This window comes from Streptomyces sp. MI02-7b (genome assembly GCF_033793585.1).
Taxonomy (GTDB): Bacteria; Actinomycetota; Actinomycetes; order Streptomycetales; family Streptomycetaceae; genus Actinacidiphila.
On record NZ_JARAWX010000026.1, the window covers coordinates 56,712 to 111,254 of the forward strand.

The window sequence follows — 54,543 nt, forward strand, 5'->3', positions numbered from 1 at the left end:
CACCGAACAATATTTTTGTCCAGACTCATGGTCTTGTCGGCGAGGTGCCGACGCCGCCGTGACACCGGCCGGTAACCCCGGGGACGGGGACGAAACGCCGATTTCACCGGGCGAGCGAACACCCCTGACATCGCCCTGATCGGCATCCGCGCAGGTGACGCGACGGAACGCGCGGGCCCCCATCGCGTTACAGCGTGGTACTGCACCCCGCGCTTCCCGGCTCCTAAGGTCAGCCGACAAGCGACCCGGAGTCGAGCTCCGGGGCCCGCTCATCGCCGCGATTTCGGAGGGAAGACCGATGAGTCGAGTTGTGCGCGCAGCGCTCGTGCAGACCAGGTGGACCGGCGACAAGGAATCGATGATCGACCTGCACGAGCGGTACGCCCGTGAGGCAGCCGCGCAAGGGGCGCAGGTGATCGGCTTCCAGGAGGTCTTCAACGCCCCGTACTTCTGCCAGGTGCAGGAGCCGGAGCACTACCGCTGGGCCGAGCCCGTGCCGGACGGCCCGACCGTGCGCCGGATGCAGGCGCTGGCGAAGGAACTGAACCTGGTGATGGTCGTGCCGGTGTACGAGGTCGAGCAGGCGGGCTTCTACTACAACACTGCGGCGGTGATCGACGCCGACGGCTCCTATCTCGGCAAGTACCGCAAGCACCACATCCCGCAGGTCAAGGGCTTCTGGGAGAAGTTCTACTTCAAGCCCGGCAACCTGGGCTGGCCGGTCTTCGACACCGCGGTCGGCAAGGTCGGCGTCTACATCTGCTACGACCGGCACTTCCCCGAGGGCTGGCGCGCCCTCGGCCTCGCCGGAGCCGAACTCGTCTACAACCCCTCCGCGACCTCGCGCGGACTGTCGGCCTACCTCTGGCAGTTGGAGCAGCCGGCCGCCGCCGTCGCCAACGAGTACTTCGTGGCCGCGATCAACCGGGTCGGCCAGGAGGAGTACGGCGACAACGACTTCTACGGCACCTCGTACTTCGTGGACCCGCGCGGCCAGTTCGTCGGTGACGTGGCCTCGGACAAGGAGGAGGAACTGGTCGTGCGCGACCTGGACTTCGGGCAGATCGAGGAGGTCCGCCAGCAGTGGGCCTTCTACCGGGACCGACGCCCCGACGCCTACGGCCCGCTGACCGAGGCCTGAGGGGAGGGAGGGACGGCATGAGCCGGATACTGATCCGCGGCGGACTGGTCGTCACCGCCGCCGAGGAGACCCACGCCGACGTGCTCGTCGAGGACGAGCGGATCGTCGCCCTGGCGGCCACCGGCAGCTCTGTGGCCGAGGGCTGGACGGCGGACAGCGTGATCGACGCGACCGGGAAGTACGTCATCCCCGGCGGTGTCGACGCGCACACGCACATGGAACTGCCGTTCGGCGGGACGTTCGCCTCGGACACCTTCGAGACCGGGACGCGGGCCGCCGCCTGGGGCGGGACCACGACCGTCGTGGACTTCGCCGTGCAGTCCGTCGGCGAGTCGCTGCGCGCCGGACTGGACGCCTGGCACGCGAAGGCCGAGGGCAACTGCGCCGTCGACTACGCGTTCCACATGATCATGTCCGATGTCACCGAGGACAGCCTCAAGGAGATGGACCTCCTCGTGGACGAGGGTGTGACCTCCTTCAAGCTGTTCATGGCCTACCCGGGCGTGTTCTACAGCGACGACGGCCGCATCCTGCGGGCCATGCAGCGCGGCGCCGGCAACGGCGGCCTGGTGATGATGCACGCGGAGAACGGCATCGCCATCGACGTGCTGGTCGAGCAGGCGCTGGCCGCGGGCAGGACCGACCCCCGCTACCACGGCGAGGTCCGGCGGGAGTTGCTGGAGGCCGAGGCCACCCACCGCGCCATCAAGCTGGCGGAGGTGGCCGGTTCGCCGCTGTACGTGGTGCACGTGTCGGCCGAGTCGGCGGTCGCCGAGCTGGCGGCGGCCCGCGATCGCGGCCTGAACGTCTTCGGTGAGACGTGCCCGCAGTACCTGTTCCTGTCGACGGAGAATCTGGCGGAGCCGGACTTCGAGGGGGCGAAGTACGTGTGCTCCACGCCGCTGCGGCCCAGGGAGCACCAGGCGGCGCTGTGGATGGGGCTGCGGACCAACGATCTCCAGGTGGTGTCCACGGACCACTGCCCGTTCTGTTTCGTGGGGCAGAAGGAGCTGGGCCGCGGGGACTTCTCGAAGATCCCGAACGGGTTGCCGGGGTGGAGAACCGGATGGATCTGCTGCATCAGGCGGTGGTGGACGGGCACATCAGCCGGCGGCGGTGGATCGAGATCGCGTGTGCCGCTCCGGCGCGGATGTTCGGGCTGTATCCGCGCAAGGGGACGATCGCGCCGGGCGCGGACGCGGACATCGTGATCTACGACCCCGCGGCGGAGCAGGTGATCTCCGCCGAGACCCATCACATGAACGTCGACTACTCGGCCTACGAGGGCAAGCGCGTGCGCGGCAGGGCGAGCACCGTCCTGTCCCGCGGCACCGTGATCATCGACCAGGACCGCTACCTGGGCCGGGCCGGCCACGGCCGCTACCAGACCCGTGCGACCTGTCAGTACCTCGTCTGACCACGCCGAGCCACCAGGGGAGCAGAGCAATGGAATTCGGTCTCGTCCTGCAGACGGACCCGCCCGCCTCGGGCGTCGTGGAGCTGATGAAGCGCGCCGAGCGCAACGGCTTCGGCTACGGCTGGACCTTCGACTCGGCCGTGCTGTGGCAGGAGCCGTTCGTCATCTACAGCCAGATCCTGGCGCAGACCGAGCGGCTGATCGTGGGCCCGATGGTCACCAATCCGGGGACGCGGACCTGGGAGGTGACGGCCTCCACGTTCGCCACCCTCGCGGACATGTTCGGCAACCGCGTGATCTGCGGTATCGGCCGCGGTGACTCGGCGATGCGGGTGGCCGGGCGCAAGCCCAACACCCTCGCCCGCATCGAGGAGGCCATGCACGTCATCCGCGAGCTCGCCGAGGGCCGCGAGGCCGACCTCGGCGGGGCGCGCGTGCGCATCCCGTGGGTGAAGGAGGGTGCGAGCCTGCCCGTGTGGATGGCCGCCTACGGGCCCAAGGCCCTCGCCATGACCGGTGAGAAGGCCGACGGCTTCATCCTCCAACTCGCCGACGTCTACCTGACCGAGTGGATGGTCAAGACCGTCAAGGACGCCGCGGAGCGGGCCGGCCGCAATCCGGACGAGGTGAGGATCTGCGTCGCGGCGCCGGCGTACGTCACCGAGGACGACTCCCCGCGGGCACTGGCGCACGCCCGCGAGCAGTGCCGCTGGTTCGGCGGCATGGTCGGCAACCACGTCGCCGACCTCGTCACCAAGTACGGCCACCAGTCGACCGCGGTTCCACAGGAGCTGACGGATTACATCACGGCCCGTCAGGGGTACGACTACGCCCACCACGGCCGCACCGGAAACCCCGACACGGCCTTCGTCCCCGACGAGATCGTCGACCGCTTCTGCGTGATCGGCACCGCGGAGCAGCACATCGAGAAGCTGACCGCCCTCAAGGCCCTGGGCGTCGACCAGTTCGCGCTCTACAACATGCAGGACACCAAGGAGTCGGTCATCGACGTGTACGGCTCGACGGTGATCCCCGCCGTCAGCGGCTGACCCGGACAAGCCGCGACCCGACCCCCGCATCCCCCCCCGCATCCCCCCACCGCCACCCGCACGGCATGCGTTCGATCCCCGTCCGCGTCTCGAACGAAGGGGCTGCTGCCATGACAGCCACCGCTCCACCGCCCGCAGGAAGAACCGGCGCCGAAGGCCGCGTCGAGCTCGCGCCCGACGCGATCCCGACCGGCCCGTACGCCAACGAGGACCTGCTCCCGGTCCCGCTGGCCCAACGCAAGTGGACCACGTACAACTTCACCGCGCTGTGGGTCGGCATGGCCCACAACGTCGCCTCCTGGACGCTCGCGTCCGGCCTGGTCGCGCTCGGCATGGACTGGAAGCAGGCGGTGTTCACCATCGCCCTGGCCAACCTCGTCGTCCTCGTGCCGATGCTGCTCACCGGCCACGCGGGACCCAAGTACGGCATTCCCTTCCCGGTCTTCGCGCGGGCGTCCTTCGGCGTCCGGGGCGCGAACCTGCCGGCGCTGGTGCGGGCGGCGGTGGCCTGCGTCTGGTTCGGCATCCAGACGTGGATCGGCGGCTCGGGCATCTTCCTGCTCGCCGGGAAGCTCTTCGGCGACGACTGGGCGACCGCGGGCCACATCGGCGGTTACCCGTGGACGCAGTGGCTGTCGTTCGTGATCTTCTGGATCCTGCAGGTCGCGATCATCGTGCGCGGCATGGAGACGGTCCGGCGCTTCGAGAACTGGGCGGCGCCCTTCGTCATCGTCGGCGCCATCGCGCTGCTGATCTGGATGAGCGTCAAGGCCGGGGGCTTCGGCCCGCTGCTCGACCAGCCCTCCTCGCTCGGCTGGGGATCCGGCTTCTGGAAGGTCTTCTTCCCCGCGCTCATGGGCATGATCGGCTTCTGGTCGACGCTGTCCCTCAACATCCCCGACTTCACCCGCTACGCCGCGGGCCAGCGCGCCCAGCTGTGGGGCCAGTCCCTGGGCCTGCCCACCACGATGACGCTGTTCGCGCTGCTCTCGGTGCTGGTCACCTCGGGCTCGCAGGCCGTGTACGGGGAACCGATCTGGGACCCGGTGGCGCTGGCCGCCAAGCTGGACAACTGGGCCGGGGTGCTCTTCGCGCTCATCACGGTGCTGGTGGCGACCCTGTCGGTGAACATCGCGGCCAACGTGGTCTCGCCGGCCTTCGACCTGTCCAACATCGCGCCGCGCAGGATCAGCTTCCGCACCGGCGCGCTGATCACCGCGGTGGTGGGCGTCGTCATCTTCCCCTGGAAGCTGCTGGCGAGCCCGCAGGCGTACATCTTCACCTGGCTCGGCACGGTCGGCGGTCTGCTCGGCACCGTGGCCGGCATCCTCATCGCCGACTACTGGATCATCCGCCGCACCCGGCTCGAACTCGCCGACCTGTACCGGGCGGAGGGCCGGTACTGGTACGACGGCGGCTGGAACTGGCGGGCGCTGGCGGCGTTCGCGGTCGGCGGCGTCCTCGCCATCGGCGGCTCGCACTCAGGGCTCGACGCGAAGGGCGTCAAGCAGGGGCCGTTCCCCGTCGACGGGATGATCCCCTTCCTCAAGCCGCTCGCCGACTACGGCTGGGCCGTCGGCCTGGCCGCGTCCTTGATCGCCTACCTCCTGCTGACCCGGCTCGCCCCCGACCGCAGGACCTGACCCCGGCGCTCGCACGCGGGGCCCGGGGCCGGCCGCCTCAGCGGTCGGCCCCGGGCCCCGCGGCGCGCTGCGCCTCGTGCGCGAGGAGCGCGACGTACAGCGACGTCAGCTGCTCCCAGTCGTCCAGGTCGATGCCGAGCAGTGACTCGATGCTCTGCAGCCGCCGGTAGAACGCCGGGCGGCTGACGTGGTGCACCTGGGCCGCCGCCGACTTGTTGCGGCCGGTGTCCAGATAGGTGCGCAGCACGTCCAGCAGGGCCGGGTTCCGCAGCAGCGGCCCCAACTCCCGCCCGATGAAGGCCTGGAGCTCCGGCTCGTCCCGCATCAGCCGGACCAGGCCGCGCAGCCGCACGTCCCGCAGCCGCGCCACCGGTGCCGCCGGGGGCCCGGCCACCGCCGCGTCCGCGACGTGCACCGCCTCGACGAAGGAGCGCCGTACCTCGTCCAGTTCGCGGCAGCCGAAGCCCGCCCCGGCGACCGCCGTCCGGCCCCGGGCCGCCAGTTCCTCGTGCACCTGGACGGCGACCCGCCGCACGGCGGCGTCGGTGTCCTGCCCGTACGGGACGCTGAGCAGGACCGCCGTCCCGGCCGGGCCGATCCGGGCCACCAGGCCCGCGACGTCGGGATGCTCCGCCAGCGCGCGTTCGATCAGCTCCGGCACGTCGTCCCGGCCGTCGCGCGCCGGGCCGAGGGGGCGTACGACCACGGGCACGAAGACGCGCCGGTTGACCGGCAGACCGGCGGCGCGGACCCGGGTCAGCAACTGCTCCGGGCGGGCGGTTCCCGACGCGAGGTCGAGCAGCAGCGATTCCGCGGCCTGGTCCTCCCAGCCCCGGTCGCGGTCGCCCAGCAGGCGGTGCATGGCCAGCGCCTCGGCGGCGCGGGTGCCCAGCAGGTGCCCCGACTCCTCCGTGCCCTGGTGGCCGACGAGCACCAGCCGGCCCCACTGCTGCCCCCTGGCCTCCAGCGGTGCCACGATCCAGCCGTCCGGGCCGACCGTCACCGCGCCGCTCCCCGCGAGCTCCGCCACCTGGCGGGAGACCCGTTCCCAGTCCCGCAGCAGGCCGTTGAGCGACCCCTGGTCGCCGGCCGAGGCCAGTACGCGTTGCGCGAGATTGACCACGAGCGCGGGGCAGCCGCTCAGCGCGGCGATCTCGTCCAGCACCCGCTGCAGCGTCGCCCCGGAGAGATTGAGCACGGTCAGCGAGGACCGTACCCGCTCCGACAGGTCGAGGGCGGCGAAGCGGCCGTGCACCAGGCGCGCGTGCACCTCCTCGGTCAGCCGGGCGAACGGCGCCGGCCGGTGCAGCACGATCAGCGGCACCCCGCAGCGCTCGGCGGCCCGCCGCATCGGCTCGGGCGTGGTGCGGAAGGCGCGTCCGAGGCCCAGGACCACGGCGGCGACGTCGGCGCGCTGCATCGACTCGATGTACTCGCGCTGCGCCCGTTCGTCGCCCGCCAGCAGCAGGCCGGTGGTGAGCACCATCTCGCCGCCGCTGAGCATGACCCCGACGTCCAGCGCCTCGGCCACGTGCAGCCAGCGCACCGCGCGGTGCAGGTGCGCGGAGCCCGCGACGACCTCCGGGCCCCAGGGCGTGACCAGGTCCAGGTCCAGGACGTCGCGCACGGTCAGCCGACCCGCCGTGTGCGGCGGGGGTGCGTCCGGTCTGTCGTCGCCCACGCGATCACGCCCGTCCCTCGTCCTGCCAGGGGTGGGAGTCTAGTCACCGCCCTGCGGCGTGCGGCTTGCCGGACCCGAACTCGTGCCCGGGGAGCGGGCCGGCCGGCGTGTGCCCCTTGGGGGCCGGAAGGGCTGGAAGAGGCCGCCGCGGCGCAGCTGCCCTGCGGGGCCGCCGGCCGCCGTGAGTCCCCCCGGGACGGGTCCGGTGCCGGTGCCGTCGTGGCGCGGCGGGTCGGGCGCCTCCGGTTTCGCCGGTGCCACGCCGTGGGCGGTCCGGGCCGGACCGCCCACGGGGTCGGCGTCCCTCAAAGGCCGTAGACGCGGCGGGCGGTCCCGGAGAAGACCGCGTCGCGTTCGGCGGGGCTGAGGTGATCGGTCAGGGTGCGGGCGGCGTCGACGACCTCGGCGTAGGAGGCGGCGAGCCGCGAGACCGGCCAGTCGGAGCCGAACATCAGGCGGTCCGGGCCGAAGGCGTCGAGCACGGTGCCGGCGTAGGGCGCGAGGTCGGCGGTGGTCCAGGTGTCCCAGTCGGCCTCGGTGACCATGCCCGACAGCTTGCAGACGGCGTTGGGCAGCGCGGCCAGCGCCCGCACGTCGTCCGCCCACGGGCGCAACGTGCCCGCGGCGATCGGGGGTTTGCCCAGGTGGTCCAGGACGAACACCAGGTCGGGCAGGAGCGCCGCGGCCTTGGCGGCCGCCGGCAACTGCTCGGCCAGGACCACCAGGTCGTAGACCAGCCCGGCGTCGGCCACGGCGCGCAGCCCGCGCTGCACGTCCGGGCGGAGCAGCCACTCGGGGTCGGCCTCGCCCTGCACCTGGTGGCGGATGCCCACCAGGCGGTCACCGCCGGGCAGTTCACGCAAGGCGGCCAGCCGGCCGGCGACCGCCGGGTCCGTCAGGTCGGTCCAGCCCACGACCCCCGCGACGAGACCGCCCCGCGCGGCGAGGGCCAGGAACTCCGGCGTCTCCTCCGCGACGGTGACGGTCTGCACGAGGACGGTGGCGATGACGCCCGCCGCCCGCGCGTCCGGTTCGAGGTGGGTGACGGAGAACGAGCGGCGCAGCGGCGCCAGCCGTTCGCCGGTGATCCAGTCCTGGTCGCGGACGGACAGGTCCCAGACGTGGTGGTGGGCGTCCACGACGCCGTGCGGCACGCTCACAGTTCCCACACCATCGGAAGGGCCGCCCCGGCGCCGTCCGCCGAGTAGTCGTGCGCGACCTCCAGCAGCCCGGCCATCCGCGCCTGCCAGGCGATGTTGACGGGCAGCCGCTCCAGTGCCGCGATCATCGCGGGGTAGTCGTCCACGTCCAGGAGGTGGAACAGGTCGGTGCCGCTGCGCCAGATCGTCCACTCGCGCACACCCGCGGCGCGGATCGCGGTGGTGAGCTCCCCGGGCACCTCGCGGTGCGCCGCCTCGTACTCCTCGATCCGGTCGGTGTGGACCCTGGTGTGCAGTGCGACTCTCACCACGCCTCCCCGGCAGGGACGGGCACGTCGGCGTCGAGCAGCCCCTCCGCGCGCAGGTCGTCCCAGAGGGCGGCCGGCAGCGGGTGCTTGTGCATCGCCTCGGCGTCCCGCACCTCCGCGGGCGAGCGCAGCCCCAGCAGCACGCTGGACACGGCCGGGTGGCCCGCCGGGAAGCGCTGGGCAGCCGCGCGCAGCGGGACGCCGTGGCGGCCGGTGACGGTCTGGAGCCGGCGGGCGCGGGCCAGGACGGGGGCGGGCGCCGGCGCGTACTCGTACCGGGCGTCCGGGTGCGGGTCGATCAGCAGGCCGGAGTTGAAGACGCCGCCGACCACCACGCTCTTGCCGCGCGCCGCCGCCTCCGGCAGTACTTGGGCCAGGCCCTCCTGCTCCAGCAGCGTGTAGCGGCCGGCCATCAGCACCACGTCCACGTCGGTGTCGCGCAGGAAGCGCGCGAGCATGCCCGTCTGGTTCATGCCGGCGCCGATGGCGTCCACGACGCCCTCGGAGCGCAGCTTCTCCAGGGCCGGGTAGCCCTGGCCGAAGGCCTCTTCGGCGTGCTCGTCCGGATCGTGCAGGAAGGCGACGTCGATGCGGTCGAGGCCGAGGCGTTCCAGGCTGTCCTCGATGCTGCGGCGCACGCCGTCGGCGCTGAAGTCCCAGACCCGGCGGTGGGTGGCGGGGACGGCGAAGCCGTTCGCGAGGTCGTCGCCGGCCGCGCCGCCGTCCTCGGCGGGCACCAGGAGGCGGCCCACCTTGGTGGAGACGGTGTACTGCTCTCGCGGCCGGTCGCGCAGGGCGGCGCCGATGCGCCGTTCGGACAGCCCCAGGCCGTAGTGCGGGGCGGTGTCGAAGTAGCGGATGCCCGCGTCCCAGGCGGCGTCGACGGCCTGCGCCGCCGCCTCGTCGGTGACGGGCGTGAAGAGGTTGCCGATCGCGGCGGCGCCGAAGCCCACCGCGGTCACGGGGACGCCGCTGCGGCCCAGTGTGTTGCGTCGCATCCCGGCCGTTCCCCTCACTGCCCGGCCGGGCGCAGGCGCAGCCCGGCCATGCCGCCGTCGACCGCGAGCGCGGTGCCGGTGACCGAGGCGGCCGCGGGGCTCGCCAGGTAGACGATGGCAGCCGCCACCTCTTCCGCGGTCACCAGGCGGCCCATGGGCTGCCGGGCCCGCAGGGCGGCGCGTTCGGCCTCGGGGTCGTCGGCCGCGTCCAGCAGCCGCGCCACCCACGGGGTGTCGGCGGTACCGGGGTTGACGCAGTTGACGCGGACGCCCTCGCGGACGTGGTCGGCCGCCATCGCCAGGGTCAGCGACAGCACCGCGCCCTTGCTCGCGCTGTACAGCGCGCGCTGCGGCAGGCCCGCGGTCGCGGCGATCGAGCAGGTGTTGACGACCGCGGCGTGGGCGGAGCGCCGCAGGTGGGGGAGGGCCGCGCGAGTGGTGCGGACCATGCCGAGGACGTTGACGTCGAGGACGCGGTGCCACTGCTCGTCGGGGTTGTCCTCGACGGTGCCCGCGGCGCCGATCCCGGCGTTGTTGACGAGGATGTCGAGACCGCCCAGCTCCTGCGCCGCCGCGTCGACCGCGGCCCGCGTGGAGGCGTCGTCCGAGACGTCCGCCTTGAACGCCAGCAGCGGCTCCGGCAGCGCGCCGGGCGCGAGATCGAGCACGGCGACCCGGGCGCCGCGCTCGGCGAGCAGCCGCGCGGTGGCCAGTCCGATCCCCGAGGCCCCGCCCGTCACCAGGGCTGTCAGCCCGTCGAGCCCGTCCAGTCCGCTCATGCCTGCTGTCCCTCCTGCCGTGCCCGGTCGGCCACCCAGAACGTACCGTCCGGGTAGCGGAACTCGTCGATCGATTCCGGTCTCATCTGCGCCGAGAATCCGGGTGCGGCGGGTGCGGTGTAGTGGCCGTGCCGGATGACGACCGGGGTCACGAAGTGTTCGTGGAGATGGTCCACGTACTCGATGGTGCGGTCCTCGGTGGTACCGGACAGCGCCACGAAGTCGAACATCGACAGGTGCTGCACCAGTTCGCACAGCCCGACGCCGCCCGCGTGCGGGCAGACCGGCACACCGAAGGCGGCGGCCAGCAGCAGGATGGCCAGATTCTCGTTGACGCCGCCGACACGCGCCGCGTCGATCTGGAGCACGTCGATCGCCCCGGCCTGCAGCAACTGCTTGAAGACGATGCGGTTCTGCACGTGCTCGCCGGTGGCGACCCGCACCGGGGCCACGGCCTCGCGGATGGCGGCGTGGCCGAGGACGTCGTCCGGCGAGGTCGGCTCCTCGATCCAGTACGGCTCGAACTCGCCGAGCGCGTTCACCCAGGCCACGGCCTCGCCGACGTTCCAGCGCTGGTTGGCGTCGATCGCGATGCGCACGTCGGGGCCGACGGCGGCGCGGGCGGCGCGCAGCCGGCGGATGTCGTCCTCCAGGTCGGCGCCGACCTTCAGCTTGATCTGGGCGAAGCCGTCGGCGACCGCCTGCTTGGCGAGCCGGGTCAGCTTCTCGTCGGAGTAGCCGAGCCAGCCGGGCGAGGTGGTGTAGCCGGGGTAGCCCTGCTCCTGGAGCGTCGCGGCGCGGCCGGCCGCGCCCTCCTTGCCGCGCCGCAGCAGTTCCAGGGCGCGTTCAGGGGTGAGGGCGTCGGCAATGTAGCGGAAGTCGATCTGGGAGAGCAGCCATTCGGGCTCCGCGTCGGCCAGCAGACGCCACAGCGGCTTGTGGGCGCGCTTGGCGGCCAGGTCCCACACGGCATTGACGACGGCGCCGATCGCCATGTGCATCACGCCCTTCTCGGGGCCCAGCCAGCGCAGCTGGCTGTCGCCGGTCAGGTCGCGGGCGACCGAGCCGGGGTCGGCGCACACCTCGTCCACCGGGCGGCCGACCAGGTGCGGGCGCAGTGCCTCGATCGCCGCGACCTGGACGTCGTTGCCGCGCCCGATGGTGAAGACGAAGCCGTGCCCCTCCAGGCCGTCGTCGGCGTCGGTGCGCAGCACCACGTACGCGGCGGAGTAGTCGGGGTCCGGGTTCATCGCGTCCGACCCGTCCAGTTCCCGTGAGGTGGGGAAGCGGATGTCATGGGTGTCGATCGCGGTGATACAGGCGGAGGTCGCGGACAAGTGGCTGCCTTTCACGCTCGGCCATGGGCAAGACATCGGAGGTCTCGCGCCACGGTGACTGTAAGCGCCATCGGCCGCGGCTGGCAATCCATTCCTCGGATGTCTGTGCCAGGAGAGCGTCTCGGGCACTGTGGGCGACGGATTCCTCCGATCGTGTCCGTACAGGGGGTTGTCACGGCCGCACGGCGGACTTACTTTCCTTCTCGTCCGCGATACCTCGGATGAATCGCCCCCGCACTGGGCAAGGAGAGAACACGGCCATGAAGCTCGCCCGTACGCGCTCCACCGCCGCGGCCGCCGCGGCCGCACTCGCGATGGCCGCCCTCGCCACCGCCTGCAACCGCGGCAGCGACAGCACCGCCGGGGCAGGTGGGGACAAGAAGCCGGCCATCGGCATCGACCTGCCGCGCTCCGACTCCGACTTCTGGAACTCCTACGCGCAGTACATCGAGCAGGGCATCAAGGACGACGGCCTGAACGCCCTGCCGCGCAGCAACTCCCAGAACGACGTCACCAAGCTCGTCGCCAACGTGCAGGTGTTCGAGAACACCGGCGCGAAGTCCGTCGTGATGGCCCCGCAGGACACCGGCGCCATCGCCTCCACGCTGGACACCCTGGCCGGCAAGAAGATCCCGGTCGTCAGCGTGGACACCCGCCCCGACAAGGGCGACGTCTACATGGTCGTCCGCGCCGACAACAAGGCGTACGGCACCAAGGCGTGCGAGTTCCTCGGCGAGCAGATGGGCGGCAAGGGCAAGGTCGCCGAGTTCCAGGGCGCCCTGGACTCCATCAACGGACGGGACCGCTCCGAGGCGTTCGCGGCCTGCATGAAGGACAAGTTCCCCGGGATCACGGTCTTCGAGCTGCCGACCGACTGGAAGGGTGACGTGGCGTCGGCCAAGCTGCAGAGCCTGCTCGCCCAGCACCCCGACCTCGGCGGTGTCTACATGCAGGCCGGCGGTGTCTTCCTGCAGCCCACCCTCGCCCTGCTGAAGCAGAAGGGCCTGCTCAAGCCGGCCGGCCAGAAGGGCCACATCTTCATCGTCTCCAACGACGGCATCCCGCAGGAGCTCGACGCGATCCGCAAGGGCGAGATCGACGCGACCGTCTCCCAGCCCGCCGACCTGTACGCCAAGTACGCGCTCTTCTACGCCGAGGCAGCCGCCGACGGAAAGACCTTCAAGGCCGGGCCCACCGACCACGACTCCACCATCATCGCCATCCCCAACGGCCTGGAGGACCAGCTCCCGGCGCCCCTGGTGACCAAGGACAACGTCGACGACAAGGCCCTGTGGGGCAACAACATCGGCTGACCCGCGACCTCGGGGCCGGCCGGCGGCCGGCCCCACCCGATCGCACCGCACCCCCATCGCACCGCCCGCCCGCACCGCATCCGCAGAACGGAATCCACCATGGCGGACCCCGCCACCGCTCCGCCCCCCGTGGCCGAGGCGACCGGGATCGGCAAACGCTTCGGCGCCACCGTGGCGCTGCGCGACGCCCGCATCTCGGTCGCCGCCGGCGAGTCGCACGCACTCGTCGGCCGCAACGGCGCGGGTAAGTCCACCCTCGTCAACATCCTCACCGGCCTGCACCAGCCCGACGCGGGGAGCCTGCGCTTCTCGGGCGCACCGGCTCCCTCGTTCGGGGACACCGACGCCTGGCGCGCCCGCGTCGCGTGCGTCTACCAGCGCTCCACGGTCATCGGCGAGCTGTCGGTGGCCGAGAACCTCTTCCTCAACCGGCAGAGTGCCACGGCCCTGCGGCCCATCCGCTGGAAGACCCTGCGGCAGCGGGCGACGGACCTGCTCGCCGAGTACGGGGTCGACATCGACCCCGCCGCACGGGCCCGCGACCTCACCGTCGAGCAGCGGCAGTTCGTCGAGATCGCCCGGGCGCTGTCCTTCGGCGCGCGCTTCATCATCCTCGACGAGCCCACCGCACGTCTGGACGCCCGCGGCATCTCGCGCCTGTTCGACAAGCTCCGCGACCTGCAACGCCAGGGTGTGGCCTTCCTGTTCATCTCGCACCACCTGCAGGAGGTCTACGACCTCTGCACCACCGTCACCGTCTACCGCGACGCCCGCCACATCGTGACCGCGCCCGTGGCCGAGATCGACCACGACGCCCTGGTGGAGGCGATGACGGGGGAGTCCGCCGGGGCGGGGCGGCCCGGGGAGACCACGGCAGCCGCCTCGGTGGCGGGCGAGGGCGAAGGACCCGAACTGCTCTCCGTCGCCGGACTGACGCTCGACGGGGCGTACCGGGACGTCAGCCTCTCGGTGCGCGCCGGTGAGGTGGTGGGCCTCGCGGGAGCCACCGCCAGCGGCAACGTCCGGCTCGGCGAGACCATCGCGGGGCTGCACCGCGCCGACACCGGGCGGATCGCCGTCGCCGGGCGCCAGGTGCGGGCCGGCGGGGTGCCCGACGCGATCGCGGCGGGCGTGGGCCTGGTGCCCGAGGACCGCCACCACCAGGGACTGGTCGGCAACCGCAGCGTGGCCGAGAACGCCACCCTGACCGTCACCGACCAGCTCGGGCCGTTCGGCACCGTGCTCCCCTCGCGCACCCGGGACTTCGCCGAGCGGATGATCGCGGACCTGGACATTAGGACCCCGGGTTTCGCCACGCCCGTCTCCGCGCTGTCCGGCGGCAACCAGCAGAAGGTCGTGGTCGCCCGCGCGCTCGCCACCGACCCGCACGTCCTGGTGGCGGTCCGGCCGACCAACGGCGTGGACGTGCGGTCCAAGGAGTTCCTGCTCGGCAGGATCCGCCAGGTCGCCGGCGCGGGCCGGGCGGCACTGATCATCTCCGACGAACTGGACGACCTGAGGGCCTGCGACCGGATCGTGGCGATGTTCCACGGCCGGGTCGTCGCGGAGTTCGGCCGGGGCTGGCGGGACGAGGAACTCGTCGCCGCCATGGAGGGCGTGTCCCGCGCCCCGTCCGCCGGAGCGAACGACACCGCCGGTGTCCCCGGCCCCCGAGAGCAGGAAAGGTAGTCATGTCCGCCACCACCGACGTCACCGAACCCCCGGTGCCCACCGCGAAGGACTCCGCGGCGGACGCGCCGCGCCGCGGGCCCGGCGGCCTTGCGCGCTTCCGCGAACTCTCCCTCGTCCCGGCCATCTTCGTGCTCGGGGTCATCGGTTTCATCGTCTCGCCCGCCTTCCTGACCTCCGACAACCTCATCGGCGTCGCCCAGCAGTCCACCGAGCTGAGCCTGCTGGTGCTCGCCGAGGCGCTGATCCTGATTGCCGGGCGCATGGACCTGTCCCTGGAGTCCACCATCGGCGTCGCCCCGGTGATCGCCGTGTGGCTCGTGCTGCCCTCCTCCGGCGGCCGTTTCACCGGCCTGGAACTCCTTCCCGTATGGACGGCGATCCCGCTGTGCCTGCTGGTGGGCGCGGTGATCGGCGCGGTCAACGGCTTCCTGATCCTCAAGCTGCGCCTGAACGGTTTCATCGTCACCCTGGGCGCCCTCACCATGCTGCGCGGTCTGCAGATCGCCATCTCCGAGGGGCGTTCCATCGTCGAACTGCCCGGCTCGTTCACCTATCTGGGTCACGCCTCCTGGTTCGGGGTGCCCGCCGCGATCTGGGTCTGCGCCCTCCTGTTCGCCGTCGGCGGCTGCGCCCTCGCCTGGCTGCGCCACGGCAGGGCGCTGTACGCGATCGGCGGCAACGCCGAGGCCGCCCGCACCGCGGGCATCCGCGTGGACCGGATCACCTGGGTCGTCCTGATCGTCGGCGGGGTGCTCGCGGCCTTCGCGGGCGTCCTGTACAGCGGGCACTACGGGTCGATCTCGGCCGACCAGGGCAGCGGCTGGATCTTCCAGGTCTTCGCCGCGACCGTCATCGGCGGCGTCAGCCTCAACGGCGGGCGCGGCACGCTCTTCGGGGCGCTGACCGGTGTGCTCACCCTGCAACTCGTCGTCAACGTCATGACCCTGGCGGGCGTGCCGCCGCTGTGGAACCAGTTCCTCAACGGCGCGATCATCATCGTCGCCCTGATCATCTCCCGCTTCGCCTCCGGGGAGAAGCAGGAGTGACACCGGCCGGCGGCCGGTCAGTAGTAGCCCTCGACCGGGACGCGGGCCTCGTCGTACAGGGCCGGGCCCTCCTGCGGAACGTGCGGGAACCCGGCCCTCGCGGCGGGCGACTTCAGGCCCGTGAGCTGTTCGCCGGACAGGGCGTACACCACCCGGCCGAGGCCGGAGCGCTCCAGGGCGCCCGCGCACATGCCGCACGGCTGGCAACTGGTGTACATCGTCGTGGCGGCCGCGGTCGCCGGGTCCAGCTCGCGCGCCGCCCAGCGGGCCAGCTTCAGTTCGGGATGGGCGGTGATGTCGCCGTCGGTGATGCTGCTGTTGCGCTCCTCTGCCAGAACCGTGCCGTCGGGGCCGGCCAGCAGCGACCCGAAGGGCGGGTTGCCCGAGGCACGGGCCTCGGCGGCCAGTGCGACGGCCCTGCGCAGCAGGCGTGTCGTCTCGTCGTCCATCGTCACTCCGTCTCCGTGCGCCGGGCGGCCACCGCCGCGAGCGCGTGCCATGCCCGCTGCGGGCGCAGCGTCTCGTGGGGGTCACCGCTGAAAGGGTCGAGGACGACCGACTTCGCGCCCATCAGGCGCAGTTGGCGCAGATCGTCCATGATCTGGTCGAGCGTGCCCTCACCGGCACGCCGGTCGGGCGTGGTGACCGGGGCGTCGGTGAGGCGGAGCAGGATCCGCGGAGCGAACGCCGGGACGAGCCGGTCCGCCTCCAGCGCGGCCGACGCGAGGCGGCCGAGCGCCTCGCGCATCCACGGCATCGTGGCACGCAGCGGATGCCAGGCGTCGCCCAACCGGACCGCCCGGCGGATGCCCGCGTCGCTGTTGCCGCCGACCCACAGCGGGATCGGCCCGCCGGCGTAGTCGGTCCCGTTCCGCCACGCCGCCCGCATGGCGCCCAGGTGTTCGTCCGTCAGCCGCCCGCGCCGCTCGAAGGGAACACCGAGTGCCTCGAACTCCTGGCGCGCCCAGCCGATGCCCACCCCCAGCACCAGCCGGCCGCCGCTGAGCGCGTTGAGGTTGGCGGCCATCCGGGCCACGGCCAGCGGGTGCCGGTACGGCACGATCAGCACCGTGGTCCCGAGGCTCACCCGTTCGGTGACCCCCGCCAGCCAGGAGAGCGTGGTGAACGGCTCGTAGAACGGGGCCGGGTACTGCTCGGCCACGTCGGGTGTCACCACCAGGTGGTCGGAGACCATCAGCAGGTCGAAGCCGAGCCCCTCCACCGTCCGCGCCCAGTCGCGCAACACCCCGGGGTCGGTACCCGGTCCAAAATTCGGGACGTTCACACCAAGTTGCATGCCGATGAGGCTATCCACCGCGGGTGGCCGCGGGTAAGCCATTCCTCACGGTGTGCGGGGCTGACTGCCGTGGATCCACCGGTATTCTCGGCGTATGGCCGAGAGTCTTGACGCGACCGACTGGGCGATCCTGGACGAGTTGCAGCGCGACGGGCGAGTCCCCTTCACCGAACTGGCCCGCCGGGTGAGTCTGAGTCCGTCGGCGACGACCGAGCGGGTCCGCCGGCTGGAGGCGCTGGGCGTCGTCACGGGTTACCGGGCCGAGGTCGACCTGGGCAGGGCGGGGTTCCCCGTGCTCGCGGTCGTCCGGCTGAAGTATCCGGGCAGCCGGCACGAGCCGCTGCACCGCCTGCTCGGCGAACGGCGGGAGATCCTGGAGTGCCTGCGGACCACGGGCGACGACTGCTACGTGCTGAAGGTCGCCGCGACGTCCATGGCCCACCTGGAGGAGGTCATGGACGAACTGGCCGGCTTCGGGTCCACGACCACCAGCGTGGTCTACCGGCAGACCCTGCCGTTCCGGGGACCGGGCGGCCCCGCGCCCGCCGCGCCGTGACGGCGCGGCGGTCCGGCGGACGCGGGTGCCGGACGGTGCCGTGCGGTCAGCGGGCGGCGATGGCCGGGTCGCTGGTGCTGGTGAAGCCGCTCTCCACGTGGGCGGCCAGGCGGCGCACGAAGGACGCGTCGTGGTCCGCGGTCACGGTCAGGTCGTACCAGCCCTTGCTGCGCTTGGTCTCCGCGGAGTGCACGACGCGGGTGCCGGGACGCAGCCTGTAGGTGGCCGCCTTCTCCTTGCCGTACCCGTCCGCCACCGTGAACTGCACCGTGCCGGCGCCGTCGTTGGTCAGGACGAGCCGTGCGATGCCGAGGTCCCCGTCGTGGCGGGCGCTGACCTCCGGGCCCGCGCCGGTGACCCGCCCGGCGAAGCGGCGCAGGAAGCCGTTGGGGCCGTGGACGGTGAAGTCGTAGCCGCCCTGGGCGTCCTCGGCGACGCTCCACGTGTCGGACAGCGAACGCCCTGCCTCGACGGTGTACGTCCACGGGCCGGCGGCGTGCGACGCCGACGTCACCAGGAAGCCGGCGCCCGCGGCGCCGTGCGAGGCGAAGTCGATCCGCAGCGAGCCGGTGGCGGTGCTCACCCGGCCGTCTGCCGACAGGTCGTACGGCAGGGCCCGCGCCGCGCGCATGCCGGGCTCCTGCCGGGGCAGCGCGCCCTTGACCGGCGGGGTGGGCACGTAGTCGGGGTGGCGGTCGTTGTCCGGCGGGAGGTAGCCGCTGGTGTCCGGCAGCTCCGCCGCGTCGGTGTCCGTGTGGCGGAAGTCGAACGCCGAGGTCAGGTCGCCGCACACCGCGCGGCGCCAGGGCGAGATGTTGGGCTCGGTGACCCCGAAGCGGCGCTCGATCAGCTGGAGGATCGAGGTGTGGTCGAAGGTCTGCGAGCAGACGTAGCCGCCCTTGCTCCACGGCGACACCACGAACATCGGCACGCGCTGGCCGAGCCCGTAGGGGCCCGCCGGGCGCGAGCCCGAGCCCGCGTACAGGTCGCCGGTGATGTCGACGGTGGACTTGCCCTGCGCGGCGGAGGCGGCCGGGAACGGCGGGACGACGTGGTCGAAGAAGCCGTCGTTCTCGTCGTAGGTGATCAGCAGCGCCGTCCTGCTCCACACCTCCGGGTCGGAGGTCAGCGCGTCCAGCACCTGTGCGATGTACCAGGCGCCGTAGTTGACCGGCCAGTTGGGGTGCTCGGTGAACGCCTCGGGCGCCACGATCCAGGAGACCTGGGGGAGCGTGCCGGCGGTGACGTCGGCGCGCAGGATGTCGAAGAAGCCCTCGCCGTTCTTGGCGTCGGTGCCGGTGCGGGCCCTGTCGTACAGCGGGTCGCCGGGCACGGCGTTGCGGTACTGGTCGAAGTACAGCAGCGAGTTGTCGCCGTAGTTGCCGCGGTAGGCGTCCTCGATCCAGCCCCAGCCGCCGGCCGCGTCGAGGCCGTCGCCGACGTCCTGGTAGATCTTCCACGACACGCCGGCCTGCTCCAGGCGCTCCGGGTACGTCGTCCAGGCGTAGCCCGCCTCCTCGTTGCCGAGGACCGGGCCGCCGCCCTTGCCGTCGTTGCCCGTGTACCCCGTCCACATGTAGTAGCGGTTCGGGTCGGTCGAGCCGATGAACGAGCAGTGGTACGCGTCGCAGATCGTGAAGGCCTCGGCGAGCGCGAAGTGGAAGGGGATGTCGTCGCGGGTCAGGTGCGCCATGGTGGTGGCGGACTTGGCGGGCACCCACCTGTCGTACTTGCCCTGGTTGACGGCGGCGTGGCCGTCGTTCCAGCCGTGCGGCAGGTCCTGCAGGAACGCCAGCCCGAGGTCGTCGTGGTCCGGGCGGAAGGGCAGGACGTCCTTCGTGCCGTCCGACTGGTGCCACACCGACTTGCCGTTCGGCTGCGTCACCGGGTGGGGGTCACCGAAACCGCGGACGCCGCGCAGCGTGCCGAAGTAGTGGTCGAAGGAGCGGTTCTCCTGCATCAGGACGACGATGTGCTCGACATCCTGGAGCGAACGCGTCCTGCGGTTCGCCGGGATCTCCGCCGCTCGGGCGATGCTGGTGGAGAGCACGGACAAGGCGGCGGTGCCGCCCGCCAGTTGCATGAAGCGTCTGCGGTCGATGGCGTTCATGTAAGGCCTGTCTCCCGGGAGGTCCGCGGCCGTAGCAGGGGTGGCCAGTGTCACCAGGCCCGCGCGAACTCCCGTCGGCGCCGAGGAGAAGCACCCGCGAAGCCTGCGCCAACCCGCCGCCCGCCCGAGAGCGCCCGCAGTCCCGACACGACTGCTCCCGGGGGCAGTTGAGCGACGCACTGTCCCCGGCGTCAGCACAGGTCAGCGGCCGGACACCGCGCCGGCGGCCGGGACGCCCACCGCTCCGGGCGGGCACGGGATACTGCCCCCATGAACCGTCTCGAACGCTGGGAGCAGCGGACCAGGGCGCCGCTGATCGCCCTGGCCTCGGTGTTCGGCGCGGCCTACGCGTTGCCGATCCTGCTGCCGGACGCCGACCCGGCGCTCATCACCACCGCCCACTGGACGGAGCGCAGCGTCTGGGCGCTCTTCGCGGGCGACTACGCGGTCCGGCTGGTGCTGAGCGAGCACCGGTGGGAGTTCGTCAAGCGCCAGCCGCTGAGCCTGGCGGTGGTCGTGCTGCCGCTGCTGCAGCCGCTGCGCCTGCTGCGCCTGGTGTCCACGCTCTTCCTGGTGGGCCAGCGGGTCCGGCTGGCGGCGCAGGTCCGGCTGACGACCTATGTGGTGGGCGCGGTGCTGGGGCTGCTCGCGTTCGGCTCGGTCGCGGTCCTGGAGGCCGAGCGGCACTCGCCGCACGGGAACATCCGCACGATCGGCGACGCGCTGTGGTGGTCGTTCACCACGATGACGACCGTGGGCTACGGCGACCACGCCCCCACCACCGGCGTCGGCCGGCTCATCGCCGTCGGCCTGATGCTGTCCGGGATCGCCCTGCTCGGTGTGGTCACCGCCAACATCGCGGCCTGGTTCCTGGCCCGCTTCCAGGAGGACGAGGAGGAGGGCCGCCGCCTCCAGGAGGTCACCGAGGAACTGCTGCGGGAGGTCAGGGAGCTGCGGCGCGAGGTGGCCCGGCTCGGCGCCGCCGGCACGGGCGGCGCGCGGGACGGCACGGCCGTCGCCCCGCCGGAGAGGACCCCAGGGGGGACTTCCGGGCAGACCCCCGGATAGGGCATCGGAGTGGAACCGATCAAGACGGCCCGGAATGGGCTAGGTCACAGGCGTTGCCCCTGCTGCTCACCTGCTAACGCCCACTAACCTTTGAGCATGACGGTCCTGCCTGACGACGGGCTTTCTCTGGCCGCCGAATTCCCGGATGCGAGCCGTGCGCACTGGCAGTCCCTCGTGGAGGGCGTGCTGCGCAAGGCGGGCAAGGACGTCTCGGGAGAGGCGGTGGAGGACGCGCTGTCCACCACCCTCGAAGACGGGCTCACCACGCGCCCGCTGTACACCGCGCCCGACGCGCCGGGAGCCTTCGGCGACGCGGTCGGACTTCCCGGCTTCGCGCCCTTCACCCGGGGCGCCGCACCCGCGGGCCCCGTGGCCGCCGGCTGGGACGTACGGCAGCGCCACACGCGGCCCGATGCGGCCCGCACCAATGAGGCGGTGCTCGCCGACCTGGAGAACGGCGTCACTTCCCTCTGGCTCGCCGTCGGCGGCTCCGGCATGCCCGCCGCCGCGCTCGGCACCGCGCTCCAGGGGGTCTTCCTCGACCTGGCGCCCGTGGTCCTCGACGCAGGCCCGGACACCGGGACGGCGGCGGACGCGCTCTTCGCGCTGTACGAGGAGAGCGGCACCGCCCGCGAGTCCGCCCGCGGCAACCTCGGCGCCGACCCGCTGGGCCACCTCGCCCGCACCGGGGACTCCGGAGCGCTCGACGCGCACACCGCCACCGCCACGGGGCTCGCCCTGCGCGCCCACGAGCAGTACCCGGGGCTGCGCGCGCTGACCGTGGACGCCCTGCCGTACCACGAGGCCGGCGGCTCGGCGGCCCAGGAACTCGGCGCCTCCCTCGCCACCGGCGTGGCCTACCTGCGCGCGCTCACCGAGGCCGGGCTGCCGGTCGACGCGGCCTGCGGGCAGCTGGAGTTCCGCTACGCCGCCACCGCCGACCAGTTCCTGACCATCGCCAAGCTGCGCGCCGCCCGCCGGTTGTGGTCCCGTGTCGCCGAGGTGTGCGGCGCGACCGCGGCCGCCGGGGCGCAGCGCCAGCACGTCGTCACCTCGTCGGTGATGATGAGCCGGCGCGACCCGTGGGTGAACATGCTCCGCACCACCGTCGCGACGCTCGCCGCCGGTGTCGGCGGCGCGGACTCGGTCACGGTGCTGCCGTTCGACCACGCGCTCGGCCTGCCCGACGCCTTCGCGCGGCGCATCGCCCGCAACACCTCGACCATCCTGATGGAGGAGTCCCACCTGGCCCGGGTCGTCGACCCGGCCGGCGGCTCCTGGTACGTGGAGCGGCTCACCGCGGAACTCGCCGACGCCGCCTGGTCCTGGTTCCAGGAGCTGGAGCGGGCCGGCGGCCAGGCCGCCGCGCTGGCCTCCGGCCTGGTCGGCGAGCGGCTTGCCGCGACCTGGCGGGTGCGGGCCAAGGCGCTGGCCGAGCGCCGCGAGCCCATCACGGGCGTCAGCGAGTTCCCGCTGCTCTCCGAGACGCCCGTCGCGCGCGACCCGGCCCCGGCCGTCCCCTCAGGCGGACTGCCCGCGGTCCGCCGCGACGAGGCGTACGAGGCGCTGCGCGCCCGCTCGGACGCGCATCTGGCCGCCACCGGCACCCGCCCCAGGGTGTTCCTCGCCGCCCTCGGCCCCGCCGCCGCGCACACCGGGCGGGTCACCTTCGCCGCCAACCTCTTCCAGGCCGGCGGCATCGAGCCCGTGCACGACCCGGTGTCCGTGGACGCCGGCTCCGCGGCCGGGGCGTTCGCCCGCAGCGGCGCCCAGGTGGCGTGCCTGTGCTCCAGCGACACGCTGTACGAGGAGCAGGCCGCCGAGGTGGCCGCCGCCCTCAAGGCCGCCGGCGCGGGCCCGGTGTTCCTGGCCGGGCGACCGGGCGCGCGGGAGCAGGCGTACACGGAGGCCGGCGTGGACGCGTTCGTCTTCGCGGGCGGTGACGCGGTCGCCGTCCTGACCTCGGTTCTCGACCGGATGGGAGTGGCGTGATGCGGATCCCGGACTTCTCCGAGATCGAGCTCGGACCGGGCACCGGCAGCGGTGCCACCGAGGACCAGTGGCGCGCGGCGGTCAAGGAGACCACCGGCCGTGCCGTCGAGGACCTGCTGTGGGAGACGCCCGAGGGCATCGGCGTCAAGCCGCTGTACACCGGCCGCGACCTCGAGGGCCTGGACTTCCTGGGCACCTACCCGGGCATCGCGCCCTACCTGCGCGGCCCCTACCCGACGATGTACGTCAACCAGCCCTGGACGATCCGCCAGTACGCGGGCTTCTCCACCGCCGAGGAGTCCAACGCCTTCTACCGGCGCAACCTCGCCGCGGGCCAGAAGGGCCTGTCGGTCGCCTTCGACCTGCCGACCCACCGCGGCTACGACAGCGACCACCCGCGCGTCACCGGCGACGTCGGCATGGCGGGCGTCGCCATCGACTCGATCTACGACATGCGGCAGCTCTTCGACGGCATCCCGCTCGACCGCATGACCGTGTCGATGACCATGAACGGCGCCGTGCTGCCGGTGCTCGCGCTCTACATCGTCGCAGCGGAGGAGCAGGGCGTACCGCCGGAGAAGCTGGCCGGGACCATCCAGAACGACATCCTCAAGGAGTTCATGGTCCGCAACACCTACATCTACCCGCCGAAGCCCTCGATGCGGATCATCTCCGACATCTTCGCGTACACCTCGCAGAAGATGCCGCGCTACAACTCGATCTCCATCTCCGGCTACCACATCCAGGAGGCCGGGGCCACGGCCGACCTGGAGCTGGCGTACACCCTCGCCGACGGCGTGGAGTACCTGCGGGCCGGTCTCGGCGCGGGCCTGGACGTGGACGCCTTCGCGCCGCGGCTGTCGTTCTTCTGGGCGATCGGCATGAACTTCTTCATGGAGGTCGCCAAGCTGCGCGCGGCGCGCCTGCTGTGGGCGAAGCTGGTCAAGCAGTTCGAGCCCAGGAGCGTCAAGTCGCTGTCGCTGCGCACCCATTCGCAGACCTCGGGCTGGTCGCTCACCGCGCAGGACGTCTTCAACAACGTCACGCGCACCTGCGTGGAGGCCATGGCCGCCACCCAGGGCCACACCCAGTCGCTGCACACCAACGCCCTCGACGAGGCGCTGGCGCTGCCCACCGACTTCTCCGCGCGCATCGCCCGCAACACCCAGCTGCTGCTGCAGCAGGAGGCGGGCACCAACCGGGTCATCGACCCGTGGGGCGGGTCCGCGTACGTGGAGAAGCTGACCTACGACCTCGCGCGCCGCGCCTGGCAGCACATCCAGGAGGTCGAGGCCGCGGGCGGCATGGCCCAGGCCATCGACGCGGGCATCCCCAAGATGCGCGTCGAGGAGGCCGCGGCCCGCACCCAGGCCCGTATCGACTCCGGCCGCCAGCCGGTGATCGGCGTCAACAAGTACCGTGTGGACAGCGACGAGAAGATCGAGGTCCTCAAGGTCGACAACTCCTCCGTGCGCACCCAGCAGATCGCCAAGCTGCGCCGGCTGCGCGAGGAGCGCGACGAGACCGCCTGCCAGGACGCGCTGAGCGCCCTGACCGCCGCCGCGGGCGGCAGCGGCAACCTGCTGGAACTCGCGGTGAACGCCGCCCGCGCCAAGGCGACCGTCGGTGAGATCTCCGACGCCCTGGAGAAGGTGTACGGCCGGCACGCCGGGCAGATCCGTACGATCTCCGGTGTGTACCGCAACGAGGCAGGGGAGTCGCCGTCCGTGGACCGCACCCGGGCGCTGGTCGGCCGTTTCGAGGAGGCCGAGGGGCGCCGCCCGCGCATCCTGGTCGCCAAGATGGGCCAGGACGGCCACGACCGCGGCCAGAAGGTGATCGCCACCGCGTTCGCCGACCTGGGTTTCACCGTGGACGTCGGCCCGCTCTTCCAGACCCCGGCCGAGGTGGCCCGCCAGGCGGTGGAGGCCGACGTGCACATCGTCGGCGTCTCCTCGCTCGCGGCCGGACACCTCACCCTGGTGCCCGCGCTGCGTGAGGAACTGGCGGCCGAGGGGCGTGAGGACATCATGATCGTGGTCGGCGGTGTCATCCCCCCGCAGGACGTGCCCGAACTGCTGGAGGCCGGCGCGGCCGCCGTCTTCCCGCCCGGCACGGTCATCCCCGACTCCGCACACGACCTGGTCACGCGGCTCGCCGCCGCGCTCGGCCACGAACTGTGAGCCCATGCCGCCCATCATCGATCTCGATGCCTACGTCAAAGGCGTGCTGGACGGCTCCCGGGCCTGGATCGCGCGCGCCATCACCTTGGTGGAGTCGACGCGGCCCGACCACCGGGAGCTCGCCCAGCGCCTCCTGACCGAGCTGCTGCCCCACGCGGGCAAGGCCCGCAGGATCGGCGTCAGCGGAGTGCCCGGGGTGGGCAAGTCCACCTTCGTCGACGCCTTCGGCACGATGCTCACCGGCCTCGGCCACCGGGTCGCGGTGCTCGCCGTCGATCCGTCCTCCACCCTGACCGGCGGTTCCATCCTCGGCGACAAGACACGGATGGAACGGCTGTCGGTGGACCGCGCGGCCTTCGTGCGGCCGTCCCCGTCGGCCGGGACGCTCGGCGGCGTCGCCAAGGCGACCCGCGAGTCGATGGTCGTGGTGGAGGCGGCCGGCTACGACGTCGTGCTCGTCGAGACCGTCGGCGTCGGCCAGTCCGAGACCGCGGTCTCGGGCATGGTCGACTCCTTCCTGCTGCTCACGCTGGCCCGTTCGGGCGACCAGCTCCAGGGCATCAAGAAGGGCGTTCTGGAGCTCGCCGACGTCATCGCCGTCAACAAGGCCGACGGCCCGCACGAGCGCGACGCCCGCGCCGCGGCCCGCGAACTGTCCGGCGCCCTGCGGCTGATGCAGTCCGCCGACGCCGCCTGGACCCCGCCGGTGCTCACCTGCAGTGCCCGCGAGGACACCGGCCTCGACGTGGTCTGGGAACGCCTGGAGCGGCACCGCGCGCTGCTGGACTCCGACGGGCGGCTGGAGGCCAAGCGCCGCGACCAGCAGATGGAGTGGGCCTGGAGCATGGTCCGCGACGAACTGCTGGGCCGGCTGCGCGACCACCCCGGGGTACGCCGCCTGGCCCCGGAGGTCGAACGCCAGGTCCGCGAGGGGACGCTGACGGCGACTTCGGCGGCCGAGCGCATCCTCGACGCCTTCTCCGGCTGACGGGCGGCCCCGGGGTCAGGCCGCCTTCGCCTGGCCCCGGGGCACCGCGCAGCGCCCCGTCGCCCACAGCGCGCCCGGCATGTTGCAGTCCGGGTCGACGCGATGCCGGTCGATGTACGCGAACAGCCGCCGCGCCTCCGCCATGTGCTGGCCGCACGCGAACGACCCGTGCCCGGGCAGCCATTGCACGTGCCACTCGGCCGGGCCTCCGCAGGGCCGCGTGGCACCGGTCTCCAGGCGCCCGCACGGAGTCGTTCCGTCGATGGGGATCGGGGTCAGTCGGGGGGTGATCGCTGGCTCTGCCATGGGGATCGTCTCCCTTGTCGCAGGATGCGACGACACATGCGTACGTCTGCGGGAACGGGCGTATTCGTGCCCTACGGAAGGGTGTGCCCGCTCAAGGGTGTCCCCGACGCGTGTTCGGAGGTCAGGAGTTGGTAACCGCCCGCCGGGGACGGCCGGATCGGCGGGTTCCGGCGCGAAGAGGTCGTCGTGCCGGACGCCCGGGCGGGCCGAGTGGCCGCTCACCGCCTGGTGCCGACCGTTTACGGATTCACTGTGTGTCCGCTCCGTCGCGGTGGATCTCCACCGGCACCCGCACCGTCGCCGGGCTCCGCGGGGTGACGAAACCGCCTGCCCCGGCGTCACTTGGACGACCGCCCGCACGCGGGGATCACGCAGGTCCGCCCAGGCGCCCGCCACGCGCGCCGCGACGGGCACCCGGCGAGCGCCGCCGCCGTGCGGGCACCGAGCGGGAGATCTGCCGCGCCGACCGGACCGACGGGCGCTTCCCGGGCGGGCGTGTCCAGGGCGAAGGGGGATGTCCCGGGGCCGTTCCCGCACAAGGAGGAAGCCCGCGCCCGGGGTGCGGCCAGAGGCCGCCGTCCACTCGTCCATGACCGATCGAGCCGGCGCCGCACGGAGTCGACGGTGTCCGGCAGGTCCGGCTGCCGGGGCCGGCCGGCGGGCGAGGTGTTCAGCAGTTCCCGCACCAGGACGAGTCCGCCCGGGGCGGGCTCCCCCCTCGCATCGCTCGCTCGCCGACCGTGGCATGGCACCACCGTGCCGTCGCACACCCCGGCGGGAGTGTCAGCCCGCGTACGCGGTCGGGGGGACCCCCACGGTCGCCGTGAAGTCCCGGACCAGATGGGCCTGGTCGCTGTAGCCGAGCTCGGCCGCCAGCCCCGCCCAGTCCACTGCCGGCGCGGACTCGGCGCGCTCCAGGGCCTCGTGGATGCGGTAGCGGAGGATGACCCACTTGGGACTGACGCCGACGTGCGAGGCGAACAGGCGTTGCACCGAGCGCACCGACAGTCCCTCGGCGCGGGCGAAGGCGTCGACGCGCACGATTCCGCGGTCGTGCCGGATCCGCTCGGCGAGGGCCATCGCCAGGTCGGCCTGGGGATCGGGCGCGGGGGTCAGGGAGAGCAGGAAGGCGTCCAGCGCCGTGACCCGCTCGTCCTCCTCGTCCGGCCCGAGCACGGCGCCGGGCGCGGTGGCGCGGCCGGGCAGCGCCTCGTCCAGCCCGACCCGGCGGCCGGTCCAGTGGGACACCGGCACCGCGGGCGCGAACGGCCGGAAGCCGCCCGGGCGGAACTGGATCCCGCACACCCGCCCGGCGCCCTCCAGCTTCTGCGTGAACAACTCCAGTCCGATGCCGGCGACCTCCCCGAGGTCCGGCCCGCCGGCGAAGCGCTGGAAGACGACGTTGACCGAGGGGTGCGGCACGACGTGCGAGGCGTACGGCTCGCTCAGGTCCCAGTCGATCAGCCAGTAGTGCTCCAGGTACGGTCGCAGCTCCGGCGCGGGGGCGCGCCGCCGGAACCGCACGCGTGCGAAGAGTTCCGGGGCGCCGACGATGCCCCGGGTGTCGCGCCGCGGCGTGTCCTGACCGGCCATGAGGCCGATGGTACGGCGGCCGGGTGTCGCATCTCTTCAAGCCGTGCGCCCGCCTCCGGCCGTAGCGTCGCGGCATGGCGGAAACGATCAGTGAACTGCTCGGAGCCGCCCGCGACCGGGCGCTGCCCGTGGTGACAGGAGTGCCCGACGACCAATTGGCGGCGCCGACGCCGTGCGCGGAGTACGACGTGCGGGACCTGCTGAACCACCTCTTCCACGTGGTGGTCGGCTTCCGGGCGATCGCGGGGAGGCAGGAGGCGGACTTCTCCCGCCGCCGCCGACGGACGGCACCCCGAGCTCGCCGAGGCCCTTGCCGCGCCGGGACGCCCCCTCACCGCCGAAGCGACGTTCACGCGATTCCTGAACCGCCTGATCGACGGCCTCGGCACCGGCTGATCCGGGACCCGCCACCCTGCGCGCGTCGTGAGCGCCGTGCGTGGAACGTGCGGCACCGGATCTTATGCAACTAGTTGCAGAATCTTCTCCGGGTGGTCTACAAAGGACTGACCGCATGACCGGCATCCCGTCGCGCCGCCGTCCGAGGAGACCCCGATGAGCCGCTACCCGCACCTGCTGCGCCCGCTCGACCTCGGATTCCTCACCCTCCCCAACCGCGTCCTGATGGGCTCGATGCACGTCGGCCTGGAGGAGGCCGAGGACGGCTTCGCGCGCATGGCCGCCTTCTACGCGGAACGCGCCAGGGGCGGCGTCGGCCTGATCGTCACCGGTGGCATCGCCCCCAACGACCCCGGCCGCCCGTATCCCGGCGGCGCCCGTATGACCACCGAGGACGAGGCCGACCAGCACGCCGTGGTCACCCAGGCCGTGCACCGCGAGGGCGGACGCATCGCGATGCAGATCCTGCACTTCGGCCGGTACGCCTACCACCCCGAACTGGTCGCCCCGAGCGCGCTGCGGGCGCCGATCAGCCCCCATGTCCCGCACGCCCTCACCGGTGACGAGGTCGAGGAGACGATCGAGGACTTCGTGCGGGCGGCGGAACTCGCCCGCCGGGCCGGCTACGACGGGGTCGAGATCATGGGCTCCGAGGGCTATCTGATCAACGAGTTCGTCGCGCCCGGCACCAACCACCGAGAGGACCGCTGGGGCGGGTCGTTCGAGAACCGCACGCGCTTCCCGCTGGAGATCGTCCGCCGCACCCGCGAGCGGCTCGGCCCCGACTTCGTACTCGTCTACCGGCTCTCGATGCTCGACCTGGTCCCCGGTGGCTCCTCCCTGGAGGAGGTCGTGGCCCTCGCCAAGGCGGTCGAGGCGGCCGGTGCCACGATCATCAACACTGGCATCGGCTGGCACGAGGCACGCATCCCCACCATCGCCACCTCCGTGCCGCGCGGCGCGTACACCTGGGTGACGAAGCGGCTCATGGGCGCGGTCTCGGTGCCGCTGGTGACCAGCAACCGGATCAACACCCCCGAGGTCGCCGAGCGGTTGCTCGCCGACGGGTACGCCGACATGGTCTCCCTGGCCCGTCCGATGCTCGCCGACCCCGAGTTCGTCGCCAAGGCGGAGCAGGGCCGCGCCGAGGCCATCAACACCTGCATCGGCTGCAACCAGGCGTGCCTCGACCACACCTTCAGCGGCCGGCTGACCACCTGCCTGGTCAACCCGCGGGCCTGCCACGAGACCGAACTCGTCCTCCGGCCGATCCGGTTGCGCAAGCGCGTCGCCGTCGTCGGCGCCGGGCCCGCCGGACTCGCCTGCGCGGTCACCGCGGCCGAACGCGGCCACGCCGTCACGCTCTTCGACGCCGCCGACCGGATCGGCGGGCAGCTCGACATCGCCCGCAGGATCCCCGGCAAGGAGGAGTTCGACGAGACACTGCGTTACTTCCGCACCCGGCTGGCCGAGGAGGGCGTGGAACTGCGCCTGAACACCGTCGTGACCCCGGACACGCTGGCCGCGCACGACCCCGGCTTCGACGAGGTGGTGCTCGCCACCGGCGTGGCACCGCGTATGCCGGAGATCGACGGCGTGGACCACCCCAGCGTGCTGAGCTACCTCGACGTGCTGCGCGACGACGCCCCGGTGGGCGAGCGGGTGGCGATCGTCGGCGCGGGCGGGATCGGCTTCGACGTGGCCGAGTTCCTCACCGACGGCGGCGAGGACGCGAGCCGTGACCCCGAGACGTACTTCCGGCACTGGGGCGTCGACACCGGCTACGCGAACCGGGGCGGCCTGCGGGCACCCGAGCGGCCCGCGCCGCCCCGCACGGTGCACCTGCTGCAGCGCAAGACGACCAAGCTCGGCGCGGGCCTGGGCAGGACCACCGGGTGGATCCACCGCACCGAGCTCAGGCACCGGGGCGTCACGATGGTCGCGGGCGCCGCCTACGACCGGATCGACGACGCCGGGCTGCACATCACCGTCGACGGCGAGCGCCGCACGCTCCCCGTCGACACCGTGGTCCTGTGCGCCGGGCAGGAGCCCCGCCGCGACCTCTACGAGGCGCTGCGCGACGCCGGTTACGGTGTCCACCTCATCGGGGGCGCCGACGTGGCCGCGGAGCTCGACGCCAAGCGGGCCGTCCGCCAGGGCACCGAAGTCGCCGCGGCCCTGTGACGCGCCCCGTCCGTAGGATGCGGACATGTCCCTCCCGCACGCCATCCTCACCGCCCTTCTGGAGAAGCCGTCCTCGGGGCTGGAGCTGGCGCGCCGCTTCGACCGCTCCATCCGCTTCTTCTGGTCGGCCACGCACCAGCAGATCTACCGCGAACTCGGTCGGCTGGAGGAGGCGGGCCTGATCCGCGCCCTGCCCGCGGCGCACCCCGCCCGGGGGCAGAAGAAGGAGTACGAGGTGCTGCCCGCGGGCCGGGACGAGCTGGCCGGCTGGGTGGGCACCGTCGAGGACCCCCGGCCCATCCGTGACCCGCTGTTGCTGCGCATGCGCGCCGCGGCGGTGGTGGGGGGCGGCGGTCTCGCCGGGGAGCTGCGCAGGCACCTGGCACTGCACGAGGCCCAGTTGGCCGAGTACACGGACATCGAGCGGCGCGACTTCCCGCCCGGCCGCGTGGCGGACGAGGACCGGCTGCGGCATCTCGTGCTGCGCGCGGGCATCGAGCTGGAGACGTTCTGGACGCAGTGGCTTCGCGAGGCGCTGGACGAGGTCGGGACCATGGACCCGGCCTGAGCCGCGAGGGGGGCCGGGAGCGCGTCCGGCCCGGTCACCGCACGCGGCGCAGGGCCAGCAGTGCCGCGTCGTCGCCGAGCCCGCCGCCGGTCCAGGCGTGGAGGTCGGTCAGGACGCGGTCCAGCAGCGCGTCGGGGTCCTTTTCCGCCATGTCCGCGACCCGCTCGGCGGGCGGATAGAAGCGGTCGTGCCGGTCGCGCGCCTCGGAGACCCCGTCGGTGTACAGGAGCAGCAGGTCATCCGGCCGGTAGGGGACCGACTGGGGGCGGTAGTGGCCGCCGGTGAGCGGCAGCAGCCCGAGCGGCGGCGCGTACACCTCGGGCGTCACCTCTGTCACGGTTGCGTCGTGGCGCAGCAGCGGCGGAGGGTGGCCGCAGTTGACCAGGACGGCGGTGTGGCCGGAGGGCGGCACGGTCAGCAGCACGGCGGTGACGAACTCCTCGCCCGCGCCGCGGCGGACCAGCGCGCCGTCCAGCCGGGCGGCCACCGCGTCGAGGCCGGGTTCGGAACGGGCGGCGTCCCGGAAGACGCCCAGCACGTCGGCGGCGGTCTGGACGGCTTTCAGGCCCTTGCCGCGGACGTCGCCCAGCAGCACGCGCACGCCGAAGTCGGTCTCCACGACCTCGTACAGATCCCCGCCGATCCGCGCCTCCGCTTCCGCGGCCACGTAGCGCACGGCCACCTCCAGCCCGCCCACGCGGGGCGGTGGCGGGCGCAGCAGCGCCCCTTGTGCGGCCTCGGCGACCCCGCGGACCTGGGCCAGTTCCCGCTCCCTGGCCGTGACGAGGACGACGGCGCCGGTGATGGTGAAGGTCACGGCCAGCACGGAGACCGCGGAGGTGACGTGCACCAGGGAGGGGACCCCGCTGTTCGCCGCCGCCAGGAAGAAGACCAGGCCGATCGCCACGACGCCCGCCAGCAGCGGCACGCGGGCCCGGCGGGCCCTGACCCCGGCGAGCACCGGAAGCGCCGCCAGGACCGGCGCCAGCGTCGTCTCCGGCCCGCTCACGACGTCGACGGCGACGCACGCCGCGATCAGTGCGTACGAGGCGGCGAGGAACCACCAGGCCCACCGGGGCAGCGGGAGGGGCCGCGGGTGCTGTGGGGCGGGGTCGCGGGCCATGGTCGCCAGCCCTCCTGTCACCGCCGCGGCGGGTGCCCGCGGCGCCTCCCTCCATGGTCGCCGCATCGGGCGGGGAGCGCGGGAATGAGCGCGGGGTGCCCCGCGTTGAGGGGTACATCCGATGGAAATGAAAACCATTGCGATGGCAGAAAGGACCCGCTCATGGCCCGCAGCGAGCAGCGCCCGGTGATCAGGCTCCGGTCGACCGCCGGCACCGGCACGACGTACGTGACCCGGAAGAACCGGCGCAACGACCCGGACCGCATGGTCCTCAGCAAGTACGACCCGGCCGTCGGCCGCCACGTGCCGTTCCGCGAGGAGCGCTGACCCCGGCGCCCGACCGCCCGGCACCGCGACCGTAGCCGTCCGTCCCACCGCACCGACTGGAGGAGCGTCATGCAGCACGCGATCCACCCCGCCTACCGCCCGGTCGTCTTCCGCGACCGCAGCGCGGACCGCGCCTTCCTCACCCGGTCCACGCTGACCGGCGACAAGACCGTCGTCTGGGAGGACGGCAACACCTACCCCGTGTTCGACGTGGAGATCTCCTCGGCGAGCCACCCGTTCTACACCGGCAACGCCCGCGTCATGGACACCGCCGGCCGCGTCGAGCGCTTCGAGCGCCGCTACGGACGCGCCGCCGCGCGCGGCTGACGCCGGAGCACGGGAAGTACGGGAGCAGCGAGCAGCACGGCCGGCCGTCGCGGATCACCGCGGCGGCCGGTGCCGTCTCCGGGGCACCCCGCGCGGACCGCGGGATCAGCTCTTGCGGAAGGTGTACGCCTCCTGGGCCGCCGCCACCACGGCGTCCAGATCCGCACCCGCCGAGGCCGTGACCACCGCGGCCACCGCGCCCTCCACGAAGGGCGCGTCGACCAGGCGGGTACGCGGTGGCAGCTCGTCCCCGTCGGCCAGCAGGGCCTTGACCGTCAGGACGGCGCTCCCCAGGTCGGCGATGACGGCCACGCCCTCGCCGCGGTCGACGGAGTGCGCCGCCGCGGTGATCTTCTCCGCGTCGGTGCCGAGCCCTCCGTCGGGGGTGCCGCCCGCGGCGGCCACCGGCACCTTGGCTCCGCCGCCGTTCAGACCGGCGGCCATGTGCGCGACCGACTCGGCGACCCTCGCGCTGTGCGACACCAGCACCACACCCACGGTCATCCCGCGTCCCCCCGCGCCGTCATCGCCAGGACGCCGACGAGCAGCGCCGAGGAGGTCGCCCCCGGGTCCTGGTGACCCGCGCTGCGCTCGCCGAGGTAACTCGCCCGTCCCTTGTGCGCCACCAGGGGCGTGGTGGCGATCGCGCCCTCCTCGGCGGCGATGGCGGCCGCCGACAGCGCCTCCGCCAGCCCCGCGCCCTTGTCGAGCGCGAAGGACAGCGCCTCGACGGCCGGGGCCAGCGCGTCCACCATCGTCTTGTCGCCCGGCGCGGCCCCGCCCAGTGTCGCGACCGCGTCGACCCCGGCCCCCAGCGCCTGGGCGAACTGCTCGGGCGTGACGCGCTCCGCGTCCCCGAGCGCCTTGCCGGCCTTGCGCAGCAGGGTCCCGTACAGCGGTCCCGAGGCGCCGCCGACCGTGCTGATCAACTGCCGGCCGACCAGTACCAGGACGTCGCCGGGGGTGTCCGGCGGCTCCTTCTCGACGGCCGTGCGGGCCGCGATGAAGCCGCGCCGCATGTTGGCGCCGTGGTCGGCGTCACCGATGGGGGAGTCGAGCTCGGTCAGCCGGTCGGCCTCCCGCTCGATCACCGAGGCCGCCGCGGCGAGCCAGCGGCGTATGAAGCCCGCGTCTATCGCCGCCGGTCCGGTGGACGGTCCTTCGCTCATCTGTCGTGCTCCTCCTGCTTCTCAGGCGCCCCAGCGCAGAGCCGGTGTGCTCACCGGCGCGTCCCACAGGCGCAGCAGCTCGTCGTCCACCTGGCACAGCGTCACCGAGGCGCCCGCCGCGTCCAGCGACGTGACGTAGTTGCCGACCAGCGTGCGGGCCACCGCGACGCCACGGGCCGCCAGCACCCGGTGCACCTCGGCGTTGAATCCGTACAGCTCCAGCAGCGGTGTCCCGCCCATGCCGTTGACCAGCAGCAGGACCGGCCCACTCGGGCGCAGGTCGTCCAGGATCGCGTCGACCGCGAAATCCGCGATCTCCCCGGAGGTCATCATCGCCCGCCGCTCCCGGCCGGGTTCCCCGTGGATGCCGATGCCGAGTTCCAGTTCCCCGGCGGGCAGATCGAACGTCGGGCTGCCCTTGGCGGGCGTGCTGACCGCGGTCAGCGCCACGCCGAAGCTCCGCGTCACCTCGTTCACCTGCCGTGCGACCGCCTCCACGCGCTCCAGCGGCGCGCCCTCCTGGGCCAGCGCTCCGGCGATCTTCTCCACGAACAGCGTGCCGCCGGTACCGCGGCGGCCGGCTGTGTAGAGGCTGTCGGTCACCGCCACGTCATCGTTGACCAGAACCTTGGCGACCTGGATGCCCTCGTCCTCGGCCAGCTCCGCGGCCATGTCGAAGTTCAGCACGTCGCCCGTGTAGTTCTTCACGATGAACAGTACGCCCGCGCCGCTGTCGACGGCCGCCGCCGCCCGCACCATCTGATCGGGCACCGGCGAGGTGAAGACCTCCCCGGGACAGGCCCCGTCCAGCATCCCGTGCCCCACGAAGCCCACGTGCAGCGGTTCGTGCCCCGCACCGCCGCCCGACACCAGGCCGACCTTGCCGGCGACCGGCGCGTCCTTGCGGATCACCACCCGGTTGTCGATGTCGACCGTCAACTCCGGATGCGCGGCGGCCACTCCCCGCAGCGCATCGGCCACCACGGTCTCGGGGACGTTGATCAGCATCTTCATGGGGACCCTCCGTCTGAGGTTGCTCTGACAAGCGTACGAACTTGCCGCACCATGAGCAGGCGTATCGCCGCGCCCGTTGCGGCCCCTTCGGACTTCCTCGACGCAGGTCACCCCCTGCCCATCGGCCGGGTACCCTCCGTGCCGGTCGTCACCGGTACGGAGGGCGCGAGGCGCGAGACGGGCCGGGCCCATGCCGGGGCGCACCGCCGCCGGGACGGCCGGGTGGCCCGGCACACGGCGGACGGCACGCGCTCGACGAGCAGGCGGCCCACCGGCGGGCGGGCGGTGCGCCTGGGGCGCATGAGGCAACCACCCTCCCGGTCAGGGGTGGTGCTCCGCCCCGGGCCGGACGGGCCGGGGCGATCACGCGGGGGCCACCGCCCCGCGCGCCGCCGGCATCGCCGGGCGACGACCGCGGCCGGTGTGCGGGCGGATCACGGCCGGCCGTCGGCAACCGTCGTGATCACGCCAGCTGACGGCGGACGAGTTCGTGGAGCCGGCCCTCGGGGTTGGCCAGGAGGTCGGCGGGACGGCCCTGTTCGACGACGCGGCCGTCGGACATGACGACGACCCGGTCGGCGTCCATGACCGTGGTCAGACGGTGCGCGATGACGACGCGGCTGGCGCGCAGCGCGCGGGTGCTCTCCATGACGACGCGCTGGGTCTCGTTGTCGAGCGCGCTGGTGGCCTCGTCGAAGAAGAGGATCCGCGGACGGCGGACGAGTGCCTGGGCGATCATGAGGCGCTGCCGCTGGCCGCCGGAGACCGTGGCGCCGCCGGAGATCATGGTGTGCAGTCCCATCGGCATCCGCTTGATGTCCTCCGCGAGGCCCGCCATCGCGGCCGCCTCCCAGGCCTCCTCCTGCGTGAAGCTCTCGGTCCCGCAGATGCAGTCCAGGATGGAGCCGGTCAGCGGCTGGGCGTTCTGCAGGACGACGCCGCACTGCCGGCGGACCGCGGCCTGGTCGAGGGCCGCGAGGTCCTGCCCGTCGTACAGCACGCTGCCCGCGGCGGGCCGGTCGAAGCCGATGAGCAGGCGCAGCAGCGTGGACTTGCCGCAGCCGCTGGGCCCGACGACGGCCACGAACTCGCCGGGTCCGACCTCCAGGGACACGTCGTCCAGGACCAGCGGGCCGTCCTCCGAGTAGCGGAATGAGAGCTTGCGGGCCTCGATCGACCCGGACAGCTCCCCGGGCTGGGTGCTGGCGCCGCGCACCTCGGGGGCCTGGTCGAGCACCGGCTTGATGTGCTCGTACATCGGCAGCGCGGCGGCCGCCGAGACCAGTGCGCCGGTGAGCTGGGTGACCGCGGTGAGCAGCATCGTCACGGCGGTGCTGAAGGTGAGGAAACCGCTCGCGGACAGCGAGCCGCGGGCCGGTCCCGCCAGCAGCACGAACAGCAGCAGCGAGCACAGCGGCAGATAGACCGCGTTGAGCACGCCCGTGAGGTTCTTGATCCGCCCGGTGCGCTGCTGGAGGTCCCGGCTGCGCGCGAACTCCCGTGCCCATGCCGCGTACGCGAAGCTCTCGGCGGCCGCGACGCGCAGCTTGGGCAGCCCGCGCAGGGTCTGGAACGCCTGGTTGTTCAGCTTGTTGCCGAGTTCGACCAGCTGCCGCTGCCAGCGCAGTTGCCACAGCCCGAGGCCGAGGAAGACGGCGGCGATCACGATCAGCATCGCGATCGCCACCAGGGCCAGCGGGACGCTGTAGACGAGCAGCAGGACGAGGTTCATCGCGCCGACCGTGCCGGACTGCACGGCGACCGGGCCGACGCCGGCGAGCACGCGGCGGATGGCGCTGACGCCCATCGCGGCGCTCGCCAACTCGCCGGTCGACCGCTCGGCGAAGAAGGAGGTCGGCAACCGCAGCAGCCGGTCCCAGACGGCGGGCTGCAAGGTGGCCTCGATGCGGCCCTCGACGCGCAGCAGCGTGAGGTTCTGCAGCAGCATGAAGGCCGCCGAGACCACGCTGCTGACGATGATCGCGCACGAGACCTGCACGATCAGCCCGGTCTCCGCGCCGGGCACGTAACGGCCGAGCACCTGGCCGGTGGCGATCGGCACCAGCGCGCCGAGCAGCACGGTGACCAGCCCGCTGATGATGAGCGCGCGCAGGTCGGAGCCGGTGCCGCGCATGCCGAAGCGGAGCAATGGCCAGGGGCGCAGCGGCTGTTCCGGCAGTGGCCGGTAGAACATCACCGCCCGCGGGGCGAACTCCCCGGCGTTGTCGGCCGTGACGCGGATCCGGCTGCCGCTCGCGGGGTTGACCGCGTCGTAGCCGCCCCGCCGCCACAGCAGCGCGACCGGCATCCCCGAGGCGGCCCGGTGGCCGACCAGGGGGCCGGAGTCCTCCCGCCACCAGCGGCCGTCGAGACGTACGGGGCGGGTGCGGACCCGGGACCCGACCGCGACCCGTTCGACCGGGTCGACGCGGTCGCTGACCGCGCCGCTCGCCGACGGGGAGGCGAGCGTGATCCCGGCGGCGCGGGCGACCACCCGGCAGACGGCGTAGGTCGCGTCGTCCGAGGCCGCGGGCGTGCGCGACGGCGCCTTGCGGGAGCGGGCGATGGACGCCAGGAGCGCCTGGTCGGCCTGCCGGCGGACGGCCTCCCCGGCGCGGATGCCGGCGGCGGTGCGGTCCTCGTGGGCCTGCTCCAGCCGCTCGATCCAGCGGTCCAGGGTGGACAGCAGCCGGTACTGCTGGTTGACCATGCCCTGCCACATCGCGCCGTCGAGCAGGAGGTCGCCCGCCGCCTCGGAGCTGTAGGCGGCGCCGTACTGCACGCCGCCGGGTGCGACGGGCAGCCACAGGATGTCGTCGTCGGCCACGGCCTCGTCCGCGGTGGTGCGGCCGTCCAGCGGTGCCTCGTACAGCACGCGCTGACTGCGGCCCACACCGAGGGCGAACGCGTGCTCCAGCAGGCTGAGGGTCTGCTCCTGGGTGTCGTAGGTCCAGTCCCCGGCGTACCCGGGACGGTGCAGTTCGCGCAGCGGGATGCGGTGCAGGACGCAGGACTGCAGCGGACGGCCGACGAGCGTGTGCTGCGGGCCCTCGACGGGGCCCAGCAGCAGGGTGCCCGCCTCCAGCCGGCCGAGGAAGTGCCAGTGGCCCTGCTGGGCGGCGTCCACGGCGAACAGGTCGAAGGAGCCGGCCACCACCAGCCACAGGACGTGCGGCCCCTCCAGGGACAGGCTGCGCAGTCCCGTGCAGTCCACCGGCGCGCCGAGGCCGCCGAGGGCCGCGATCACCGGGTCGCCGGTGGCCTCCGCGGGCTGTACGGGGATCACTTCAGTGCTCCTTGACCAGGTGCGCGTAGGCGCCGCCCGCGGCGACGAGGTCCTCGTGCCGGCCGCGCTCGACCACGGAGCCGTGGTCGAGCACCACGATCTCGTCGCTGTCCCGCACGGTGCTGAGCCGGTGCGCGATCACCACGCACGCACAGCCGCGCCGACGCAGATTGTCGATGATGAGCTGCTCGGTCGTCGCGTCCAGTGCGCTGGTCACCTCGTCCAGCACCAGGATGCTGGGGCGGCGCACCAGCGCCCGCGCGATCTCCAGCCGTTGCCGCTGCCCGCCGGAGAAGTTGCGGCCGTCCTGCTCGACGCGGCTGTGGATGCCGCCGGGACGGCGGGCGATCACGTCGTACAGGGCGGCGTCGCGCAGTGCGGTCACCACGTCCTCGTCCGGGATGGACGGGTCCCACAGCGCCACGTTGTCGCGCACCGTGCCCTCGAAGAGGAAGACGTCCTGGTCGACGAAGGAGACGGACGCGGCGAGCACGCTGCGGGGGATGTCCTCCAGGCGCTGCCCGTCGATACGGATCACGCCCTCCCAGGGGCTGTACAGACCCGAGATGAGGCGGGAGACCGTCGACTTGCCGCTGCCGGAGCCGCCGACCAGCGCCACCTGCTGCCCGGGGGCGACCGAGAGCGAGAACCCGGTCAGCAGCGGCTTGTCGAGCGGGCTGTAGCCGAAGGTGATGGCCTCCAGCGTCACATGGCCTTTGAGTCGGCGGGTGCCCGCCTCGGCCTCCGGCCGTGAGTAGAGCGCGTCCACGGGGAAGTTCTCCACGTCCTTGAGCCGCGCGACGTCCGCGGAGAAGTCCTGGATGCGTCCCGCGACGCCGTTGAGCCGGGTCACGGGAGCGGTGAAACGGGTGACCAGCGCCTGGAAGGCCACGAGCAGGCCGATGGAGATGTGGCCCTCCACCGCCCGCAGGCCGCCGATCCACAAGATCAGCGCGCTGTTGAGCGTCGCGAGCGTGGGGGCGACCACCGACAGCCAGGCGCTCGGCACGCCGAGCCGCTGCTGCTCCTCCAGCGTGACCGCGTGCTGGCCCGCCCAGCGGCGGAAGTAGCCGTTCTCGCCGCCGGTTGCCTTCATGGTCTCGATCAACTGAAGGCCGGTGTAGGCGGTGTTGGTCAGCCGGGCGTTGTCGGCGCGCAGCTTCTGCGTCCGCGTGGCCCGCAGCCGCACCACGACGCGCATGGCCACGACGTTGAGCAGCGCGATCCCGACGCCCAGGACGGTCAGTTGGGGGTCGTAGCTCCACAGCAGCAGGGCGTAGAGGACCACCACGATCCCGTCCACCGCGGCGGAGGCCAGGTCGCGGGCGAGGGTCTCGGCGACGGCGTCGTTGGACTGCAGGCGCTGCACCAGGTCGGCGGGGCTGCGCTGGGTGAAGAAGGCGACCGGCAGCCGGAGCAGGTGGCGCAGGAAGCGGGCACTGCCCAGCGTGGAGGAGATGATGCGGCCGCGCAGCAGATTGGACTGCTGCACCGCGGTGAGCGCCGCGGTGAGGGCCACCATGGTGCCCATCGCCGCGAACAGCACGCCGAGCAGCGAGGTCTGCTGGCCGATCAGGAACAGATCGATGTAGGTGCGGCTGAGCGCGGGCAGCGCGGCACCCACGCCGACCAGCAGCAGGCTGGCCAGCAGCGCCGTCAGCAGGGTGCCGCCGGTGCCGCGCAGCCGGGCGGGCAGCGCGGCCAGCACGCCGGGCCTGCGCCCGCCGCGCTGGAAGTCCAGGCCCGGCTCGAAGGTGAGCACGACGCCGGTGAAGCTGGTGTCGAAGTCCTCCAGGGGCACGAAACGGCGGCCCTTGTCGGGGTCGTTGACGTGCACGCCGCGGCGGCCGAGCCTGCGGCCCATGCCGTCGTAGACGACGTAGTGGTTGAACTCCCAGAACAGGACGGCCGGTGCCCGCACCCCGCTCAGCGCCGCGGTCTCCATCTGCATGCCCTTGGCGCGCAGACCGTACCCGCGGGCGGCCTTGAGCAGGTTGCTGGCCCGGGAGCCGTCGCGGGAGACGCCGCAGGCGATCCGCAGCTCCTCCAGCGGAACGTGCCGCCCGTAGTGGCCGAGCACCATGGCGAGAGAGGCGGCGCCGCACTCCACCGCCTCCATCTGGAGCACGGTGGGGGTACGCACGGACGGGTACCGGCGCGGCTTGCGCGGTTTGGGCCGGGGGCGGGTGTCCCCCCGCCGGTGGCCGACCTGGGGCGGGGGAGCGGTCGCGGTCACGGGAGCAGCCAATCGAGGGGGCGCTGGGCGGCGAGGTGGACGGCGCCTCCGGCCAGGGTCATGGAGTCGAGCGTGTACGGCGGGCCGTCGGAGGACGACCAGGCGTACCCGGACTCCGTGCGCCGCGAGGTGTCCAGCCGCACCTGGACCGCGACCGGGCGCCCGCCGCGCGCGAAAGCCTGCGCGAGCTGGCTGTCCCCGAGGTAGGCGGTGATCTGCCGGGTCGTCTGCGCCGTCCGGCCCACGGACTGCACATGGCCGCGCAGCACGCCGTAGCGCTGCTGGGAGACGGATTCGACGGTCAGGTCGACCGCGGCGCCTACCGGCACCGTGGAGGCGCTGCCGGCGGGCACGTACAAGGTGGCCGTCAGCGGGTCGCCGGCATGGGCGACGCGCTCCACGGCGGCGACGTCGGTGCCGACGGTGACGACGGTGCCGATGGTGGCCGCCAGCGCGGTCACCCGGCCCGCGGCCACGGTGCGGATCAGGACGTCGCCGTCCGGGGTGTGCACTTTCAGCAGGGGCGCGCCCGCGGCCAGCCGGCCGCCTTCCTCGGCGAACACCCGGGTCACCTGTCCGGCCACCGGACTCTGCAGCACATAACTGCCCTGGCCGTGCGTGAGAATTCCCGGTGCGTCCATTTTTGATGCGACAGAACCGGTGACCGCCCAGAATGCGGCGGCGGCCGCCACGACAATCGTGACGGACATCACGAGCACGCCGCGCGGTTTTGCGAAACGCACCGGGAGATCGAGCTCCTCGGGCGATTGCAGTTTGGTGAGGGCTTTCTGGCGGAACTGCACGGGACTCCTCCCTCAGCCGCATTCCCCGCGATCGGGGGCTGTCGGGGACTTTCGGGACACCGGGTGCGGGCACGGCCGTGGGCCCCGGTAGGGAGGTTGCCGGGGCCCACGGTTGCGGTGCCGTCTCAGAGGCCGGCGACCAGGCCGGTGGCCAGGCCGGTGACCGCACCGGTGTTGACGCCGGTGAGGCCCTCGACCGTCCCGACCACGCCGGCGACGGTGCCGGAGACCGGGGCGATGGAGTCGACGGTGCCGGTCACGTTGCTGACCAGACCGCCCACCAGGCCACCGGAGACGTTGTCGAGGTCGGCGTCGGAGATCTCGCGGGTCTCGACCTGCGGGGTGAAGTTCATGATGGTGCTTCCCTTCGTGCTGACAGATATCGAGTGGCGAATCAGGGAGGACCTCCCGCCACCGCTGAGGATCCAAGCACGGGGCCGCGTGGCCCAGCCAATTGACGGAGTGGGTGTTCGAATGGAGTTCGGATTGTCGACTTCACGGGTGTTCCCGAATTCCCACGGCTTGGTGTCAACTTCTTCACGCGGAGGTGATGGCCCGCTTTCGGCGGAACCGGGCACTCCGGATCAAAGGTCGCGTGTGGGAGGGCGAACCGGACGGCCGGTCGGGCGCGTTATGTCGTCGGCGTGTGCGGTGTGCAGATTTACCGGAGGTAATGCACCGGCGGGTAGCGTGGCACCCGGTGATCGACTCGGCCCGGGAGGTCTGGCATGCCCCACAGCGCACCGGTGGACGGATTCCGGCTCGCCTACGACCGCTGGGGCGCGGGCGCGCCGGTCGTGCTGCTGCACGGCTGGCCGGGCGACCGCGGCGACTACCACGACGTGGTCCCCCTGCTGGCCGGCTCCTGCGATGTGATCGTCCCCGACCTGCGGGGTTTCGGCGGCTCCGACAAGCACGCCGCCGATCCGGCGGAGCAGTACGGCGCGGCCGCCCAGGCGCGCGGCGTCATCGGGCTGGTCCGCGAACTGGGCCTGGAGCGGCCGGTGCTGGCCGGCTACGACATCGGCAGCCGCATCGCGCAGGCGGTGGCGCGCGACCATCCGGACGAGGTGCGCGCGCTCGTCGTCACCCCGCCGCTGCCGGGGACCGGGCGGCGCATCCTCGAACCGGGCGCGCAGCGGGAGTTCTGGTACCAGTGGTTCCACCGGCTCCCGCTCTCCGAGGAGCTGATCGACGGGGACCCGATGGCCGTGCGTGCCTACCTGCGGTACTTCTGGACGCACTGGTCGGGGCCGTCCTTCACCCCGGACGAGGGGCGGCTGCACCGCCTGGTCACCTCCTACGGCCCGCCGGGCGCCTTCACCGCGTCCCTGGCCTGGTACCGAGCGGGTGCGGGAACCGTGGCGAACGCCCTCACGGAGGAGGCACCCCCGGCGGAGGAGCGGATCTCCGTGCCGACCACCGTGCTGTGGCCCGAGTCCGATCCGCTCTTCCCCCGCGAGTGGTCCGACCGGCTGGCGGAGTTCTTCGCCGACGCCACCCTCGAACCCGTCGACGGGGTCGGGCATTTCGCGCCGGTGGAGTACCCGGCGATCTTCGCGTCGGCGATCCGCCGGGCGGTGGCGGGGGAGTCCTAGGCGTTCTGTCCGCGCAGGCGCCGCCACCTGCGGCGCATCGTACGGCGGGGAGCCGTCAGCCGTTCTCGTGGCCGGCTGCTCGGACCACACCAGGCCCACTTCCCCCGGGCCGAAGGCTGGGGGGAGTGCCGTGCCCGGGGCCCCCGCCGGAGCGCCGGAAGCCGTCGATGCGGTCGATCTCCACCCCGGGTTCCACCCCTGGGTCCAGGTGCGCAGGGCCGTGCCGCAGCAGGCTTACGGGCATGACAGCAACCGAGTGGATCACCGACATCGCCCTCATCCTCGTCGTCTTCCGGCAACTGCGGGAGGACCGTCTGCGCCCGGCCTCGTTCCTGATCCCGCTGGGGATCGTGGCCTTCGTGGCCCACACGTACCTCGACTCGATCCCCACCGCGGGCAACGACCTGGTGCTGATCGGGGCCCTGGTCGGCGTCGGCGCCGCGCTCGGCGTCGCCGGCGGTGTGTACACCCGGATCCGGCCCGTCGGCGAGCACCTGCTGATCAAGGCGGGTGCGGTCTCGGCGGTGCTGTGGGTGCTCGGCATGGGCGCGCGCATGGGCTTCCAGATGTGGGTGGAGCACGGCGGCGGCGCGGACGACGTGGCCCGGTTCAGCGCGGTCCACCACATCACCGGCAGCCAGGCCTGGGTGGCCGCGTTCGTCCTCATGGCGCTCACCGAGGTGGTCACCCGGCTGGCCACGATCTTCGTCAGGGGCCGCATGGTGAGCCGCGCGCGGCAGACCGCGCCGGTCGCGCCCGCGCTCGACCACGCGGTATGACGATGAGCCTGCTCACATCGCCGGTGGACTATGGTCGGGCCATGCCCGCAGCCACGACCCCGCCGCCCGGGCCGACCCCGTCTCCGGGGGCCGGCCCGCGGCCGGTTCCGCTGCGGGACCGCCGGGTGCAGTGGGTGATCCCGGCCGCGGTCGTCGTCGCCGGGGCACTGACCATCCGGCCGATGGGCCTGAGCGGCCGCGGCCTGGTGGTGCTCGCCCTCTTCGTGGTCAACTGCGCGGCGCTGGGGATCAGGGCCCTTCCCGACACGAAGGTGCCCCAGCGGGCCGCTCTGCTCTGGTTCGCGACCGGCGTCGTCGCGGCGGCCGCGCTGATCGGTACCGCCACCCTCGGAACGGCCTACCTCTTCGCCTTCTTCATCAGCGGTCACCTCGGGTACCGGCTGGAGACCAGGCCGGCCCTGGCCCTCGCGCTGCTCTGCAGCCTGCTGTGCGGTGGCGTCCTGTACCTCCGCCTCGGGCCGGGGTACGAGGTGCTGCCCTGGGCCGTGGGTCTCGCCGCCGGTACCCCGGTGGTGGCCGGAATCCTCAACCGCAGCCACCACCAGGCCGTGCGGGCGGCCCTGTCGGCGGCCGAATCCGCCGAACGCGCCGCCCGGGCCGAGGCGCAGGCCGCCGTGCTGACCGAGCGCGGCCGGATCGCCCGTGACGTGCACGACGTACTGGCGCACTCGCTGGCGGGCATCAACATGCAGCTGGAACTCGCCGACGCGCTGATCGACACCGGGGACCTGGACAGGGTCCGGGAGGCCAACGCCAAGGCGCACAGCATGGTCAGGGACAGCCTGAAGCAGGCGCAGTGGACGGTGCACGCGCTGCGCGAGGACGCCCTGCCGCTGGTCGAGAGCCTGACCGCGATGGTCGAGTCGTCCGGCCACCGCGACGCGCTGGCCATCGCCGGCACCGTCCGCGAGGTACCGGCGCCGGTGGCGCAGAACCTGCTGCGGATCGCCCAGGAGGCCCTCACCAACGCCGCCCGGCACGCTCCCGGCGGCGAGGTCCGCGTGGAGCTGACGTTCGCCGCTTCGTCGACGGCACTGAGGATCCGCAATCGTGCCGCGACCCGCGCCGTGACCGCGGCTACCGGAAGTGGGATGGGGCTGATCGGGATGCGTGAACGCGTCGCCCTGCTGCGGGGAACGATCACCGCGGGCCCGGTCACCGAGGGACCGGACGAGGGCGGCTGGCAGGTGGAGGCGGTGATCCCCGATGAGTGAGCGGACCGGCAACCCCGGACCGTTGCGCGTGGTCGTCGCCGACGACCAGGCCGCCGTGCGTGAGCCGCTCGCGGCCGTGCTGGGCCTGTCCGAGGACATCGACGTCGTCGCGGCCGCGGCGAACGGGGCCGAGGTGCTGACCGCGGTCGCCGCCGGGCCGGTCGACGTGGTGCTCATGGACCTGCGCATGCCCGTGATGGACGGGACCGAGGCGACCCGGCGACTCAGCGAGGAGCACCCGGAGGTGGCCGTGGTCGTCCTGACCACCTTCGCCGACGACGACTCGATCCTGGCCGCGCTGAGCGCCGGGGCCCGTGGCTACCTGACCAAGAACGCCGGCCGGCAGGACATCGTCCGCGCGATCGTGGCGGCCGCCGCGGGGCAGTCCGTGCTCGACCGCGAGGTCCAGGACCGGCTCCTCGCCACGGTGCGCACCAAGCCGCCGGAGCCGGCGCGGCCGCTGCCCGAGGACATCACACCCCGTGAGCGCGAGGTGCTCACGCTCATCGGCCAGGGGCTGCCGAACCGGGCCATCGCCGAGAAGCTGTTCATCAGTGAGGCCACGGTCAAGACCCACATCAACAACCTCTTCGCCAAGGCGGGGATCCGGGACCGGGCCGACGCCGTGCGCCGCGCCATCTCGGCGGGCCTGGCCTGACGGCTGTCACGCGGAGGCACGGAGCCCGTCGGTGCCGGAGGGGTGCCGAAGGGGGTCGAAGAGGAGCGAAGGGAAGGGCGAAGGGTGCCGAACGGAAAGTGCATCACGCCCTCTTGAGGGATCGTTGAACAATCCTTACATTGGTCGGCACGTCCAGTCCGCAGCTCCGCCTGCCACTGTGAGGTCGCCATGACAGCAGCCCCGCTCAGTCCCCCGACCGTGAACGACGACGTGACCGGCCGCTTCGCGTGGTACCGGTCCTTCGGCCCGCAGGGCCGACGAGCCTTCAAAGGAGCGTTCGGCGGCTACGCCCTGGACGCCTACGACTTCCAGGTGCTGCCGCTGAGCATGGTGGCCATCGCCGCGTACTTCGGTCTCAGCCGGGCCCAGACCGGTCTGCTGACCACCGTGACGCTCGTGGTGTCCGCGCTCGGCGGGATCGCGGCCGGCGTGCTGATCGACCGGATCGGCCGGGTGCGCACCCTCATGATCACCGTGGCCACGTACGCGCTGTTCACCGTGGCCTGCGGCTTCGCCCTCAACTACCCCATGCTGCTGACCTTCCGGGCCCTGCAGGGTCTCGGCTTCGGCGGCGAGTGGGCGGCCGGCGCCGTGCTGGTCGCCGAGTACGCCCGGGCCCGCTACCGGGGGCGGGTGCTGGCCTTCGTCCAGAGCGCGTGGGCGGTCGGCTGGGGGCTGGCGGTCATCGTCTCCACCGTCGTCGCCGACACCCTCGGCCCCTCCCTCGGCTGGCGCGTCATGTTCTTCACCGGCGCGCTCCCCGCCCTGCTCCTGGTCTACGTGCGCCGCCGGGTCCAGGACTCCCCGCAGGCCGCCGCGCGTCTGGAGCACACCGCGGAACGGGCCCCGCTCGGCGCGGTGTTCCGCGGCGAGCCGGGCCGGCGGACGTTCTTCGCGACCGTGCTCGCCACCGGGGTGCAGGGTGGCTACTACACCATCGCCACCTGGCTGCCCACCTATCTCAAGACCGAGCGCGGGCTGACCGTGGTCGGCACCGGCGGCTACCTCTTCCTGCTCATCACCGGGGCCTTCCTCGGCTATCTGACCGCCGGGTACGTCACCGACCGGCTCGGCCGCAAGAAGACCTTCGCGCTGTTCGCCGTGCTGAGCGCCGGCCTGCTGCTGGCGTACATCAACATCCCGCAGGGCGCCAACACCGCCCTGCTCTGGCTCGGCTTCCCCCTGGGATTCTGCGCCTCGGCCGTCTTCTCCGGCTTCGGTGCCTTCCTGGCCGAGCTCTACCCCGGCGCGGTGCGCGGCACGGGGCAGAGCTTCACGTACAACGTGGGCCGGGCCGTGGGCGCCTTCTTCCCGACCGCGGTCGGCTTCACCGCCGGCAGTGCGGGGGTCGGGGGTGCGCTGATCTACGGCGTCATCGGCTACGCCGTTGCGCTGGTCGCCCTGCTCGGGCTGCCGGAGACCCGCGGCGCGGAGCTCACGTGAGGGCGACGGTCTGCGAGTAGCGCCGGACGAGCTGCCGCTCCGCGTCGTCCAGGTACGACGCGAGCAGCAGCTCGGCCTTGACCAGATCGGCGGCCCGCAGGGCGGTGAGCAGCTCGCGGTTGCGGCCGAGGTAGGGCTCGTGGAACTCGCGCGGATTGTCCATTGCGTGGAAGACCAGGCGGAGTTCGGCGAGAACACCGGTCATCAGCTCGGTCAGCCGGCGGCTGTGCGCCAGGTCGACCACCGCATGGTGGAAGTGGATGTTGGCGGTGCCGAGGCCCCGCCAGTCGTCGCCCCCCGCGGCGCGTTCGCCCTCCTCGACGGCGGACTCCGCGTGCGTCAGGTCGTACGGCGGGGCGCCGAGATGGCGGACCACCGAGCACTCGACCAGGCGGCGCACCCGATAGATGTCCACCACGTCCTGCACGGTCAGGACCCGTACGAAGACACCCCGGTTGAGCTCGTGGACGAGCAGCTTCTCGTGCGTCAGCAGCCGGAACGCCTCGCGCAGCGTGTTGCGCGAGACGCCGAGGGCCGTACCGATGGCGTCCTCGGAGAGCTTGGTACCGGGGGACAGGAAGCCCTCGGAGATCCGGGCGCGCAGGATGTCCGCGACCCGGTCGGCGGTGCTGGAACGCCCCAGCAGGGCGCGGTCGCCGGCCAGGACGGCCGGATCGAGCTCGGCTGCCATGTCACATCCCTCGTCTCGCGGCTCGCAGGGCCCCAGTCAATCGAAAACCCGGGAACGAGACAACAGGTTCCTTGTCGGATTGTTCAACGAGAATCTAGGGTGGCAACTGTGAAGGAATCCCTTCTGACCCCGCGGGCGGCCCGGACGATGTTCCGGGACGGCACCGCCCGGCCCACCACCGGCTGGTGCTCCGCCTACACGCAGGTCAACCTGATCGCCGTGCCCGCCGATTGGGCCCAGGACGTGGCCCTGTTCTGCCGGCGCAACCCCAAGCCCTGCCCGCTGCTCGACGTCACCGAGCCCGGCTCCCCGAGCACCGCGCTCGCCCCCGGCGCGGATCTGCGCACCGACCTCCCGCGCTACCGCGTCTGGGAGAACGGCGTGCCGGTCGAGGAGCCGCGCGATGTCGTCACCCACTGGCGCGACGACCTGGTCTCCTTCCTCATCGGCTGCAGCTTCACCTTCGAGACCGCGTTGCGCGGGGCCGGCGTGCCGCTGCGCCATGTCGACCAGGGGCGCAACGTCGCGATGTACCGCACCAACCGCTACTGCCGCCCCGCCGGCCGGCTGTGGGGCCCCGTCGTGGTGTCCATGCGGCCGGTCCCGGCGCGACTCGTCGGCACCGCGGTCCGGGTCAGCGCCCGGATGCCCGGCGTCCACGGCGGCCCCGTCCACATCGGCAGCCCGGCCGCCCTGGGCATCGCCGACCTGAACCGCCCCGACTACGGCGACCCCGTGCGCGCCGAACCCGGTGACGTGCCCGTCTTCTGGGCCTGCGGCGTCACGCCGCAGGCTGCGCTGATGGCCTCGCGCCCGCCGTTCGCGATCACCCACGCGCCGGGGTACATGTTCATCACCGACATACCGGACATCGACCAGCAGGCCGCCTGAGGGGGCGGCGCCCGTACGGTTGCGAGGAGAAGCGAGGAGAGCAGCACCGCCCATGACACCCACCGTGATCGACCTCAACGCGGACCTCGGCGAGGGCTTCGGACGCTGGTCCCTGACCGACGACGAGGCCATGCTCTCCGTGGTGACCAGCGCCAACGTCGCCTGCGGATTCCACGCGGGCGACCCGTCCATCATGCGCCGCGTGTGCGACCGCGCCGCTGCCGCCGGCGTCCGGATCGGCGCCCAGGTCTCCTACCGGGACCTGGCCGGGTTCGGGCGCCGGGCGATGGAGGTGCCGCCGGAGGAGCTGGCCGACGAGGTCAGCTACCAGATCGGCGCGCTGGAGGTGTTCGCGCGCGCCGCGGGCACGGGTGTCGCGTACGTCAAACCGCACGGCGCCCTCTACAACCGCGTGGTCGCCGACGCCGGACAGGCCCTCGCGGTCGCCCGGGGCACCCGGCTCGCCGGTCACGCGCTTCCCGTGCTGTGCCTGCCGGGCTCCGCCCTTCATCAGGCGGCGGCGGAACTCGGGCTGCCCACGGTCGCGGAGGCCTTCGCGGACCGCGCCTACACCGCGGAGGGCACCCTCGTACCGCGCCGTACGCCCGGTGCGGTCGTCACCGACCCCGCGCATGTCGTCCGGCAGGCCGTCGCCCTGGCCCGGGACGGCCAGGTCACGGCGATCACCGGGGAGACCGTCACGGTCCGCGCCCGGTCCCTGTGCCTGCACGGGGACACCCCGGGGGCCGTCGGCCTCGCCCGCCGGGTCCGGGACGCCCTCGGTGAGGCGGGCCTCGGGCTGGAGGCCTTCGCATGAGGTTCCTCCCGGTCGGCGAGGACGCGCTCCTGCTCGACCTCGACTCCGCCGAGCAGGCCCAGGCCTGGCACGCCGAACTCCTGCGCCGCCGCGACGAGGGCGCCCTCCCGCCGGTCCGCGAGATCGTGCCGGGGGACCGTACCGTTCTGCTGGCCGGCGTGCCCGATCTCCCCTCCGTGCGCGCCGCGTTGCGCGACCTGCCGGTGCCGCCCCTGCGGGCGGACAGCGGACCCCTGGTGGACATCCCCGTCCGTTACGACGGCGAGGACCTCGGCGTGGTCGCCGAGGCCTGGGAGGTGTCCCGGGACGAGGTCGTGCGCCTGCACTCCGCCACCGAACACCGCGTCGCCTTCTGCGGGTTCGCGCCCGGCTTCGCGTACATGACCGGCATGGACGAGCGCCACGTCGTCCCCCGGCGGGCCGAGCCGCGCACCGCCGTCCCCGCCGGTTCCGTCGCGCTCGCCGGCCACTACACCGGCATCTATCCTCGGGCGTCGCCCGGCGGCTGGCAGGTGATCGGCACGACGGACGCCCGGCTGTGGGACCTCGACCGGGAGCCCGCGGCGCTGCTCGTACCGGGGACACGGGTGCGCTTCACCCCCGTCCGCGACGCGGAGGCGGACGCGTGAGCCACGGCACCCTCGAGGTCGTCCGTGCCGGAGCCCTCACCACCGTGCAGGACCTCGGGCGGTACGGGCACGCCGCGCTCGGCGTGGCCCGCTCCGGGGCCCTGGACCGGCCCGCGCACGAGCTGGCCAACCGCCTGGCGGGCAACCCCGCCGGGGCGGCCACCCTGGAGACCACGCTCACAGGGGTCGCCGTCCGGGCCGGCCGCGCCCTCACCGCCGTGGTCACCGGCGCCCCCGCGGCCGTCCGGCTGGACGGCCGCCCTGCGGCATGGGCCGAGCCCGTGCACGTCCCGGCCGGCGCGGTCCTCGACATCGGCCCCGCCGCGAGCGGCGTGCGCAGCTACCTCGCCGTCGCCGGGGGCGTCGCCGTCCCGGAGGTGCTGGGCAGCCGCTCGACCGACCTGCTGTCGGGGCTCGGCCCCGCGCCGCTCCAGGACGGCGACGTGCTGCCGCTCGGCGAGCCCGCCGGGCCGCCCGTCCACACCGACCTGCCGCCCTGGCAGGGCCCGCCGGGCGAACTGGTGCTGCCGGTCCTCCCCGGCCCGCGCGACGACTGGTTCACACCCGGCGCCCTGCGCACCCTCACCGCGGGCCACTACGCCGTCTCGCCGCGCAGCAACCGCATCGCGCTGCGGATGAGGGGCCCCGCGCTGGAGCGGGCGGTGCGGCGCGAACTGCCCAGCGAGGGCATGGTCGTCGGCGCGGTCCAGGTACCGCCGGACGGCAGGCCCGTGCTGTTCCTCGCCGACTCCCCGACCACCGGCGGCTACCCCGTGATCGGGGTCGTTTCCGAACGCCACCTGGCCGCCGCGGCCCAGGCCGTGCCCGGTCTGCCCGTGCGGTTCACCCTCGTACGCTGATCACGCGGAGTAGAGCGTCCCGATGTTGTCGTGGAGCTGGGTGGCCAGGGGCGGTGCGGCGTAGGTGTCGGTCATGACCTCGATGTAGCAGCCGGTACCGGCCTTGCCCGCCGCGTCCATGGCCCCGTCGAGCTCGGCGAGGGTGGAGACCCGGGCGGTGAACCAGTCGTCGCAGCCCAGGGCCTTCGGCAGCTCCGAGTACCGCCAGCCGGCGAGGTCGTTGTAGGCCACGTCCGGGTTCTTGCAGAGAAGGCGCTCGATCAGGTAGCCGTGGTTGTTCAGGACGAACACCACCGGGCGCAGGCCGTAGCGTCCGAACTGGCTGATCTCCTGCGCGGTGAGCTGGTGGGAGCCCTCGCCGGTGATCAGCACGACGCGCCGGTCGCCCGCGGCGGCGACGGCCGCGCCGACCGCCGCGGGGGTGGCCCAGCCGATCGAGCCCCACAGGGTCTGGTTCTGGAAGGTGGCGCCCTGGGGCAGCCGGGCGAAGGCCATGCCCATGGAGACGGTTCCGGTCTCCGCGACGAGGATGTCGTCGGGCCTCAGGAAGCTCTCCCACCGGGGGTAGAGGCTCTCCGCGGTGATCGAGTCGCCGCCCTTGCCGCCCGCCGGGGACATGCGGGTCACCTCGGCCGACGGGTGCGACCACTGCTTGCGGGAGAGCTTCCGGGCGAGGGCCCCGAGGAGGTCCTTCATCTCCACGCTCTGGTAGGTCATGCCGTCGACACTGACGTGGTGGTGGCGGATGTCGATGGTGCGGCCGGGGTCGAGGTTGGCTGTGAACGCGCCGCTGTTGAAGTCGTGCATCAGCGCGCCGACCAGGACGACGACGTCCGCGTCCTCGACGAAGCGGCGGACGCTCTCGTTCATCAGCTTTCCGTCGTACATGCCGGCGTACGAGGGCTGGTCCTCGTCCAGGACGCCCTTGTCGGCCATCATGGTGGCGAAGGGCAGTCCGGTGGCGTCGAGGAACTGCTGGAGATCCTCGCCGAGACCGGAGCGGGTGGTGAGGATGCCGGGCAGGACGCAGGCGCTGCCGGCCCGGTCGAGCATGTCGGCGATGGCGTTGACGGCGGCGTCCACCTGCGCGGGGTCACTGGCGGGTGCCGGAATCGGCTGGGCGGTGCCGACCACGGGCATCTCCGCGAGGTCGGCGGGGAACGCCATGTAGACCGGGCGGCGGTGGTAGAGCGCCGCAGCGATCAGGCGCTCGGTCTCGGCCGCCGCGTTCTGCGGCGTCATGACGGCGCTCGCACATACCACGGAGTCGGACATCTTCTGGAAGAGGTCGAACTCGCCGTTGCCCAGGGTGTGGTGGACCATCGAGTGGTGCGCCTGGACGGGCATTTTGGGCATCCCGACCAGGTGGAACAACGGGAGGTGCTCGGTGTAGGCGCCGGCGATCCCGTTGATCGCGCTGAGCTCACCGGGGCCATAGGTGCTGCACACCGCACCGACGCCGTGCACGCGGGCGTAACCGTCCGCCGCATAGGCGGCGTTGAGCTCGTTGCAGCTGCCGATCCACTGGATCTCCGGGTGCTGGGCGATGGCGTCGTTGACAGGGAACGCGTAGTCGCCGGGGACACCGAAGACGTGACGCACGCCGATGTCGCGCAGCCGGTTCAGGACGTGCTGGATCACGGTGGTGGACATGGTGAGGTCTCTTTCCTTCTGGCGCCGCCCCAGGACAGTGACGGCACGGCGGAACGGCACGGAGAGTCACGCCCGCGTGACGTAAAGGACAAACCTCGCCTTATTCTCCCGGCTCCGGCGGGACCCGCAACCGAGACGGCGGCGCCCGCCCGCGGCGGCGGCCCCGTGCGCGCGTCCACGCCGCCCGGTGCGGGAGCGCGACGATCGGACCGCGCGGTCCTATGCTGGGCCCATCCGGAAGGGGGAGAGCGCCATGCGCGACACGGACCCCGGGCTCTTCGGGCCCGCCTCGGTGACCTGGCAGATCCACGGGGACCCCATGATGTGGGTCGCCGGAGTCAGGGCACTGTATCTGCAGGCTCTGCACCCCCGGGCCGTGCGGGGCGTCACGCAGAACTCCGACTTCCGCACCGACGCCTGGGGCCGGCTGCTGCGGACGGCGGACTTCGTCGGCACCATCACCTACGGGACGACCCTGGAGGCCGAGCGGGCCGGCGCGCGGGTGCGCGGCATCCACCGCAGGCTCAGCGCGCAGGACCCGGACAGCGGCGCGCGGTTCGGGGTCGACGACCCGGAACTCCTGCTGTGGGTGCACTGCGCGGAGATCGACTCCTATCTGTCCGTGGCCCGCGGCTCCGGCTACCGGCTGACCGACGCGCAGGCCGACGCCTACGTCGACGAACAGCGCGAGGCGGCGCGCCTGGTGGGCCTGGACCCGGCGGGCGTGCCGGCGGACACCGCCGAGCTGTCGGCGTACTTCGAGAAGATCCGCCCCGAACTGGCGCTCACCCCCGAGGCCCTGGAGGTCCACGCCTTCCTGCGCAGGCCGCCCGTGCCGACGGCGCTGCTGCCGGTGCGCGAGGCCGTGTGGGCGCAGGCCGCCGCCCTGGCGTACGCCGCGCTGCCGCCCTTCGCCCACGAACTGTACGGACGGCCCGCGCCGTCGGTGCCCGTGACGCTGCGGCGGCTGCGCGCCACGGGGCGCGTGCTGCGGGCGGTCCCGTCGTACCTGCGCTGGCAGTTGCCGCCCGGCCACATCCTGAAGGCGGTGGGCCGGCTGGGCCCGGGGACGCACCCGTCGGCGTACCGGCTGCGCGAACGGGCACGCGCCGGGATCTGACCCTGCTCCGCGCACGGGCGACGTGCCCCTCGGGGATATGCCCTTCGGCCGCCCGCGCGGCCATACTGGGGGAGGGGAGAACCGGGGAACGACGGGGGCGGCGCGCGGCATGAAGGCGGTACACGAGGGCGACACCCTGCTGCAGGGACGGTATCGGCTGCTGGAACGCATCGGCCGGGGCGGCATGGGCGAGGTCTGGCGGGCCGAGGACGAGGCGCTGGGGCGGGAGGTCGCCGTCAAGTGCCTGAAGCAGCTCAGCCCGGCGATGGACCCGTCGATGGGCCGGGTCCTGCAGGAGCGGTTCCGGCGCGAGGCCCGGGTCGCGGCGGCGCTGCCGCACCGGGGGATCACCGTCGTGCACGACTTCGGCGAGTACGAGGGCGTGCTCTTCCTCGTCATGGAACTGCTGGAGGGGCGGGACCTGCGGCGGCTGCTGGAGGACAACGGCGGCGAGCCGCTGCCCGTGGCGGACGTCACCGACATCGCCGCGCAGATCACCGACGCCCTCGCCTACACGCACGCGCGGGGCATCGTGCACCGCGACCTGAAGCCCGCCAACGTCGTGCGGCTCGCCGACGGCGCCGTCAAGATCTGCGACTTCGGCATCGCCCGGCTCGGCCACGACATCGGCTTCACCTCCCGGCTGACCGGGACCGGCATCGCCATGGGCACCCCGCACTACATGTCGCCGGAGCAGATCGGCGCCGACGAGGCGATCGACCACCGCAGCGACCTGTACTCGCTCGGCTGCGTGCTCTACGAACTGGCCACCGGAGCACCGCCGTTCGACTTCGACGACGCCTGGGCCGTCCTCGTCGGCCACCGCGACACCCCGCCCGTGCCGCCGCGTGAGCGCCGCGGCGACATCCCGGCCGGGCTGGACCGCCTCATCCTCGACCTGCTCGCCAAGGATCCCGCGCACCGCCCGCAGAGCGCGGCCGACGTCGCCGGGCGGCTGGCGCCGCTGCGGGTCGCCGCCGTCGCCGTCCCCGACGCCGCCCCGGCGGCCCCGGGGGACCTGCCGTCATGGGCCCGGCGGGCCCGGTTGCGGCCGGGCC

48 protein-coding genes and 1 pseudogene are annotated in these 54,543 nt (G+C 72.9%); 28 read left to right on the plus strand and 21 right to left on the minus strand.

Going from position 1 to position 54,543, the window contains the following annotated elements; translation table 11 throughout:
• The first annotated feature begins 298 nt into the window (after positions 1 to 298).
• The 4 genes and pseudogenes from PV364_RS32835 (at position 299) to PV364_RS32850 (ending at position 5,250) form a co-directional block, all read left to right on the plus strand.
• Positions 299 to 1,141 carry a nitrilase-related carbon-nitrogen hydrolase gene (locus tag PV364_RS32835; RefSeq protein WP_319664201.1) on the plus strand — a complete coding sequence of 281 codons (843 nt, stop codon included), beginning with the start codon at positions 299 to 301 and terminating at the stop codon, positions 1,139 to 1,141.
• 17 nt (positions 1,142 to 1,158) lie between these two features.
• Positions 1,159 to 2,558, plus strand: a pseudogene (hydA, locus tag PV364_RS32840) (dihydropyrimidinase).
• A gap of 29 nt (positions 2,559 to 2,587) precedes the next feature.
• Positions 2,588 to 3,607 (plus strand): TIGR03842 family LLM class F420-dependent oxidoreductase, encoded by a 1,020-nt coding sequence (locus tag PV364_RS32845; RefSeq protein ID WP_319664202.1) that lies wholly within the window; start codon positions 2,588 to 2,590, stop codon positions 3,605 to 3,607.
• Between the two features lie 110 nt (positions 3,608 to 3,717).
• Positions 3,718 to 5,250 carry an NCS1 family nucleobase:cation symporter-1 gene (locus tag PV364_RS32850; protein WP_319664203.1) on the plus strand — a complete coding sequence of 511 codons (1,533 nt, stop codon included), beginning with the start codon at positions 3,718 to 3,720 and terminating at the stop codon, positions 5,248 to 5,250.
• 37 nt (positions 5,251 to 5,287) lie between these two features.
• Here the strand turns inward: PV364_RS32850 and PV364_RS32855 are convergent, their stop codons facing one another.
• The 6 genes from PV364_RS32855 to PV364_RS32880 all read right to left on the minus strand — a co-directional run bounded on the left by PV364_RS32855 (position 5,288) and on the right by PV364_RS32880 (position 11,513).
• A complete protein-coding gene (locus PV364_RS32855) occupies positions 5,288 to 6,931 on the minus strand; it encodes a PucR family transcriptional regulator (RefSeq protein WP_319664204.1) in 1,644 nt (547 codons plus the stop codon).
• A gap of 305 nt (positions 6,932 to 7,236) precedes the next feature.
• Positions 7,237 to 8,091 (minus strand): amidohydrolase family protein, encoded by an 855-nt coding sequence (locus tag PV364_RS32860; RefSeq protein ID WP_319664205.1) that lies wholly within the window; start codon positions 8,089 to 8,091, stop codon positions 7,237 to 7,239.
• Positions 8,088 to 8,399 (minus strand): L-rhamnose mutarotase, encoded by a 312-nt coding sequence (locus PV364_RS32865; protein WP_319664206.1) that lies wholly within the window; start codon positions 8,397 to 8,399, stop codon positions 8,088 to 8,090. The genes PV364_RS32860 and PV364_RS32865 overlap by 4 nt, the downstream gene beginning before the upstream one ends.
• Positions 8,396 to 9,397: an aldo/keto reductase gene (locus tag PV364_RS32870; RefSeq protein WP_319664207.1), complete on the minus strand. Its 1,002-nt coding sequence runs from the start codon at positions 9,395 to 9,397 to the stop codon at positions 8,396 to 8,398. Before PV364_RS32870 ends, PV364_RS32865 begins: the two co-directional genes overlap by 4 nt.
• 14 nt (positions 9,398 to 9,411) lie before the next feature.
• On the minus strand, positions 9,412 to 10,176 hold the full coding sequence (locus PV364_RS32875; protein WP_319664208.1) for an SDR family oxidoreductase: 765 nt from the start codon (positions 10,174 to 10,176) through the stop codon (positions 9,412 to 9,414).
• The gene (locus tag PV364_RS32880) at positions 10,173 to 11,513 is read right to left on the minus strand and encodes an enolase C-terminal domain-like protein (RefSeq protein ID WP_319664209.1); all 1,341 of its coding nucleotides are present in this window, start codon (positions 11,511 to 11,513) and stop codon (positions 10,173 to 10,175) included. Before PV364_RS32880 ends, PV364_RS32875 begins: the two co-directional genes overlap by 4 nt.
• A gap of 260 nt (positions 11,514 to 11,773) precedes the next feature.
• On the opposite strand from PV364_RS32880, the gene PV364_RS32885 reads away from it, so the two are divergent.
• The 3 genes from PV364_RS32885 (at position 11,774) to PV364_RS32895 (ending at position 15,564) form a co-directional block, all read left to right on the plus strand.
• A complete protein-coding gene (locus PV364_RS32885) occupies positions 11,774 to 12,826 on the plus strand; it encodes a sugar ABC transporter substrate-binding protein (RefSeq protein ID WP_319664210.1) in 1,053 nt (350 codons plus the stop codon).
• 99 nt (positions 12,827 to 12,925) lie between these two features.
• On the plus strand, positions 12,926 to 14,515 hold the full coding sequence (locus PV364_RS32890; protein ID WP_319664211.1) for a sugar ABC transporter ATP-binding protein: 1,590 nt from the start codon (positions 12,926 to 12,928) through the stop codon (positions 14,513 to 14,515).
• A 2-nt stretch (positions 14,516 to 14,517) separates the two neighbouring features.
• Positions 14,518 to 15,564, plus strand: coding sequence for an ABC transporter permease (locus PV364_RS32895; RefSeq protein ID WP_319664212.1), 1,047 nt, complete (start codon positions 14,518 to 14,520; stop codon positions 15,562 to 15,564).
• Between the two features lie 17 nt (positions 15,565 to 15,581).
• On the opposite strand, the gene PV364_RS32900 is transcribed toward PV364_RS32895, so the two are convergent.
• A complete protein-coding gene (locus tag PV364_RS32900; RefSeq protein WP_319664213.1) occupies positions 15,582 to 16,013 on the minus strand; it encodes a nucleoside deaminase in 432 nt (143 codons plus the stop codon).
• 2 nt (positions 16,014 to 16,015) lie between these two features.
• On the minus strand, positions 16,016 to 16,861 hold the full coding sequence (locus tag PV364_RS32905) for an LLM class flavin-dependent oxidoreductase (RefSeq protein WP_319664214.1): 846 nt from the start codon (positions 16,859 to 16,861) through the stop codon (positions 16,016 to 16,018).
• 94 nt (positions 16,862 to 16,955) lie between these two features.
• Here PV364_RS32905 and PV364_RS32910 point away from each other — a divergent pair, with 94 nt between their 5' ends.
• Positions 16,956 to 17,417: an Lrp/AsnC family transcriptional regulator gene (locus tag PV364_RS32910; protein ID WP_319664215.1), complete on the plus strand. Its 462-nt coding sequence runs from the start codon at positions 16,956 to 16,958 to the stop codon at positions 17,415 to 17,417.
• Between the two features lie 46 nt (positions 17,418 to 17,463).
• Here PV364_RS32910 and PV364_RS32915 read toward each other — a convergent pair whose 3' ends face one another.
• Positions 17,464 to 19,527, minus strand: coding sequence for a phosphocholine-specific phospholipase C (locus PV364_RS32915; RefSeq protein WP_319664216.1), 2,064 nt, complete (start codon positions 19,525 to 19,527; stop codon positions 17,464 to 17,466).
• A 270-nt stretch (positions 19,528 to 19,797) separates the two neighbouring features.
• Here PV364_RS32915 and PV364_RS32920 point away from each other — a divergent pair, with 270 nt between their 5' ends.
• From PV364_RS32920 to meaB, 4 genes are all read left to right on the plus strand, one after another.
• On the plus strand, positions 19,798 to 20,595 hold the full coding sequence (locus tag PV364_RS32920) for a potassium channel family protein (protein ID WP_319664217.1): 798 nt from the start codon (positions 19,798 to 19,800) through the stop codon (positions 20,593 to 20,595).
• A 96-nt stretch (positions 20,596 to 20,691) separates the two neighbouring features.
• Positions 20,692 to 22,587: a methylmalonyl-CoA mutase family protein gene (locus PV364_RS32925; protein WP_319664218.1), complete on the plus strand. Its 1,896-nt coding sequence runs from the start codon at positions 20,692 to 20,694 to the stop codon at positions 22,585 to 22,587.
• On the plus strand, positions 22,587 to 24,770 hold the full coding sequence (scpA, locus tag PV364_RS32930) for a methylmalonyl-CoA mutase (protein WP_319664219.1): 2,184 nt from the start codon (positions 22,587 to 22,589) through the stop codon (positions 24,768 to 24,770). Before PV364_RS32925 ends, scpA begins: the two co-directional genes overlap by 1 nt.
• 4 nt (positions 24,771 to 24,774) lie before the next feature.
• Positions 24,775 to 25,758, plus strand: a complete 984-nt coding sequence (gene meaB, locus PV364_RS32935; RefSeq protein WP_319664220.1) for a methylmalonyl Co-A mutase-associated GTPase MeaB — start codon at positions 24,775 to 24,777, stop codon at positions 25,756 to 25,758.
• A 15-nt stretch (positions 25,759 to 25,773) separates the two neighbouring features.
• On the opposite strand, the gene PV364_RS32940 is transcribed toward meaB, so the two are convergent.
• Together PV364_RS32940 and PV364_RS32945 are read right to left on the minus strand one after the other, a co-directional pair.
• Positions 25,774 to 26,064, minus strand: coding sequence for a hypothetical protein (locus PV364_RS32940; RefSeq protein ID WP_319664221.1), 291 nt, complete (start codon positions 26,062 to 26,064; stop codon positions 25,774 to 25,776).
• 783 nt (positions 26,065 to 26,847) lie between these two features.
• On the minus strand, positions 26,848 to 27,657 hold the full coding sequence (locus PV364_RS32945) for a helix-turn-helix domain-containing protein (protein WP_319664222.1): 810 nt from the start codon (positions 27,655 to 27,657) through the stop codon (positions 26,848 to 26,850).
• Between the two features lie 74 nt (positions 27,658 to 27,731).
• On the opposite strand from PV364_RS32945, the gene PV364_RS32950 reads away from it, so the two are divergent.
• The 3 genes from PV364_RS32950 (at position 27,732) to PV364_RS32960 (ending at position 30,805) form a co-directional block, all read left to right on the plus strand.
• A complete protein-coding gene (locus tag PV364_RS32950) occupies positions 27,732 to 28,127 on the plus strand; it encodes a maleylpyruvate isomerase N-terminal domain-containing protein (protein WP_319664224.1) in 396 nt (131 codons plus the stop codon).
• An 82-nt stretch (positions 28,128 to 28,209) separates the two neighbouring features.
• Positions 28,210 to 30,237 carry an NADPH-dependent 2,4-dienoyl-CoA reductase gene (locus PV364_RS32955; RefSeq protein WP_319664226.1) on the plus strand — a complete coding sequence of 676 codons (2,028 nt, stop codon included), beginning with the start codon at positions 28,210 to 28,212 and terminating at the stop codon, positions 30,235 to 30,237.
• Between the two features lie 25 nt (positions 30,238 to 30,262).
• Entirely contained in the window at positions 30,263 to 30,805 is a 543-nt protein-coding gene (locus PV364_RS32960) for a PadR family transcriptional regulator (protein WP_319664227.1), read from the plus strand.
• Between the two features lie 34 nt (positions 30,806 to 30,839).
• Here the strand turns inward: PV364_RS32960 and PV364_RS32965 are convergent, their stop codons facing one another.
• Complete coding sequence (locus PV364_RS32965; protein ID WP_319664228.1) at positions 30,840 to 31,928, minus strand: PP2C family protein-serine/threonine phosphatase; 1,089 nt, start codon at positions 31,926 to 31,928, stop codon at positions 30,840 to 30,842.
• Between the two features lie 162 nt (positions 31,929 to 32,090).
• Between PV364_RS32965 and rpmG the strand changes: the two genes are divergently transcribed.
• The gene (rpmG, locus tag PV364_RS32970) at positions 32,091 to 32,255 is read left to right on the plus strand and encodes a 50S ribosomal protein L33 (RefSeq protein ID WP_319664230.1); all 165 of its coding nucleotides are present in this window, start codon (positions 32,091 to 32,093) and stop codon (positions 32,253 to 32,255) included.
• A 69-nt stretch (positions 32,256 to 32,324) separates the two neighbouring features.
• Positions 32,325 to 32,582 carry a type B 50S ribosomal protein L31 gene (locus tag PV364_RS32975; RefSeq protein ID WP_319664232.1) on the plus strand — a complete coding sequence of 86 codons (258 nt, stop codon included), beginning with the start codon at positions 32,325 to 32,327 and terminating at the stop codon, positions 32,580 to 32,582.
• Between the two features lie 105 nt (positions 32,583 to 32,687).
• Here the strand turns inward: PV364_RS32975 and dhaM are convergent, their stop codons facing one another.
• The 7 genes from dhaM to PV364_RS33010 all read right to left on the minus strand — a co-directional run bounded on the left by dhaM (position 32,688) and on the right by PV364_RS33010 (position 41,443).
• Positions 32,688 to 33,086, minus strand: a complete 399-nt coding sequence (gene dhaM / locus PV364_RS32980; RefSeq protein WP_319664234.1) for a dihydroxyacetone kinase phosphoryl donor subunit DhaM — start codon at positions 33,084 to 33,086, stop codon at positions 32,688 to 32,690.
• Positions 33,083 to 33,751 carry a dihydroxyacetone kinase subunit DhaL gene (gene dhaL, locus PV364_RS32985; protein ID WP_319664236.1) on the minus strand — a complete coding sequence of 223 codons (669 nt, stop codon included), beginning with the start codon at positions 33,749 to 33,751 and terminating at the stop codon, positions 33,083 to 33,085. Before dhaL ends, dhaM begins: the two co-directional genes overlap by 4 nt.
• 21 nt (positions 33,752 to 33,772) lie before the next feature.
• Complete coding sequence (gene dhaK / locus PV364_RS32990) at positions 33,773 to 34,765, minus strand: dihydroxyacetone kinase subunit DhaK (RefSeq protein WP_319664238.1); 993 nt, start codon at positions 34,763 to 34,765, stop codon at positions 33,773 to 33,775.
• Between the two features lie 463 nt (positions 34,766 to 35,228).
• Positions 35,229 to 38,051 (minus strand): NHLP bacteriocin export ABC transporter permease/ATPase subunit, encoded by a 2,823-nt coding sequence (locus PV364_RS32995; protein WP_319664239.1) that lies wholly within the window; start codon positions 38,049 to 38,051, stop codon positions 35,229 to 35,231.
• A 1-nt stretch (position 38,052) separates the two neighbouring features.
• Positions 38,053 to 40,170: an NHLP family bacteriocin export ABC transporter peptidase/permease/ATPase subunit gene (locus tag PV364_RS33000; RefSeq protein WP_401977572.1), complete on the minus strand. Its 2,118-nt coding sequence runs from the start codon at positions 40,168 to 40,170 to the stop codon at positions 38,053 to 38,055.
• Positions 40,171 to 40,283: 113 nt separating this feature from the next.
• Complete coding sequence (locus PV364_RS33005) at positions 40,284 to 41,090, minus strand: HlyD family efflux transporter periplasmic adaptor subunit (RefSeq protein ID WP_319664241.1); 807 nt, start codon at positions 41,088 to 41,090, stop codon at positions 40,284 to 40,286.
• A gap of 125 nt (positions 41,091 to 41,215) precedes the next feature.
• Complete coding sequence (locus PV364_RS33010) at positions 41,216 to 41,443, minus strand: type A2 lantipeptide (RefSeq protein ID WP_319664242.1); 228 nt, start codon at positions 41,441 to 41,443, stop codon at positions 41,216 to 41,218.
• A 375-nt stretch (positions 41,444 to 41,818) separates the two neighbouring features.
• On the opposite strand from PV364_RS33010, the gene PV364_RS33015 reads away from it, so the two are divergent.
• The 5 genes from PV364_RS33015 (at position 41,819) to PV364_RS33035 (ending at position 46,824) form a co-directional block, all read left to right on the plus strand.
• Positions 41,819 to 42,688, plus strand: a complete 870-nt coding sequence (locus PV364_RS33015; protein ID WP_319664243.1) for an alpha/beta hydrolase — start codon at positions 41,819 to 41,821, stop codon at positions 42,686 to 42,688.
• Between the two features lie 242 nt (positions 42,689 to 42,930).
• Positions 42,931 to 43,467: a hypothetical protein gene (locus PV364_RS33020; protein WP_319664245.1), complete on the plus strand. Its 537-nt coding sequence runs from the start codon at positions 42,931 to 42,933 to the stop codon at positions 43,465 to 43,467.
• Positions 43,468 to 43,508: 41 nt separating this feature from the next.
• Positions 43,509 to 44,702, plus strand: a complete 1,194-nt coding sequence (locus PV364_RS33025; RefSeq protein ID WP_415924635.1) for a sensor histidine kinase — start codon at positions 43,509 to 43,511, stop codon at positions 44,700 to 44,702.
• Positions 44,695 to 45,360: a response regulator transcription factor gene (locus tag PV364_RS33030; RefSeq protein WP_319664247.1), complete on the plus strand. Its 666-nt coding sequence runs from the start codon at positions 44,695 to 44,697 to the stop codon at positions 45,358 to 45,360. Before PV364_RS33025 ends, PV364_RS33030 begins: the two co-directional genes overlap by 8 nt.
• Positions 45,361 to 45,549: 189 nt before the next feature.
• Complete coding sequence (locus PV364_RS33035) at positions 45,550 to 46,824, plus strand: MFS transporter (protein WP_319664249.1); 1,275 nt, start codon at positions 45,550 to 45,552, stop codon at positions 46,822 to 46,824.
• Here PV364_RS33035 and PV364_RS33040 read toward each other — a convergent pair.
• Positions 46,817 to 47,515: a GntR family transcriptional regulator gene (locus PV364_RS33040; protein WP_319664251.1), complete on the minus strand. Its 699-nt coding sequence runs from the start codon at positions 47,513 to 47,515 to the stop codon at positions 46,817 to 46,819. The genes PV364_RS33035 and PV364_RS33040 overlap by 8 nt on opposite strands.
• 147 nt (positions 47,516 to 47,662) lie before the next feature.
• On the opposite strand from PV364_RS33040, the gene PV364_RS33045 reads away from it, so the two are divergent.
• The 4 genes from PV364_RS33045 to PV364_RS33060 are packed head-to-tail and all read left to right on the plus strand — an operon-like array spanning position 47,663 to position 50,712.
• Positions 47,663 to 48,406 carry a putative hydro-lyase gene (locus PV364_RS33045; RefSeq protein WP_322111744.1) on the plus strand — a complete coding sequence of 248 codons (744 nt, stop codon included), beginning with the start codon at positions 47,663 to 47,665 and terminating at the stop codon, positions 48,404 to 48,406.
• 52 nt (positions 48,407 to 48,458) lie between these two features.
• A complete protein-coding gene (locus PV364_RS33050) occupies positions 48,459 to 49,223 on the plus strand; it encodes a 5-oxoprolinase subunit PxpA (RefSeq protein WP_319664255.1) in 765 nt (254 codons plus the stop codon).
• Positions 49,220 to 49,852: an allophanate hydrolase subunit 1 gene (locus PV364_RS33055; protein WP_319664256.1), complete on the plus strand. Its 633-nt coding sequence runs from the start codon at positions 49,220 to 49,222 to the stop codon at positions 49,850 to 49,852. Before PV364_RS33050 ends, PV364_RS33055 begins: the two co-directional genes overlap by 4 nt.
• Positions 49,849 to 50,712: a biotin-dependent carboxyltransferase family protein gene (locus PV364_RS33060; RefSeq protein WP_319664257.1), complete on the plus strand. Its 864-nt coding sequence runs from the start codon at positions 49,849 to 49,851 to the stop codon at positions 50,710 to 50,712. The genes PV364_RS33055 and PV364_RS33060 overlap by 4 nt, the downstream gene beginning before the upstream one ends.
• On the opposite strand, the gene PV364_RS33065 is transcribed toward PV364_RS33060, so the two are convergent.
• A complete protein-coding gene (locus PV364_RS33065) occupies positions 50,713 to 52,365 on the minus strand; it encodes an alpha-keto acid decarboxylase family protein (protein ID WP_319664258.1) in 1,653 nt (550 codons plus the stop codon).
• Positions 52,366 to 52,618: 253 nt separating this feature from the next.
• On the opposite strand from PV364_RS33065, the gene PV364_RS33070 reads away from it, so the two are divergent.
• Entirely contained in the window at positions 52,619 to 53,485 is an 867-nt protein-coding gene (locus PV364_RS33070; protein WP_319664259.1) for an oxygenase MpaB family protein, read from the plus strand.
• Between the two features lie 109 nt (positions 53,486 to 53,594).
• On the plus strand, positions 53,595 to 54,543 hold a 949-nt coding region (locus tag PV364_RS33075; protein WP_319664260.1), incomplete at its 3' end, for a serine/threonine-protein kinase.

What these genes read in the sequence shown, in the direction of transcription:
- PV364_RS32835 (WP_319664201.1), top strand. Translation starts at nt 299, where the DNA reads ATGAGTCGAGTTGTGCGCGCAGCGCTCGTGCAGACCAGGTGGACCGGC.
- PV364_RS32845 (WP_319664202.1), top strand. Translation starts at nt 2,588, where the DNA reads ATGGAATTCGGTCTCGTCCTGCAGACGGACCCGCCCGCCTCGGGCGTC.
- PV364_RS32850 (WP_319664203.1), top strand. Translation starts at nt 3,718, where the DNA reads ATGACAGCCACCGCTCCACCGCCCGCAGGAAGAACCGGCGCCGAAGGC.
- PV364_RS32870 (WP_319664207.1), bottom strand. Translation starts at nt 9,397, where the DNA reads ATGCGACGCAACACACTGGGCCGCAGCGGCGTCCCCGTGACCGCGGTG.
- PV364_RS32875 (WP_319664208.1), bottom strand. Translation starts at nt 10,176, where the DNA reads ATGAGCGGACTGGACGGGCTCGACGGGCTGACAGCCCTGGTGACGGGC.
- PV364_RS32885 (WP_319664210.1), top strand. Translation starts at nt 11,774, where the DNA reads ATGAAGCTCGCCCGTACGCGCTCCACCGCCGCGGCCGCCGCGGCCGCA.
- PV364_RS32890 (WP_319664211.1), top strand. Translation starts at nt 12,926, where the DNA reads ATGGCGGACCCCGCCACCGCTCCGCCCCCCGTGGCCGAGGCGACCGGG.
- PV364_RS32895 (WP_319664212.1), top strand. Translation starts at nt 14,518, where the DNA reads ATGTCCGCCACCACCGACGTCACCGAACCCCCGGTGCCCACCGCGAAG.
- PV364_RS32900 (WP_319664213.1), bottom strand. Translation starts at nt 16,013, where the DNA reads ATGGACGACGAGACGACACGCCTGCTGCGCAGGGCCGTCGCACTGGCC.
- PV364_RS32905 (WP_319664214.1), bottom strand. Translation starts at nt 16,861, where the DNA reads ATGCAACTTGGTGTGAACGTCCCGAATTTTGGACCGGGTACCGACCCC.
- PV364_RS32910 (WP_319664215.1), top strand. Translation starts at nt 16,956, where the DNA reads ATGGCCGAGAGTCTTGACGCGACCGACTGGGCGATCCTGGACGAGTTG.
- PV364_RS32915 (WP_319664216.1), bottom strand. Translation starts at nt 19,527, where the DNA reads ATGAACGCCATCGACCGCAGACGCTTCATGCAACTGGCGGGCGGCACC.
- PV364_RS32920 (WP_319664217.1), top strand. Translation starts at nt 19,798, where the DNA reads ATGAACCGTCTCGAACGCTGGGAGCAGCGGACCAGGGCGCCGCTGATC.
- PV364_RS32925 (WP_319664218.1), top strand. Translation starts at nt 20,692, where the DNA reads ATGACGGTCCTGCCTGACGACGGGCTTTCTCTGGCCGCCGAATTCCCG.
- scpA (WP_319664219.1), top strand. Translation starts at nt 22,587, where the DNA reads ATGCGGATCCCGGACTTCTCCGAGATCGAGCTCGGACCGGGCACCGGC.
- meaB (WP_319664220.1), top strand. Translation starts at nt 24,775, where the DNA reads ATGCCGCCCATCATCGATCTCGATGCCTACGTCAAAGGCGTGCTGGAC.
- PV364_RS32940 (WP_319664221.1), bottom strand. Translation starts at nt 26,064, where the DNA reads ATGGCAGAGCCAGCGATCACCCCCCGACTGACCCCGATCCCCATCGAC.
- PV364_RS32945 (WP_319664222.1), bottom strand. Translation starts at nt 27,657, where the DNA reads ATGGCCGGTCAGGACACGCCGCGGCGCGACACCCGGGGCATCGTCGGC.
- PV364_RS32950 (WP_319664224.1), top strand. Translation starts at nt 27,732, where the DNA reads ATGGCGGAAACGATCAGTGAACTGCTCGGAGCCGCCCGCGACCGGGCG.
- PV364_RS32955 (WP_319664226.1), top strand. Translation starts at nt 28,210, where the DNA reads ATGAGCCGCTACCCGCACCTGCTGCGCCCGCTCGACCTCGGATTCCTC.
- PV364_RS32960 (WP_319664227.1), top strand. Translation starts at nt 30,263, where the DNA reads ATGTCCCTCCCGCACGCCATCCTCACCGCCCTTCTGGAGAAGCCGTCC.
- PV364_RS32965 (WP_319664228.1), bottom strand. Translation starts at nt 31,928, where the DNA reads ATGGCCCGCGACCCCGCCCCACAGCACCCGCGGCCCCTCCCGCTGCCC.
- rpmG (WP_319664230.1), top strand. Translation starts at nt 32,091, where the DNA reads ATGGCCCGCAGCGAGCAGCGCCCGGTGATCAGGCTCCGGTCGACCGCC.
- PV364_RS32975 (WP_319664232.1), top strand. Translation starts at nt 32,325, where the DNA reads ATGCAGCACGCGATCCACCCCGCCTACCGCCCGGTCGTCTTCCGCGAC.
- dhaM (WP_319664234.1), bottom strand. Translation starts at nt 33,086, where the DNA reads ATGACCGTGGGTGTGGTGCTGGTGTCGCACAGCGCGAGGGTCGCCGAG.
- dhaL (WP_319664236.1), bottom strand. Translation starts at nt 33,751, where the DNA reads ATGAGCGAAGGACCGTCCACCGGACCGGCGGCGATAGACGCGGGCTTC.
- dhaK (WP_319664238.1), bottom strand. Translation starts at nt 34,765, where the DNA reads ATGAAGATGCTGATCAACGTCCCCGAGACCGTGGTGGCCGATGCGCTG.
- PV364_RS33000 (WP_401977572.1), bottom strand. Translation starts at nt 40,170, where the DNA reads ATGGAGGCGGTGGAGTGCGGCGCCGCCTCTCTCGCCATGGTGCTCGGC.
- PV364_RS33010 (WP_319664242.1), bottom strand. Translation starts at nt 41,443, where the DNA reads ATGAACTTCACCCCGCAGGTCGAGACCCGCGAGATCTCCGACGCCGAC.
- PV364_RS33015 (WP_319664243.1), top strand. Translation starts at nt 41,819, where the DNA reads ATGCCCCACAGCGCACCGGTGGACGGATTCCGGCTCGCCTACGACCGC.
- PV364_RS33020 (WP_319664245.1), top strand. Translation starts at nt 42,931, where the DNA reads ATGACAGCAACCGAGTGGATCACCGACATCGCCCTCATCCTCGTCGTC.
- PV364_RS33025 (WP_415924635.1), top strand. Translation starts at nt 43,509, where the DNA reads ATGCCCGCAGCCACGACCCCGCCGCCCGGGCCGACCCCGTCTCCGGGG.
- PV364_RS33030 (WP_319664247.1), top strand. Translation starts at nt 44,695, where the DNA reads ATGAGTGAGCGGACCGGCAACCCCGGACCGTTGCGCGTGGTCGTCGCC.
- PV364_RS33035 (WP_319664249.1), top strand. Translation starts at nt 45,550, where the DNA reads ATGACAGCAGCCCCGCTCAGTCCCCCGACCGTGAACGACGACGTGACC.
- PV364_RS33040 (WP_319664251.1), bottom strand. Translation starts at nt 47,515, where the DNA reads ATGGCAGCCGAGCTCGATCCGGCCGTCCTGGCCGGCGACCGCGCCCTG.
- PV364_RS33045 (WP_322111744.1), top strand. Translation starts at nt 47,663, where the DNA reads ATGTTCCGGGACGGCACCGCCCGGCCCACCACCGGCTGGTGCTCCGCC.
- PV364_RS33050 (WP_319664255.1), top strand. Translation starts at nt 48,459, where the DNA reads ATGACACCCACCGTGATCGACCTCAACGCGGACCTCGGCGAGGGCTTC.
- PV364_RS33055 (WP_319664256.1), top strand. Translation starts at nt 49,220, where the DNA reads ATGAGGTTCCTCCCGGTCGGCGAGGACGCGCTCCTGCTCGACCTCGAC.
- PV364_RS33065 (WP_319664258.1), bottom strand. Translation starts at nt 52,365, where the DNA reads ATGTCCACCACCGTGATCCAGCACGTCCTGAACCGGCTGCGCGACATC.
- PV364_RS33070 (WP_319664259.1), top strand. Translation starts at nt 52,619, where the DNA reads ATGCGCGACACGGACCCCGGGCTCTTCGGGCCCGCCTCGGTGACCTGG.